General features: G+C 59.6%; 59 protein-coding genes (1 of these 59 only partly in view). 40 read left to right on the top strand and 19 right to left on the bottom strand.

Going from position 1 to position 56,401, the window contains the following annotated elements; genetic code table 11:
* The 12 genes from aspS to B7L72_RS05955 form a co-directional block, all read left to right on the top strand.
* Window positions 1-130, top strand: the end of a protein-coding gene (aspS, locus tag B7L72_RS06010) for an aspartate--tRNA ligase (RefSeq protein ID WP_081135586.1). Its footprint begins 1,652 nt before the window's first position; the window shows 130 of its 1,782 coding nt (coding positions 1,653-1,782); the start codon falls outside the window, past its left edge; it ends in the stop codon at window positions 128-130.
* A 97-nt stretch (window positions 131-227) separates the two neighbouring features.
* Window positions 228-779 carry a crossover junction endodeoxyribonuclease RuvC gene (gene ruvC / locus B7L72_RS06005; protein WP_081135588.1) on the top strand — a complete coding sequence of 184 codons (552 nt, stop codon included), beginning with the start codon at window positions 228-230 and terminating at the stop codon, window positions 777-779.
* A 69-nt stretch (window positions 780-848) separates the two neighbouring features.
* Complete coding sequence (ruvA, locus tag B7L72_RS06000) at window positions 849-1,454, top strand: Holliday junction branch migration protein RuvA (protein WP_081193214.1); 606 nt, start codon at window positions 849-851, stop codon at window positions 1,452-1,454.
* Window positions 1,455-1,533: 79 nt separating this feature from the next.
* On the top strand, window positions 1,534-2,571 hold the full coding sequence (ruvB, locus tag B7L72_RS05995) for a Holliday junction branch migration DNA helicase RuvB (protein ID WP_081193212.1): 1,038 nt from the start codon (window positions 1,534-1,536) through the stop codon (window positions 2,569-2,571).
* Window positions 2,568-2,969: a tol-pal system-associated acyl-CoA thioesterase gene (gene ybgC / locus B7L72_RS05990; protein WP_016913816.1), complete on the top strand. Its 402-nt coding sequence runs from the start codon at window positions 2,568-2,570 to the stop codon at window positions 2,967-2,969. The genes ruvB and ybgC overlap by 4 nt, the downstream gene beginning before the upstream one ends.
* A 111-nt stretch (window positions 2,970-3,080) precedes the next feature.
* Window positions 3,081-3,758, top strand: a complete 678-nt coding sequence (gene tolQ, locus B7L72_RS05985) for a protein TolQ (RefSeq protein WP_230478432.1) — start codon at window positions 3,081-3,083, stop codon at window positions 3,756-3,758.
* Window positions 3,759-3,779: 21 nt separating this feature from the next.
* The gene (gene tolR, locus B7L72_RS05980) at window positions 3,780-4,217 is read left to right on the top strand and encodes a protein TolR (RefSeq protein ID WP_081135593.1); all 438 of its coding nucleotides are present in this window, start codon (window positions 3,780-3,782) and stop codon (window positions 4,215-4,217) included.
* Between the two features lie 13 nt (window positions 4,218-4,230).
* Window positions 4,231-5,367 (top strand): cell envelope integrity protein TolA, encoded by a 1,137-nt coding sequence (gene tolA, locus B7L72_RS05975; RefSeq protein ID WP_081193208.1) that lies wholly within the window; start codon window positions 4,231-4,233, stop codon window positions 5,365-5,367.
* Window positions 5,367-6,653: a Tol-Pal system beta propeller repeat protein TolB gene (gene tolB, locus B7L72_RS05970; RefSeq protein ID WP_081193205.1), complete on the top strand. Its 1,287-nt coding sequence runs from the start codon at window positions 5,367-5,369 to the stop codon at window positions 6,651-6,653. Before tolA ends, tolB begins: the two co-directional genes overlap by 1 nt.
* Before the next feature lie 45 nt (window positions 6,654-6,698).
* Entirely contained in the window at window positions 6,699-7,244 is a 546-nt protein-coding gene (pal, locus tag B7L72_RS05965) for a peptidoglycan-associated lipoprotein Pal (protein ID WP_016913821.1), read from the top strand.
* A gap of 52 nt (window positions 7,245-7,296) precedes the next feature.
* Entirely contained in the window at window positions 7,297-8,103 is an 807-nt protein-coding gene (gene ybgF, locus B7L72_RS05960) for a tol-pal system protein YbgF (protein ID WP_081193203.1), read from the top strand.
* A 40-nt stretch (window positions 8,104-8,143) separates the two neighbouring features.
* Window positions 8,144-8,893, top strand: coding sequence for a YciK family oxidoreductase (locus B7L72_RS05955; protein WP_081193201.1), 750 nt, complete (start codon window positions 8,144-8,146; stop codon window positions 8,891-8,893).
* 54 nt (window positions 8,894-8,947) lie between these two features.
* Here the strand turns inward: B7L72_RS05955 and B7L72_RS05950 are convergent, their stop codons facing one another.
* Complete coding sequence (locus B7L72_RS05950) at window positions 8,948-9,619, bottom strand: HAD family hydrolase (RefSeq protein WP_081193199.1); 672 nt, start codon at window positions 9,617-9,619, stop codon at window positions 8,948-8,950.
* Complete coding sequence (ubiG, locus tag B7L72_RS05945) at window positions 9,620-10,363, bottom strand: bifunctional 2-polyprenyl-6-hydroxyphenol methylase/3-demethylubiquinol 3-O-methyltransferase UbiG (RefSeq protein WP_016913825.1); 744 nt, start codon at window positions 10,361-10,363, stop codon at window positions 9,620-9,622. It abuts the gene before it with no gap.
* A 181-nt stretch (window positions 10,364-10,544) separates the two neighbouring features.
* Between ubiG and B7L72_RS05940 the strand changes: the two genes are divergently transcribed.
* From B7L72_RS05940 to B7L72_RS05915, 6 genes are read left to right on the top strand one after another with little or no spacing between them, the layout of a single operon-like run.
* Entirely contained in the window at window positions 10,545-11,837 is a 1,293-nt protein-coding gene (locus B7L72_RS05940) for a nucleotide sugar dehydrogenase (protein WP_016913826.1), read from the top strand.
* 9 nt (window positions 11,838-11,846) lie between these two features.
* Entirely contained in the window at window positions 11,847-12,674 is an 828-nt protein-coding gene (locus tag B7L72_RS05935) for a hypothetical protein (RefSeq protein ID WP_016913827.1), read from the top strand.
* 41 nt (window positions 12,675-12,715) lie between these two features.
* Window positions 12,716-14,560: an autotransporter assembly complex protein TamA gene (gene tamA, locus B7L72_RS05930; RefSeq protein ID WP_026001682.1), complete on the top strand. Its 1,845-nt coding sequence runs from the start codon at window positions 12,716-12,718 to the stop codon at window positions 14,558-14,560.
* A gap of 9 nt (window positions 14,561-14,569) precedes the next feature.
* Window positions 14,570-18,568: an autotransporter assembly complex protein TamB gene (tamB, locus tag B7L72_RS05925; RefSeq protein ID WP_446718552.1), complete on the top strand. Its 3,999-nt coding sequence runs from the start codon at window positions 14,570-14,572 to the stop codon at window positions 18,566-18,568.
* A gap of 10 nt (window positions 18,569-18,578) precedes the next feature.
* Window positions 18,579-19,199, top strand: a complete 621-nt coding sequence (msrA, locus tag B7L72_RS05920; RefSeq protein ID WP_016913830.1) for a peptide-methionine (S)-S-oxide reductase MsrA — start codon at window positions 18,579-18,581, stop codon at window positions 19,197-19,199.
* 31 nt (window positions 19,200-19,230) lie between these two features.
* Window positions 19,231-19,737, top strand: coding sequence for a c-type cytochrome (locus tag B7L72_RS05915; protein WP_081135618.1), 507 nt, complete (start codon window positions 19,231-19,233; stop codon window positions 19,735-19,737).
* 15 nt (window positions 19,738-19,752) lie between these two features.
* On the opposite strand, the gene can is transcribed toward B7L72_RS05915, so the two are convergent.
* Window positions 19,753-20,400 (bottom strand): carbonate dehydratase, encoded by a 648-nt coding sequence (gene can / locus B7L72_RS05910; protein WP_081193195.1) that lies wholly within the window; start codon window positions 20,398-20,400, stop codon window positions 19,753-19,755.
* A 156-nt stretch (window positions 20,401-20,556) separates the two neighbouring features.
* Between can and gorA the strand changes: the two genes are divergently transcribed.
* From gorA to yidD, 10 genes are all read left to right on the top strand, one after another.
* Complete coding sequence (gorA, locus tag B7L72_RS05905; protein WP_254893764.1) at window positions 20,557-21,966, top strand: glutathione-disulfide reductase; 1,410 nt, start codon at window positions 20,557-20,559, stop codon at window positions 21,964-21,966.
* A 252-nt stretch (window positions 21,967-22,218) separates the two neighbouring features.
* Entirely contained in the window at window positions 22,219-22,797 is a 579-nt protein-coding gene (gene ectA / locus B7L72_RS05900; protein ID WP_039177953.1) for a diaminobutyrate acetyltransferase, read from the top strand.
* 96 nt (window positions 22,798-22,893) lie between these two features.
* Window positions 22,894-24,162: a diaminobutyrate--2-oxoglutarate transaminase gene (ectB, locus tag B7L72_RS05895; RefSeq protein WP_081193193.1), complete on the top strand. Its 1,269-nt coding sequence runs from the start codon at window positions 22,894-22,896 to the stop codon at window positions 24,160-24,162.
* A gap of 43 nt (window positions 24,163-24,205) precedes the next feature.
* Entirely contained in the window at window positions 24,206-24,598 is a 393-nt protein-coding gene (locus B7L72_RS05890; RefSeq protein ID WP_016913836.1) for an ectoine synthase, read from the top strand.
* Window positions 24,599-24,809: 211 nt separating this feature from the next.
* Window positions 24,810-25,646, top strand: a complete 837-nt coding sequence (locus B7L72_RS05885) for an ATP-dependent zinc protease family protein (RefSeq protein WP_081135628.1) — start codon at window positions 24,810-24,812, stop codon at window positions 25,644-25,646.
* A gap of 38 nt (window positions 25,647-25,684) precedes the next feature.
* A complete protein-coding gene (locus B7L72_RS05880; protein ID WP_081193191.1) occupies window positions 25,685-27,208 on the top strand; it encodes an inactive transglutaminase family protein in 1,524 nt (507 codons plus the stop codon).
* Window positions 27,205-28,203 carry an alpha-L-glutamate ligase-like protein gene (locus tag B7L72_RS05875; protein ID WP_016913839.1) on the top strand — a complete coding sequence of 333 codons (999 nt, stop codon included), beginning with the start codon at window positions 27,205-27,207 and terminating at the stop codon, window positions 28,201-28,203. The genes B7L72_RS05880 and B7L72_RS05875 overlap by 4 nt, the downstream gene beginning before the upstream one ends.
* Before the next feature lie 31 nt (window positions 28,204-28,234).
* Window positions 28,235-28,684 carry a transcriptional repressor gene (locus B7L72_RS05870; protein WP_016913840.1) on the top strand — a complete coding sequence of 150 codons (450 nt, stop codon included), beginning with the start codon at window positions 28,235-28,237 and terminating at the stop codon, window positions 28,682-28,684.
* Complete coding sequence (gene hisI, locus B7L72_RS05865) at window positions 28,684-29,154, top strand: phosphoribosyl-AMP cyclohydrolase (RefSeq protein ID WP_016913841.1); 471 nt, start codon at window positions 28,684-28,686, stop codon at window positions 29,152-29,154. The genes B7L72_RS05870 and hisI overlap by 1 nt, the downstream gene beginning before the upstream one ends.
* A 64-nt stretch (window positions 29,155-29,218) precedes the next feature.
* Entirely contained in the window at window positions 29,219-29,491 is a 273-nt protein-coding gene (gene yidD, locus B7L72_RS05860; RefSeq protein WP_237718584.1) for a membrane protein insertion efficiency factor YidD, read from the top strand.
* A gap of 12 nt (window positions 29,492-29,503) precedes the next feature.
* On the opposite strand, the gene B7L72_RS05855 is transcribed toward yidD, so the two are convergent.
* Window positions 29,504-29,920 carry a SufE family protein gene (locus tag B7L72_RS05855; RefSeq protein WP_016913843.1) on the bottom strand — a complete coding sequence of 139 codons (417 nt, stop codon included), beginning with the start codon at window positions 29,918-29,920 and terminating at the stop codon, window positions 29,504-29,506.
* Between the two features lie 49 nt (window positions 29,921-29,969).
* Entirely contained in the window at window positions 29,970-31,184 is a 1,215-nt protein-coding gene (locus B7L72_RS05850; RefSeq protein ID WP_081193189.1) for a site-specific integrase, read from the bottom strand.
* A gap of 220 nt (window positions 31,185-31,404) precedes the next feature.
* Here B7L72_RS05850 and B7L72_RS05845 point away from each other — a divergent pair, with 220 nt between their 5' ends.
* Entirely contained in the window at window positions 31,405-32,421 is a 1,017-nt protein-coding gene (locus B7L72_RS05845; RefSeq protein ID WP_081193187.1) for a DNA-binding protein, read from the top strand.
* 118 nt (window positions 32,422-32,539) lie between these two features.
* Here B7L72_RS05845 and B7L72_RS05840 read toward each other — a convergent pair whose 3' ends face one another.
* Both B7L72_RS05840 and nfuA read right to left on the bottom strand, forming a co-directional pair.
* Window positions 32,540-34,147, bottom strand: a complete 1,608-nt coding sequence (locus B7L72_RS05840) for a BCCT family transporter (protein WP_254893769.1) — start codon at window positions 34,145-34,147, stop codon at window positions 32,540-32,542.
* Between the two features lie 269 nt (window positions 34,148-34,416).
* Window positions 34,417-35,022, bottom strand: a complete 606-nt coding sequence (nfuA, locus tag B7L72_RS05835) for a Fe-S biogenesis protein NfuA (protein WP_016913846.1) — start codon at window positions 35,020-35,022, stop codon at window positions 34,417-34,419.
* Window positions 35,023-35,260: 238 nt separating this feature from the next.
* On the opposite strand from nfuA, the gene metH reads away from it, so the two are divergent.
* The 4 genes from metH (at window position 35,261) to B7L72_RS05815 (ending at window position 42,601) form a co-directional block, all read left to right on the top strand.
* Window positions 35,261-38,956, top strand: a complete 3,696-nt coding sequence (metH, locus tag B7L72_RS05830) for a methionine synthase (protein WP_081193183.1) — start codon at window positions 35,261-35,263, stop codon at window positions 38,954-38,956.
* Complete coding sequence (locus tag B7L72_RS05825; RefSeq protein WP_081193181.1) at window positions 38,956-40,275, top strand: MATE family efflux transporter; 1,320 nt, start codon at window positions 38,956-38,958, stop codon at window positions 40,273-40,275. The genes metH and B7L72_RS05825 overlap by 1 nt, the downstream gene beginning before the upstream one ends.
* Window positions 40,276-40,413: 138 nt before the next feature.
* Entirely contained in the window at window positions 40,414-42,072 is a 1,659-nt protein-coding gene (locus B7L72_RS05820; RefSeq protein WP_081193179.1) for a nitrite/sulfite reductase, read from the top strand.
* Window positions 42,059-42,601, top strand: a complete 543-nt coding sequence (locus tag B7L72_RS05815) for a DUF934 domain-containing protein (RefSeq protein WP_081193177.1) — start codon at window positions 42,059-42,061, stop codon at window positions 42,599-42,601. The genes B7L72_RS05820 and B7L72_RS05815 overlap by 14 nt, the downstream gene beginning before the upstream one ends.
* 59 nt (window positions 42,602-42,660) lie before the next feature.
* Here B7L72_RS05815 and smrA read toward each other — a convergent pair whose 3' ends face one another.
* Window positions 42,661-43,251, bottom strand: a complete 591-nt coding sequence (gene smrA, locus B7L72_RS05810; protein WP_016913852.1) for a DNA endonuclease SmrA — start codon at window positions 43,249-43,251, stop codon at window positions 42,661-42,663.
* Window positions 43,252-43,388: 137 nt separating this feature from the next.
* On the opposite strand from smrA, the gene B7L72_RS05805 reads away from it, so the two are divergent.
* The 3 genes from B7L72_RS05805 to B7L72_RS05795 are packed head-to-tail and all read left to right on the top strand — an operon-like array spanning window position 43,389 to window position 44,952.
* Complete coding sequence (locus B7L72_RS05805) at window positions 43,389-43,934, top strand: gamma-glutamylcyclotransferase family protein (protein WP_081135647.1); 546 nt, start codon at window positions 43,389-43,391, stop codon at window positions 43,932-43,934.
* Window positions 43,931-44,560 (top strand): NAD(P)H:quinone oxidoreductase, encoded by a 630-nt coding sequence (gene wrbA, locus B7L72_RS05800; protein ID WP_016913854.1) that lies wholly within the window; start codon window positions 43,931-43,933, stop codon window positions 44,558-44,560. The genes B7L72_RS05805 and wrbA overlap by 4 nt, the downstream gene beginning before the upstream one ends.
* Window positions 44,557-44,952: a DUF2069 domain-containing protein gene (locus B7L72_RS05795; protein WP_016913855.1), complete on the top strand. Its 396-nt coding sequence runs from the start codon at window positions 44,557-44,559 to the stop codon at window positions 44,950-44,952. The genes wrbA and B7L72_RS05795 overlap by 4 nt, the downstream gene beginning before the upstream one ends.
* Window positions 44,953-44,954: 2 nt before the next feature.
* Here the strand turns inward: B7L72_RS05795 and B7L72_RS05790 are convergent, their stop codons facing one another.
* A complete protein-coding gene (locus B7L72_RS05790) occupies window positions 44,955-45,647 on the bottom strand; it encodes a cytochrome b/b6 domain-containing protein (RefSeq protein WP_081193175.1) in 693 nt (230 codons plus the stop codon).
* 165 nt (window positions 45,648-45,812) lie between these two features.
* Here B7L72_RS05790 and pdxH point away from each other — a divergent pair, with 165 nt between their 5' ends.
* Window positions 45,813-46,457 carry a pyridoxamine 5'-phosphate oxidase gene (gene pdxH, locus B7L72_RS05785; RefSeq protein WP_081193347.1) on the top strand — a complete coding sequence of 215 codons (645 nt, stop codon included), beginning with the start codon at window positions 45,813-45,815 and terminating at the stop codon, window positions 46,455-46,457.
* A 56-nt stretch (window positions 46,458-46,513) separates the two neighbouring features.
* Here the strand turns inward: pdxH and B7L72_RS05780 are convergent, their stop codons facing one another.
* Entirely contained in the window at window positions 46,514-49,261 is a 2,748-nt protein-coding gene (locus B7L72_RS05780; RefSeq protein WP_081193173.1) for a bifunctional acetate--CoA ligase family protein/GNAT family N-acetyltransferase, read from the bottom strand.
* Between the two features lie 106 nt (window positions 49,262-49,367).
* On the opposite strand from B7L72_RS05780, the gene B7L72_RS05775 reads away from it, so the two are divergent.
* Together B7L72_RS05775 and B7L72_RS05770 are read left to right on the top strand one after the other, a co-directional pair.
* Window positions 49,368-50,309: a histone deacetylase family protein gene (locus B7L72_RS05775; RefSeq protein ID WP_081193171.1), complete on the top strand. Its 942-nt coding sequence runs from the start codon at window positions 49,368-49,370 to the stop codon at window positions 50,307-50,309.
* 85 nt (window positions 50,310-50,394) lie between these two features.
* On the top strand, window positions 50,395-51,027 hold the full coding sequence (locus B7L72_RS05770) for a helix-turn-helix domain-containing protein (protein WP_044629172.1): 633 nt from the start codon (window positions 50,395-50,397) through the stop codon (window positions 51,025-51,027).
* A gap of 27 nt (window positions 51,028-51,054) precedes the next feature.
* Here the strand turns inward: B7L72_RS05770 and B7L72_RS05765 are convergent, their stop codons facing one another.
* From B7L72_RS05765 to B7L72_RS05735, 8 genes are all read right to left on the bottom strand, one after another.
* Window positions 51,055-51,405 carry a TusE/DsrC/DsvC family sulfur relay protein gene (locus B7L72_RS05765; protein ID WP_081193169.1) on the bottom strand — a complete coding sequence of 117 codons (351 nt, stop codon included), beginning with the start codon at window positions 51,403-51,405 and terminating at the stop codon, window positions 51,055-51,057.
* A gap of 1 nt (window position 51,406) precedes the next feature.
* Complete coding sequence (gene tusB / locus B7L72_RS05760; protein WP_081193167.1) at window positions 51,407-51,694, bottom strand: sulfurtransferase complex subunit TusB; 288 nt, start codon at window positions 51,692-51,694, stop codon at window positions 51,407-51,409.
* A 13-nt stretch (window positions 51,695-51,707) separates the two neighbouring features.
* Window positions 51,708-52,070: a sulfurtransferase complex subunit TusC gene (gene tusC, locus B7L72_RS05755; RefSeq protein ID WP_081193165.1), complete on the bottom strand. Its 363-nt coding sequence runs from the start codon at window positions 52,068-52,070 to the stop codon at window positions 51,708-51,710.
* Window positions 52,071-52,079: 9 nt separating this feature from the next.
* Window positions 52,080-52,469: a sulfurtransferase complex subunit TusD gene (gene tusD, locus B7L72_RS05750; RefSeq protein ID WP_081193163.1), complete on the bottom strand. Its 390-nt coding sequence runs from the start codon at window positions 52,467-52,469 to the stop codon at window positions 52,080-52,082.
* Between the two features lie 100 nt (window positions 52,470-52,569).
* Complete coding sequence (locus B7L72_RS05745; protein WP_039177898.1) at window positions 52,570-53,247, bottom strand: Bax inhibitor-1/YccA family protein; 678 nt, start codon at window positions 53,245-53,247, stop codon at window positions 52,570-52,572.
* Window positions 53,248-53,528: 281 nt separating this feature from the next.
* Complete coding sequence (locus tag B7L72_RS18500; RefSeq protein WP_176212841.1) at window positions 53,529-53,693, bottom strand: hypothetical protein; 165 nt, start codon at window positions 53,691-53,693, stop codon at window positions 53,529-53,531.
* Between the two features lie 104 nt (window positions 53,694-53,797).
* On the bottom strand, window positions 53,798-54,796 hold the full coding sequence (locus B7L72_RS05740) for an aldo/keto reductase (protein ID WP_081193161.1): 999 nt from the start codon (window positions 54,794-54,796) through the stop codon (window positions 53,798-53,800).
* Between the two features lie 29 nt (window positions 54,797-54,825).
* The gene (locus B7L72_RS05735; protein ID WP_081193149.1) at window positions 54,826-55,821 is read right to left on the bottom strand and encodes a hydrolase; all 996 of its coding nucleotides are present in this window, start codon (window positions 55,819-55,821) and stop codon (window positions 54,826-54,828) included.
* A gap of 111 nt (window positions 55,822-55,932) precedes the next feature.
* On the opposite strand from B7L72_RS05735, the gene B7L72_RS05730 reads away from it, so the two are divergent.
* Window positions 55,933-56,127 carry a hypothetical protein gene (locus B7L72_RS05730; RefSeq protein ID WP_016913870.1) on the top strand — a complete coding sequence of 65 codons (195 nt, stop codon included), beginning with the start codon at window positions 55,933-55,935 and terminating at the stop codon, window positions 56,125-56,127.
* 2 nt (window positions 56,128-56,129) lie between these two features.
* Here B7L72_RS05730 and B7L72_RS05725 read toward each other — a convergent pair.
* On the bottom strand, window positions 56,130-56,401 hold a 272-nt coding region (locus B7L72_RS05725), incomplete at its 5' end, for a hypothetical protein (protein ID WP_254893763.1).

Genomic DNA, 56,401 nt, shown 5'->3' with positions numbered 1-56,401 from the left:
CGCCTTCCCGAAAACGCAAAGCGCGGGCTGCTTGATGACCGATGCCCCCGGCGAAGTCAGCCCCGAGCAGCTCAAGGAGCTGAGCATTCGCCTGCGCCAAAAGGCCAAGGCGGAGACAGCGGGCGAATAGTCTCTTTATTGTTTGCCAGTGGTAGTCAACACCGACGCTCTGCGTCGGTGTTTTGTTATGTGTCACGCTAGGGTCATGCGTTACCAGGAGTCAGTGCATGGAAGGAAATCAGTCCGCAGCAGCCGTGCGGATCATGGGTATCGACCCTGGGTCACGGATTACCGGCTACGGCATCATTGATCTGGAAGGCATGAAGCCTCGCTATGTGGCCAGCGGCTGTATCCGTACCTCTGATGGGGCGCTGGAGCAGCGCTTGGCGCAAATCTATGCGGGTCTGAGTGAAGTGATCGGCCTGTATCGACCTGAAGCGGTGGCGGTAGAGCGTGTGTTCATGGCCAAGAATGCCGACTCGGCGCTAAAGCTGGGGCAAGCCCGCGGCGCCGCGCTGGTATGCCTGGCCAACCATGGGCTGAGTGTTTCCGAGTATGCGGCTCGGCATATCAAGCAGGCCGTCACGGGGCATGGTGGTGCCGAGAAAACACAGGTACAGCACATGGTGACGACGCTGTTGCAGTTGACTGCCACGCCTCAAGCCGATGCGGCCGATGCGTTGGCCATTGCCTTGACCCACGCGTTCACCGGAAGCAGGCGAGTGCCCTCCGAGGCCAAGCAGGGCACACGACGCTCTTCAGGGCGCTGGCGGTTATAGCCGTTACTGGTCATCTGTACAGAGTCGCTTTATAGTGGCTTACCGTTTTCACTATCCGCGAGCACTCCTATGATTGGTCGGTTAACTGGTTTATTGGTCGAAAAGCATCCGCCCTGGATCGTGGTGGATGTCCATGGCGTAGGCTACGAACTGGAAGCCTCCATGAACACGCTGGTGGCGCTGCCTGCGCCAGGTGAAAACGTCTCGTTATATACGCACTTGACCATTCGCGACGATGCCCATTTGCTGTATGGCTTCGGCCGTGAGCATGAGCGTGCGCTGTTTCGCGCCTTGATCAAGGTCAGCGGGGTAGGCCCCAAACTGGCGCTGGCGATTCTATCGGGCATGGATGAAGACGCCTTCATGCGCTGCGTGCGCGACGATGACAGTAAAGCACTGACCCGTTTGCCGGGCGTGGGCAAGAAGACGGCCGAACGACTGATCATCGAAATGCGCGATCGCTTTCCCGATTGGGAACAGCGCCATGCCCCGTTGGCCCTGGAGGCCACCAGCGGTCGCCCAGCCCCGCGCGACAGCCTGGCCGATGCCGAAGCAGCGCTGGTCAGCCTTGGCTACAAGCTGACGGAAGCCGCTAAAATGCTGGCCGATGTAGATCCCAATCAATCCACCGAAGCGTTGATCAAGGCGGCGTTGACTCAGCGCATGAGCGGCTAAACAGGCTCCATGTGGTAATCAGTAGCGTGCCGGATGTCGTTGAGCGCCGGCGTTGATCAGACCCAGTAGAAGAGTTGCCATGCTAGAACATGACCGATTGATTGCCGCTGAACCGGAGCATGGGGAAGTGCGCATCGATCACGCCATTCGGCCCAAGCGCCTGCAGGACTACATTGGTCAGCCCCGAGTCCGTGAGCAGTTGGAAATCTTTATTGGCGCGGCCAGATTGCGGGAAGAGAGCCTCGACCACACTTTGGTGTTTGGCCCACCAGGCTTGGGTAAAACGACGCTGGCCAATATCATTGCTACTGAAATGGGCGTTGGGCTGAAGTCGACCTCTGGCCCGGTGCTCGAGCGGGCCGGTGACCTGGCTGCGATGCTGACCAACCTGGAGCCAGGTGACGTTCTGTTCATCGATGAGATACATCGCCTTTCGCCCGTGGTGGAAGAGGTCCTCTATCCCGCCATGGAAGACTTTCAGCTCGACATCATGATTGGTGAAGGACCTGCGGCGCGCTCCATCAAGCTCGACCTTCCCCGCTTTACGCTGGTGGGAGCGACCACGCGAGCAGGGCTGCTGACCTCGCCGCTGCGCGATCGCTTCGGTATCGTCCAGCGTCTGGAGTTCTACAATCTCGAAGAGCTGACGGAAATCGTGGCTCGTTCGGCACGCCTGCTAGGGGTGGAAACCAGCCGAGAAGGCGCGGTGGAAATTGCACGGCGCTCGCGGGGGACGCCTCGCATCGCCAATCGCCTGCTGCGCCGCGTACGTGACTATGCCGAGATCAAGGGCAACGGGGTGGTCGATGTGACCCTTGCCGATGCCGCCTTGAACATGCTCAACGTCGACCATCATGGCCTGGACCATATGGATCGCCGCCTGCTGCTGGCCATGATCGACAAGTTCGACGGTGGGCCTGTCGGGGTCGATTCGCTCTCCGCCGCGATTGGCGAGGAGCGGGATACCATCGAGGACGTTATCGAGCCTTATCTGATTCAGCAGGGCCTGATGATGCGTACACCACGGGGGCGGGTCGTGACGCGCCAGGCGTGGCAACACTTCGAGCGGGTGGTGCCCGACAGCGCCATGAGTGCAGAAGGGGAGCGGCGACCATGAGCGATGGTTTTGCCATGCCGGTGCGCGTTTATATCGAAGATACTGACGCGGGCGGTATTGTCTACTACGTTAACTATCTGAAGTTTATGGAACGCGCCCGCAGTGAATGGTTGAGAGAATTGGGCTTGAATCAGCAAACGCTGCTAGACGAAGGGACGCAGCTAGTGGTATACCGCATTGCCTGCCGCTATGCCAAGCCAGCACGTCTCGATGATGCGCTGACCGTAACGGCCACCATGGCCAATCAAGGCCGCTGTCGAATGACATTCGAGCAGCAGGTGTGGCGAGACAAGGAACTCTTGTGCTCCGCCACAGTCGAGATAGCCTGCTTGAGTGCTGATACCTTACGGCCCAAAGCGTGGCCAGTATCGCTCGATCTTTCTGTGTCGGCTCACTAGCCGACCTTCAGTGTGATCTCGTGCTAGCTAAACCCGGTGAAATGACCACCGCTACCCTGTCGCCATGGCGACACTAATAGATTGAAGAGGGCAACTGTGAACGATAACACCATGTCCATACCCCACTTGATAATGAGTGCCAGCACCGTCGTGCAGCTCGTCATGTTACTGCTGGTGGTGGGGTCGATCCTCTCTTGGGTGGTGATTTTCCAGCGCAGCATGGCATTGCGTCGTGCCAAGCAGGAGTACAATCAATTCGAAGAGTCATTCTGGTCGGGTGTCGACCTCAATGAACTGTACCGTGAGATCCCCGCCGATGATCCACGTCACGGCGCAGAGCACATCTTTCAATCCGGCTTTCGTGAATTCAACCGCCTGATGTCCAGGACGCGTAACGCGGACACGATCCTCGAAGGCGTCCAGCGCAGCATGCGCGTTGCCTGGTCGCGGGAAGAAGACCGCCTTACCCAGCACCTGGTTTTTCTGGCCACTGTGGCATCGGTCAGCCCTTACGTCGGCCTGTTCGGTACGGTTTGGGGCATCATGGGTTCGTTCCAGTCGCTCTCCATGACCCAGCAAGCCACCCTGGCCACCGTGGCGCCCTGGATTGCCGAAGCCCTGATCGCTACTGCCATGGGCCTTCTGGCAGCGATTCCTGCCGTTATCTTCTATAACCGTCTTTCCAACGAAGCCGCTCGCCTACTGGGCAGGTACGAAAATTTTGCTGAAGAATTCCACGCGATCCTGCATCGCAATTTGCAAGGCCGCGATGGCAAGCCGCAAGCCTGATGCCCGCTAAAGGAGTTCGTTATGCAAGGTTCGTTTAATCGCGGCGGCAAGAAAAAGCCCATGGGGGAGATCAACGTCGTCCCCTTCATCGACGTCATGCTGGTGCTGCTGGTCATTTTCATGATCACGGCCCCCATGTTGACACAAGGGGTGCAGGTGGATTTGCCGCAGGTCTCCTCGGAGCCTATCGAAACTCAGGAAGATAGTGATCCGATCATTATTTCGGTGGATCGTGACGGCGGCTATTTCATTACCCTGGGTGAAGACACCAGCAATGTCTCTCTGGAGCAGATTTCCGAACGCGTCATTGCCATTCTCCAGCGTAGGCCCGGCACACCTGTCATGGTTCGCGGCGACCGCAGCGTGCCTTATGGCCAGGTCGTCATGTTGATGAGCACCCTGCAACGCTCTGGTGTAGCGAACGTTGGGCTGCTCTCAGAGCCGCCGCAAGATGGCTAAGGGCGAGTCACCGATGGCAGTGAAACCACCACGCGACCCCCAGGATGTCGGCTATACATTGCCGACGCTCCTGGCGATTGGCGTGCATCTCATCGTGATTGCGTTCACGCTGATTCGGCTACCCAGCACGCCTGCAGAGCCCGACTCCTCATCGATCGTGCAGGCCACTTTTGTCAGTACGGAAACCTTCACCGATCAGGCGCAGCAAATCACCGAGCAGCAGGCCGCGCTGAACAGTGCGGCCGAGCCTGCCGAGAGCGAACCCGCGCCTGAGTCGCCAAGCCAGGCAGAACAGGCGGCGGAAGCAGAGGCTGCGGCGGCGGCACAACGAGAAGCGGAAGCGGCGGCCCGTGCGGAGCAGCAGGCCCGTGAGCTGGCCGAAGCCCAGGCGGAGGCGGAGGCAGAGGCCCAACGACGCGAACAGGAAGCTCAGCGGGCAGCAGAAGAGCAGGCCGCTGAGCAGCGCGCCCGAGAAGAAGCAGAAGCTCAACGCCAAGCCGAGGCGGAAGCGCAGCGAGAAGCAGAAGCCCAGCGCCAGCGCCAGCGGGAGGCTGAAGCAGAAGCCCAACGCCAGCGGGAGGCCGAAGCAGAAGCCCAACGCCAGCGGGAGGCTGAAGCAGAGGCTCAACGTCAGCGGGAAGCCGAAGCAGAGGCCCAACGTCAGCGGGAAGCCGAAGCAGAGGCTCAACGCCAACGGGAAGCCGAGGCAGAAGCCCAGCGCCAGCGAGAAGCCGAAGCAGAGGCCCGGCGCCAACGGGAAGCCGAGGAGCGTCGTGCTGCCGAAGCGGCAGAAGCGGCCATGCAGCGCCAGTTGGCGGGTGAAGCCGAAGCGGCCGCCAATGCTCAGCAGGCCCAGCAGGCGGCAAACAGCTTTATTAATATCGTGCGGCGAGCCGTTGAGCAGGCCTGGGTCATTCCGCCGGGAGCAAGTAATTCGATGAGTGCTACCATACAGGTAAGGCTTGGACCATCGGGCGAACTGCTAGCCACATCGGTGGTCACTTCAAGTGGTGACAGTGCCTTTGACCGGTCGGCGATGCAGGCGGTCGAACATGCAGCACCGTTTGGCGAGTTACGCGACTTGCCAGCGGATCAGCAGCGCAATTTACGTCAATTTAATCTGCGATTTACCCCGGGGGATGTTCGCTGATGCAAACGTTGAGCAAAGTGTGGCTTTTTTGCGTACTGCTATTGATCAGCAGTGCGGCAAGCGCAAACCTGACCATTGAAATAACCCGTGGCAGTGACCGTGCGCTGCCCATTGGTGTGGTTCCGTTCGAGGGTGGCGAAGGCTTGCCCGAGGACGTGGCTCAGATCATTCAGGACAACCTTGAGCGCAGCGGCTTCTTTTCACCGCTGGACCGTGGTGCCATGTTCGAGCGCCCCAGCCAGGCCAGCGACGTTCAGTTCGGTACCTGGCGTTCACTGGATGTTCGCTATCTGGTGGTAGGCCGGGCGCGCCAATCGGGCAGCGGCTATGAGCTGCAGTTCGACCTGATGGATATCAGCGGTCAGCGGTCAATTCTTCGCGAAACCGTCACCGCCAACAGTAATGATCTGCGTGGGGCGGCGCACTATATCAGCGATGAGATCTTCGAAGCGATCACCGATATTCGTGGTGCATTCTCCACGCGTATTGCCTACGTAACGGCGCAGGGCGTGGGCGATAACATGCAGTTCGGCCTGTACGTGGCCGATGCCGATGGCCGCAGAAGCCAGCAAGTGTTGACCTCTGACCAGCCCATCATGTCGCCAGCATGGTCACCGGATGGACGTAAACTGGCGTATGTGTCTTTCGAGTCTGGCCAGGCCGCCATCTACATTCAGGACGTGGCCACTGGCCAGCGTGTGCAGGCGACGTCGTTCGACGGGATCAATGGCGCGCCAACCTGGTCGCCCGATGGCCGTCGCATTGCCATGTCGCTATCCAAGGATGGTCAACCGGAAATCTACATTCTGGATGTGGCCAACCGCTCCGTTGAGCGTGTCACTCAAAGCAACAGTATCGATACCGAGCCCGCATGGTCACCCGATGGCCGCAGCCTGATTTTCACTTCTGACCGCAGCGGTGGGCCGCAGATTTATCAATATTCGCTGGGTAGTGGCGAAACTAATCGCATTACGTTCACAGGTAACTATAATGCCCGTGCCCGCTTCTCTCCCGACGGTGAAGAGATCTTCTTCATCCATCGTTCGAGCCGGGGATATCAGGTTGCCAAGCAGGATCTTGGGGGTGGTCGCTTAGTGGTGTTGAGCGAATCAACAAGAGATGAATCTCCTAGTGTTGCACCGAACGGTACCATGGTAATCTTCGCTACCCAGCAGGGTGGTGCGGGTGTGCTCAGTGCCGTGTCAGCCGATGGCCGTTCATCGTTCCGTCTGCCAGCAGCACAAGGCGAAGTACGTGACCCTGCATGGTCACCTTTCTTAAATTAATGAATGAACAGCACTAATCTCTGTTTTCAGGCAAGGAGTCTGATTATGCAACTTAAGCCGTTGGCTCGCTCATTGGCAGTAGCGTTATCTATCGTGGTTATCGCTGGCTGTTCCAGCACCGGCGGATCCCAGGACGGAGACGCTTACGGCAGCCAGACTGGCAGCAGCGTGGGCACGGGCACCTCGGGTGCAGGTGCGGGTGGTCAGTATGGCTCTACTACTGGCTCGGGCGCGGGTGCTGGCCAGCAAGCTGACTCGCGTATTCCTGAAGTGCGTACCATCTATTTCGACTTCGACCGCGATACCATCAAGAGCGAGTACGAGTCGGTCGTCATGGCCCACGCTCGCTACCTGCGTGCCAACCCGAACGCGCGCGTCGTTCTGCATGGTCATACCGACGAGCGAGGTACACGTGAATACAACATGGCCCTCGGCGAGCGTCGTGCCGGAGCCGTGCAGCGCTTCTTGAACATTCAGGGCGTTTCTCCTTCACAGATGAGCGTTGTCAGCTACGGTGAAGAGCGTCCGGCGGTAAGCGGTCAGAGCGAAAGCGCTTACTCTCAGAACCGTCGCGTAGTCTTCAACTACTGATAGCGTTGGCGTGCCTGTTATCAGGCACGCCAATGGCCCTTCGGAGCTATCAATGAATCACAGTCTCAAACGCTATTTTGAGAGGCTGTGCGGTGCGGGAGCCCTGGTGCTCCCGCTGTCCGTATTGCCCTTATCCCTGCTCTCTGCTTCAGCCGTTGCCCAACAGCCGCTGGTGCAAGACCTCTCTTCCGGTTCCTCGGGTTTCTACCAGCAGACGCAGCGTCAGGAAGCGTCGGGTGGCAATCTGGTGCTGTTCAATCAGGTGCAAGAGCACCAGCAGGAAATCCAGCAGTTGCGAGGCCAGATCGAAGAGCTGCGCCACCAGTTGGAACAGCTGCGTAGGCAGTCTCAGCAGCAGTATCTGGATATCGAAGACCGCCTGATGAGTAGCGGCCCCAGCCAGATCGAGCAGTCTACGCCTCAGGTCGAGCCCGAGGCCGCCGAGCAGGTCGCCCAGGCCCCATCGACCCGCAATGTCAGTGACGACGCTCAGGCCGATTACCAGGCCGCCTTTGCTCACGTGCAGGCGCGCCAGTTCGGCGATGCCATTGCGGCTTTCGAAGCGTTCGTGGCCGACCACCCGGACAGCAGTCTGACCGCCAATGGCCACTACTGGTTGGGCGAGTTGTACGCGGCGGAAGGTGAGTTGGACGCGGCAGATCAAGCCTTTACACGTGTCATCGAGCAATACAGTGGCAGCTCCAAAGTGCCTGATGCGCTTTACAAGCTGGGACTGGTCAAGGCGCGTAAAGGGGAAGCGGCACGCAGTCGTGAGCTGTTGGAGCAAGTGCGTGACGACTACCCGCAAAGCAGTGCTGCTGGCCTTGCCAATGATTTTCTCCGTCAATCAGCCGGTTAATCGGCTTTCTTGGATCAAGGAATCCTCATGAACTGCAAAAATCGACTATCAACCAGCGCCTGGCTTGCTTGAAAACCGCGTCGTGTTGGTAACCGGTGCGGGCGATGGCATAGGGCGCGTTGCAGCGCTTGAGTATGCCAAACATGGGGCAACCGTGATTTTGCTTGGTCGTACCATTGCCAAGCTGGAACGCGTTTACGATGAAATCGAAGCGCAAGGTGGCCCGCAGCCGGCCATTTTTCCGCTGAACTTCGAAGGCGCTACGTTAAAAGACTTCCACGACATGGCCGAGACGTTGAACAACGAGTTCGGTCGGCTGGATGGTTTGTTGCACAATGCAGGGCTGTTGGGCCGTATCACCCCCTTCGACCAGTACAATCCCGAGTTGTGGGAACAGGTCATGCAGGTGAACATCAACGGCCCCATCTGGATGACGCAGGCGCTATTGCCGCTGCTGCAGGCGTCTGATGACGCGTCGGTGATCTTTACCTCCTCTAGCGTCGGTCGTAAAGGTCGTGCTTATTGGGGCGCCTACTCGGTCTCCAAGTTTGCCACCGAAGGGTTTATGGAAGTGCTGGCAGACGAGCTCGAGAATCAGCCGCATGTGCGGGTGAACACGCTCAATCCTGGTGCCACGCGAACCCAGATGCGGCGTTCGGCCTATCCTGGCGAAGACCCGCTGACGCTGCGCACGCCGGAAGAGATCATGCCAACTTACCTATGGCTCATGGGCCCAGACAGCAAAGGGGTCAGCGGCCAGAAGTGGGATGCCCAGCCGCCGCGCAGCTGAGTCGTCGGCAGGAGATAGGAAACACGCCAACGGCCCCATGGGCCGTTGGGTAGATTACGGGGAGCGGTGGTCGTTTAGTGCGGCCACCAGCTCCTCGCACGTCGCAAACCAGACATCGGCAGGCCACTGCTGGTAGTCGTCCTCTTCGCTGATGTAGCCATAGCCCACCGCAACGGCCAGCATGCCAGCAGCACGTGCGGCCTGCATGTCCCTGACGTGATCGCCAATGTACCAGCACCGCTCAGGTGCGACTCCCAGCTGTCTGGCTGCCTCCCACAAGGGTTCCGGCGCAGGCTTCTTGACGCTCAAGTCATCGGCACACAGCAGTGTGCCGGGGGTAAGTGCCAAGGCATCCAACAGCGGAACGGTATAACGCCGTGGCTTGTTGGTAACGATCCCCCAAGGGCGAGCGCTTTCCTGCCAGGCATGCAGCCACACGTCCAGTGGAGAAAACAGGCGGCTGTGTACGGCGACTTTCTGCTCGTAGGCATCGAGTAGAAAGTCACGTGCCTGCTCATGCTCGTCACTGCCGCTGTCAAGACCCAGAGCCAGCGTGACCAGAGCACTGCCACCATTGGAGACCTGCCCGCGAATCTGTTCGAAGGGCAGGGCCGCGAGGCCATGATGGGCTCTCAAGGCATTGGTGGCGGCGGCCAGATCCGGCGCTGTGTCCACCAGCGTGCCATCCAGGTCGAAGATCACGGCGTGGGGGGCAGAAGGGCGCATCTATTCGCTCACCTTGCGACAGTGCATCATGTAGTTGACCGATACGTCATGGGCCACCAGGCGGTAATGTCGTGTCAGCGGGTTATAGGTCAAACCGCTCTGCTCACGCACTTCCAGCGAGGCGCTACGCGCCCAGTGGGCCATTTCGGAGGGGCGAATGAATTTTGCATAGTCGTGGGTGCCACGGGGAAGTAGCTTGAGCAGGTATTCGGCACCGACGATAGCGAAGGCGTAGGACTTGGGCGTACGGTTCAGCGTAGAAAAGAAAACGTGGCCGCCTGGCCGTACCAGTTGACTGCAGGCACGGATGATAGAAGCCGGGTCTGGCACGTGCTCCAGCATCTCCATGCAGGTGACCACATCGAACGTGCCAGGCTGCTGGGCAGCCAGTGCTTCGACACTGATGTGCTGGTAGTCGATAGCCACACCACTCTCTTCAGCGTGCAGTCTGGCCACTCCCAGCGGTGCTTCGCCCATGTCGATACCGGTCACGCGTGCGCCACGGTGCGCCATGGCTTCGCTCAAGATGCCGCCCCCACAACCTACATCCAGCACTTGTTTGCCTGCCAGGCCAGCGCGAGCATCAATGAAGTCCAGCCGTAAAGGGTTGATGTCGTGCAGTGGCTTGAACTCACTGTGAGGGTCCCACCAGCGGCTGGCAAGTGCTTCAAATTTGGCAACTTCTGCCGCATCAACGTTGCCCTGTAGGCGGTCAGTGGTGCTATCCTGAAGAGTCGATGACATGGTATGGCTCCCTGAGCAAGTCGGCAATAAAGCGGAGAGGGCAATGCCTTGCCCATCACCCTTCTATCGTTGAGTATGGGAGTATTCTAACCACTCCCGGAGCGGAACGCATGAAAAGGAGCGAGGCATGATGCCCAACCCCCTATTTTATCGACGGTTGTTTGCCATGGAGAGCCTTTGAATGCGGGTATTACTGCACGGTAGCGAGCTGAGTGCCGCCACGGCGGCTGCCGCACTCGCCTGGGTAGGACACCAGGTGGACTGGCTGTTGCATGAAAACATGCCATGGTCATCGTTGGCCCAGGTCGACTGGCTGCGCCGCGAGCCTTCGCTCATGGTGCAGTTGGAACAGGCCCTGGCGTCGGGCCAACTACGTGTCATCGAAACACTTGACGCCTCTCACACCCCCGATGTGGTCTGGTTGGCACTGTCTCCCAGCCAGCGTGATTCTGCGCGCCAACTGCTCAGTAGCCCGCTGTTTGCCGGTTATCATGGGGGAGTGCTGATCAATAACTCGACCTTCCCTGTGGGTGAAACGGAGCGTCTGCATGCGCTAATGGGCCGTCAACATAGCCGTGTGGCGCTGCCTGATACCCTGGAGGAGGGGCGGGCGTGGGCCGCTTTTACACGGCCGATGCGTTGGTTGCTGGGCTGTGACGATGCCCACGGTGAGCAGGTCACCCGTGAGCTATTGCGCGCCTTCAACCGCCGTAGTGAAGTGTTCCAGCGCATGCCCTGTCGAGCGGCTGAACTGACCAAACTGGCGATCAATGGTATGTTGGCGACACGTATCAGCTACATGAACGAAATTGCTGGCCTGGCGGATACGCTAGGCGTGGATGTGGAGCATGTGCGACAGGGGATGGGGGCGGATAGCCGGATCGGTTTCGAGTATCTTTATCCTGGCTGTGGCTTTGGTGGGCCCAATTTTTCCCGTGACCTGATGGGGCTGGCCGATGTTCAATCGGCGCATGGCCGTTACTCCGCTTTGCTGGAGCAGGTCATGGATATCAACGAGCAGAAAAAAGAGACCCTGTTCAGAAAGCTATGGACGTTTTTCGACGGCAACCTGGCGGGTAAAACGATTGCCGTGTGGGGGGCCGCCTTCAAGCCGGGAACGGCACGCATCGACCACGCCCCGGTACTCACGCTGTTAGAGGCCCTGTGGGCGCAGGGCGTGACGGTCAAGCTGCATGACCCTGCCGCGTTGCCAGCTTTGCATGAAGTAGTGGGCCAGCGGGATGATCTGATCCCTGTTCAGGGAGACCCTTACCTTGCGTGCCAAGGGGCAGATGCCTTGATGCTGGTGACTGAATGGAAGACTTACTGGAACCCGGATTGGCATCGCCTGGCGACGCTACTGGGAGAAAAGCTGGTACTGGATGGCCGCAATATCTACGACCCTGCTTTTGTCGCCAGCTGTGGCCTACACTACCGGGGAATTGGACGACGCGCCGACCCGATATTGCCCTAAGGAAAAACCATGTCTGACGCCATCTCATCACCTCGTATCGTGCCGGATGTCGACCAGAGCTTTACTGCTCAGCACTTGCGGCATCGCAAGGGGCCCAGGCTCTGGCCATTATGGTTTTTCTTGATGTTGCTCTTCCTGGCCCTGGCCGGGGCGTCGGTGTTGCTGTGGTACGAGCGCGAAGAGCTACTCCGCCAGGTTAGTCGTGTCAGTGGCGAAGTCTCTAATCTGCATGCACGATTGGACTCGGGTGACACTGATGCTCAGGATGAGATAACCTTTGTACAAGCTCAGATGGCCACGCTTTTCCAGGAGCAAGAGCAGCTTGCCATCGCGCTCACCACCACACGTGAAGAGCTGTATGGGCTACTTACGGACCATGAGGCCAGCGCTTCCAGCGATGCGCTGGATTCTGTGTCGCAGCAGTTCGAACGCCTGCAGGAGCAAGCTGCCATGCGAGACAGTCAGCTTGCTGCGATTCGTGCGTCGCTGAATGCGCTGGAACAGGTAGGAACTTCCGGTAGACAAAATTTGCTGGAAGAGGTCTCTTACCTGGAACAGACCTTTGGCCAACGACTCGAGGAACTGGAACGGCAATTGGCCAGTGAGCAAGCCGCACTGGCAGAGCAGCAGCAGTGGCGTGTTACCATGGAGCAGCAGTTGGGCCAGCTGTCTGAAGCGCTGGAGGATGATACCTCTGCCACGTTTGCCAGCCAGTCCGAGCTGGCGTCACTGGAGGCCGAGTGGTCGCAGCGGTTGGCCACCCTCGAAAGCGATGTGCGGCAAGTGCGTCAAGCCCAGCTGGCCTTCAGCGCACAAATGGAGATGCTGCGTAACTAGCATGCCGCAAGCCGATAATTTGGGGTTAGGGATAAAAGCGTATGGGAAGACAACGGCGATGGTCCGGCATGGCGCGCGTGGTTTGCGCACTACCGCTATGGGCGGCTTCGGTATCGGTATGGGGGCTCGAGGCCAATATTAGCGGCGTCAACCAGCAGGTGCGCAACAATATCAGTGCTTACCTCGAAAATATCGACGCAGAGCAGTACACCGATGTACGCCTGGAGGGGGAAATTCGTCAGCGCACCCAGGAAGCCATGCGGGTGTATGGCTATTACCAGCCCGAGGTGCGTGTCTCTCTCGAAGAGACGCCGGTCGCCGTGCGTATCGAGCCGGGGCCACGCGTTACCATTGAAGTCCTGGAGATCAACGTCACTGGCGATGCGGCAGACGATCCGCCTTTTCAGGAAGCCCTGGACGATTTTCCCCTCAACGTCGGCGACCCTTTGCGCCACGCACCCTGGGATCGGCTGCGCAATCAGTTTTCCGGGCTGGCCATCGAGCGCGGCTATTTCGACTGGGGGTTTTCGGACCGGCGTATGGAAGTGCGCCCCTACCTGGAAAGCGCGAGGCTCTACATGGGCTTCGATAGTGGGCCTCGCTACCAGTTCGGTAACACGCTCATCACCGGAAGTCATATCGAGCCTGACCGTCTTCGGCAGATGCAGACGTTCGAAGCAGGCGACCCCTACCTTGCCGAGTCCCTGGCACTCTACAATCAGCGGCTGGCTGAAACCGGTTGGTTCAGCTCGGTCTCCGTGCGTCCCCGCCTGGAAACCGCCCGTGAATTGATCATAGCGCCCCCCAGCGGGGGAGATCCCTGGTGGAGCGAAGTCGCTGCCACTCAGCCAGAGCGGCCACGGATTAGCAGTGCGGCGCTGACCAGTGCATTGAGCCTTCATCGTCGCGACGACACGCGTCTTCCCATTGATGTCAATGTTGAACCCGCCGACCGCCATCAGTACGAGGTGGGGATAGGCTTTGCCACCGATGTGGGCCCCAGGCTGCGCTTTGGCTGGCGTCAGCCGTGGATCAATCAGCTGGGGCATAGCCTGGATCATAATCTTTACCTGTCGGCGCCCGAGCAGCGCTTCACCGGGGTGTATAACATCCCCCTTGAAGACCCGATCCGGGACAACTATCGCCTTCAGTACGGCGTGCGCAATATCGATGACAGCGATACCCGCTCACTGCAAGGCACGGTCGAGATAGCGCGGCGCTGGGAGTTCGAGAACCGCTGGGTGCAAACGCTGTACTTCAGAACTACCTATGAGGACTTTACCCAAGGGGGCCAGGCCGACCAGGTGTGGATCTTCTATCCCGGTATCCAGTGGTCGCGTACGCGCACTCGCCCACAGCGATTCCCCGTCTGGGGAGATCGTCAGCAGCTGTCGTTGGAATACTCCGATAGTACCTGGGGCTCGGATGCCGACTTTGCCCGACTCACCGGCGACACCGAATGGATACGCATGCTGGGCAGCGACAACCGCTTCGTGGCGCGCCTGAGCGTTGGCGCCATCGAAACCGACGATTTCGATAAACTACCGCCATCACTGCGCTTTTTTGCCGGCGGGGATCGCAGTGTACGCGGGTACTCCTACGAAAGCCTCTCTCCGCGTAACGAGCAGGGTCGTTTGCGCGGTGGCCAGCAAATGCTGACCTCCACGCTGGAGTATCAGCGCCGCGTGACGGGCGACTGGTGGGGCGCTGCCTTCGTCGACAGCGGTGATGCATTCGATAACTGGGGCCCCGAAGATCTGAAGACCGGGGCGGGGGTAGGTGTGCGTTGGGTATCGCCGGTGGGCCCAATACGCTTCGACGTGGCGCACCCGTTCGACAACGACGATGACTACCGCGTGCACTTTTCGATCGGACCAGAATTCTAGGAGAGCTCTTTGGCCAAGGTTGATGTAACGACACCCCCAAACCGCGAGATGCTCTCTAGTCGGCGTCGCCTATGGCTGACGCTGTGGAGTCTGCTGCGTTTGATGATTCTGTTGCCCCTTTGGGTGCTGGGCCTGGCCGCCCTGTTGCTGGGCGTGGCGCTGTCCCCCTGGGGCACGGCACAGCTGTTCTCACAAGGTGAACAGCGCGGCTGGTTCAGCTATGAACAGCAGGAAGGGGCGCTGCTGGAGAGCTTTCGGCTTCAGGGCTTTCACTTGGCCATGGGCGGCACGCAGGTGACCCTGGATGAGGTGGAGCTTGCCTGGGCCGACGATTGTCTGCTGTCAGGTAGGCTGTGCCTGGAAAGATTGCACCTCTCGGGCGCCGATATCCGCTTGGCTGCCAGCGATGCACCTGAAGAGCCCGACAGCGAATCCACGCCCCTTTCGCGCATTCACCTGCCATTCCCTATCGAGCTGCGTGATATCGATATCAGCGACGTTCAGCTGCACCTGGCCGATGGCACCCATGTGGCCTGGGAGCGCTTTTCTACCTCCCTCTCTGGCGCACAGCAGCAGCTCATCATCGAGCCGACGCGCCTTGAACGCCTTGCCGTTCATCTGCCGCTTTCACCGGGTGGGCAGCTCACAGAGGATATCGACACGCCGCTCACCGCCGTCGGTATCGATAGTGCCATCCAAGTGAATCAGTCCCACGATGAGGAGCCAATAGCGGGTTCCCCGGCACCGCGTGAACGACTGTCGCTGCCAGCCATCGAGCTACCCATCGATGTGGCGATCACGTCGCTGTTGGTCACCGATGTCAGCGTGGCCGGTGCGTTCACCTATGACGTGGAGCGAGTACTGCTGGCCGGACATGCTGAGCGTGACAACGTGGTGCTTTCTACGCTTGAGGTGGATACCCGGGATGCCACGGCGCGGTTGATGGCGGATGTGACGCTGGCAGACGATTACCCGTTGGAAGCCGAGCTGCACAGCGTGCTTCTGCTGCCGGAACTTTTCCCGGCCTTGAGCGGAGAAACGCTGACGCTTCGGCTTTCTGGCTCGCTGGCGGATCTGTCGGCGGAGCTGGATGTGTCGGGGCAGATCAACGCGACCCTGGCTGCCGACGTCGATGTCCTGGCGCCTGATGTGCCCTTTACCGCGAGGCTGCAGAGCGAACGCGTCGAGTGGCCGCTGGAAAGCATGGAGCGTGATCCCGACGCCACCTACGTGGCACAAGATGTGGATTTGACCGTCAACGGTAGCCTGGACGCCTACGCCGTGCGGCTGCTGGTCGACGCGCAGGCGCCTCAGGTGCCGGATACGTCGATAGACCTGACCGGCGATGGTGACATGACCTCCTTCCGCTGGGCGCCCCTCAACCTGCGTATCGAAGAGAGCCGCTTGACCAGCGAAGGACAAGTGAACTGGGCCGAGGCGCTGCGCATCGATGCCAGTGTGCAATTGAGCAGTGTCGACCCCTCGCTATTCGTCGACCAGTTGGAAGGCAACCTGAATGGGCGCCTGACTGCCAACGTTCAGCAGCAGGGAGAGCGCTGGGACATTGCGCTCCCTGAGCTGGCCATCGACGGTGAGTTGCAAGAGTATCCGCTGACGCTGGAGGCCGCGCTGGAGGCCAACAGCGACCTGGAAGTCGCTATCGAACGACTGCTGTTCACGCAGGGGAACAACCGCCTGACGGCTTCCGGCCAGGTGAGTGAACAAGCCATGTCGCTGCAGGCGGATATCGCGCTCACCGAACTGCAAACGCTGCACCCGGAGCTGGCCGGTCGCCTCAGCGGCGACCTCCGCGCTACCGGGAGCTTCAGTGCCCCCGAGTTGGTCGCACGCTTGACCGGCAATCAACTGAGGTTTGCCGAAAACCGTATTGAAACCCTTGGCCTGGCGGCCAATGTTCAGGGGGTCGATGATCCGGTGCTGCGTATCGAACTCGATGCCCAAAGTGTCAATGCCGGTGGGCAGGCGCTATCCAGCCTGGCCGTCAATCTGAGCGGGCGCTTGTCTCAACACACTCTGAGCGTCAATGTCGACGGTGCGCCAGGCAATGTGCTCAGCGCTGCCTCGTTGGCTTTGGATGGCCGCTTCAATCAGGATACGGAGCAGTATCAAGCCCGGCTGATGCCGCTGGAGCTGGACAGCGAGGCGGGCAGTATTCGCCTCGAAGCGCCGCTGGATATCGGCTACAACCTGGCCAATGGCCAGGCGAGACTGTCGCCATTCTGCTTGCGGCGACTGGAAGGCGGCCTGGTCTGTTCGGATGAGCCCATGACGGCATCGGCAGAGCAGGGGCAAGCCAGCCTGCGAGTCAGCGAAGTCCCCATGGAGGTGCTCGAACCGTTCTTGCCCGAAGAGTGGCGTTTCGAGGGTGCCACGACCGCTGAGCTGGCGGCCAACTGGCGTCAGGGAGGCGCGCGCTGGCAAGCCAATGTGCAAGTACTCAGTGAGCTGGCGATCACCGCCATCAACGATTACGGCCAGCCGGTGGCCCTGCCGGTGTTGAACCTGGATACCCAAATCGAGGCCAATCAATCACAGGCCGATGCCAACCTGCTGCTCTCGCTGTCCGAAGCCGGAGAAATAACCCTCGATCTCTCCGTCAACGACCCCTTGGGTCAAGGAGCCTTGGCAGGCGAACTGCGTGCCAACAATGTCTCCCTGGAACCCTATCGTCCGATGATGCTGGGTATGGACCGCCTCGAGGGGGCGTTGAACGGCAGCGTCCAAATTGGCGGTAGCACACAGCAGCCCGACCTGCAGGGGCAGCTCGCCTTGCGTGGCCTGCGAGTACATGGCCCGGACATCCCGGTGGATGTTCAGGACGGTGAATTCGGCATCATCTTCGATGGTGAGCGGGGGGATATCGACGGCTTCGTCGCTGCCGAAAGAGGCCGATTGAACATCAGCGGCGAAGCTTATTGGCCAGCCAGCGATGCCTGGCGGATCGGGATAGATCTCAATGCCACTCAGGAGCCCCTGCTGGTGGTACTGCCCCAGTTCGGCCGCATGGAAGCCGCACCAGACATTCGTGTACGCATTACTCCAGAGCGTTTGCAGGTCAGGGGCAATGTCGACTTGCCCTGGGCGCGGCTGGAAATAGGCGATCTGCCCTCGTCGGCCACCTCGCCCAGCCCCGATGAGATCATCATTACCGAGCGTGATGATCGAGAAGCCGAACAGGCGCGCCAGCGCGCCATCGCAGCGGGCGAAGACCCCAGCGCTGCCGAGGAACTGACGGCCACGGGAATGGCCATCGATGTCCTGATTACCTTGACCCTGGGTCGCGACATGCAGATTTCCGCCTACGGCCTCGAGTCTGGTTTAGGGGGTAGCCTGGAAATACGCCAGGAGAGCGGGGTGCTGCAGCTGTTTGGTGACGTAAACCTGGTGGATGGCCGCTTCCAGGCCTTTGGGCAGGACTTGCTGATTCGGCGTGGCCAACTGCTGTTCAGTGGTCCGCCCGGCTTGCCAGTGCTGGATTTCGAAGCGATTCGTAATCCGGACATTACCGAAGACGAAGTCATTGCCGGGCTGCGGGTCTCGGGCAACGCCGAAGAGCCGAACGTCATGATCTTTTCCGAACCCTCCATGGACGAGACCCGCGCGCTTTCGTATCTGTTACGTGGTCGTGCCCCTGACGCTTCGGGTGGCGGCATCGATAGTGCCCTGACCACGGCACTGATCGGCATGTCATTGGGTCGTACCGGAGGGGCCGTCGGCTCGCTGGGACAAGCCTTCGGGATCGATGACCTGACGCTGGATACCACCGGTGCGGGCGATGAAAGTCAGGTGGCGGTGAGTGGCCAGCTGACCGATGACTTGCGCATCAGCTACGGGGTGGGCATTTTCTCGCCCATCGCTGAGCTGACGCTGCGCTACACCCTGTGGCGGAACTTGTACCTCCAGGCGGTGTCTGGTGCGAATCAAGCGGTTGACCTGATTTACACCTTTACCCGCTCGGGAGATCCTTACGTCTATCCGCAGCAATAGGAGAACATCGATGTCGTTTTTTACATCTCGCCAGACGGCACCCGAAGGCCGCAGCACGCCTATTGAGACCAGTGAGGTGCATACCGTGACGGGGGCGTCGCTGCATCCGCCATTTCCGGCTGGCTGCGAGGAAATCGTGCTGGGGATGGGCTGCTTCTGGGGCGTGGAGCGCCTTTTCTGGCGTCAGCCCGGTGTGGTCGTCACAGCTGCCGGTTATGCGGGCGGTACCACTCCCAACCCTACTTATCAGGAGACCTGTACCGGGCTTACCGGCCACACGGAAGTCGTGCGGGTCGTTTATGATCCGAGTGTGATTGGTCTGGAAAAGCTGCTGCAGATTTTCTGGGAAGAGCACGACCCTACTCAGGGAGACCGTCAGGGCAACGATATCGGCAGCCAGTACCGTTCAGCGATCTTCACCACCACGGCGCAGCAGTTGGCGCGTGCCCAGCAGAGTGCCGCTGAGTTTCAACAAGCGCTGGAAGCGGCGGGCAAAGGGCGTATCACCACGGAAATCAAACCGCTGGACACGTTCTACTATGCCGAGGCGTACCACCAGCAGTACCTCGATAAAAATCCCGGTGGCTATTGCGGGTTGAAGGGCACGGGCGTGACCTGTGCGATTGGCTAACAACGATGACCGTTTGAACAGGATAACAACGATGTGGCGACGTGGACGTGACTATCCATGGCTGATTAACATGGCGGGGTGTGCGCTGTTGACGCTGGGGTCGACGACTCAGGCCAGCACGCCGGACATGCCGACAACGGTAAAAGATACGCCGTTTGCCAGTGAACGAGAAGCCGTGATATGGCGCCAGGATGAGTTGAAAGACCTGGAGCGGTTGCTGCGCCAGCTGCGTTTTGACCTGGTCAATAATCGTGATGCTCGTGGGGCCGAACCTCGCCTGGAGGAGCTGCAGCAGAAAGCCACGCAAGCGCACTTCCTGCCTGCCTTCATCGAAGGCACCCATGGGCGTGGTTCCGATGCTCGGCCGGAAATATGGCAGGAGTGGGAAGACTTCTCGGCGGGTTTCGTTGACCTGGAAGAAAAAGTAGCCGACCTGGTGGAGGCCGCACAGCAGGAGGATTACCGTGCCGCTACGCGGGCCTTTTCGGACGTGAGTCTCAGCTGCCGGAGCTGCCACCGCGCTTATCGCTACAACTAGCGCGATGGCCTATGCTCAATCGCCCGACTGAACGCGGTCGATACGGTAGAGGGTCTCGACCTGTTCGAGCCCACTGATGGTGCAATCGAGGTCTTTAACCCGGCCATCGTCCAGGCCATATACCCAACCATGCACCGAGATCTTCTGGCCACGCTGCCAGGCGCGCTGGAGGATCTTGGTGCGACACAGGCTGTTCACTTGCGCCTGTACGTTGAGTTCACACATTCGATCGATTTGCGCGTCGAGAGGCAGGGCTTCCAGCGTTTGGCGGTGCTGGTTGTACTGCTCACGCACCGAGTGCAGCCAGTAGTCCACGACGCCGCACTCGCCTCCGGTGACGGCGGCCTTGATGCCCCCGCAGCCGTAGTGGCCAACGATCATGATATGACTGACCTTGAGGACATCGACCGCATACTGCACCACCGACAGGGCGTTCATGTCGGTATGGTGCAAAAGATTCGCGACGTTGCGGTGAACGAACACTTCGCCAGGCGGCAGGGCGATGATCTGATTGGCCGGTACGCGGCTATCGGAGCAGCCAATCCACAAGTAGTCTGGCTTTTGTTGGCTCGAGAGGCGCTTGAAATAATCAGGGTCTTCCTGACACATCCGCTCGGCCCAGGCGCGGTTGTTTTCCAGCAGCGTGGCAATTTTATCGGACAATTGAGTCTCCCAGGAGCACGAGTTCCATCGTAGAAGCAGCATGCCAATGCTGCCGAGGGCGTACAGAGTAACGAGTTTTATGCGTCTCGTCAGTTCCAGATCAATCGGGGGCTGCCTATCAAGTGCGGCAGCTTCAAGCAAGGAGTAGAAGCAACCATGTCAGAAACGATGTCAGACATTAGGCCAGCCAACACGGCGCATGATTACGATTTACTGGTGATTGGGGCGGGGTCGGGAGGCGTGCGTGCCGCGCGTATGGCCGCCGCGACGGGCGCTCGGGTAGCGGTGGCTGAGGATCGTTACCTGGGCGGCACCTGCGTCAATGTAGGCTGTGTGCCCAAGAAGCTATACTCCTATGCCGCGCATTTTCATGACAGCTTCGACGATGCGGCCGGTTTTGGCTGGCAAATGAGTGTGCCGCCAACCTTTGACTGGACTACCTTGCGCGACAACAAGACCAGCGAAATCAAGCGCCTCAATGGCATTTACCAGCGTATGCTGGAAGGTGCGGGCGTCACGCTGCTCAATGGCCGTGCACGGTTGGAAGGGCCGCACCAGGTTGTGTTGACCCAAGAGGGTCAGGAAACCACTTACAGTGCCGAGAAGATCCTGCTGGCGACGGGTGGCTGGCCATGGGTGCCCGAGTTCCCGGGCAGCGAACTGGCGCTCACCTCCAATCAGGTATTTGATCTTGAGCGCTTCCCTGAGCGTTTCCTGGTGCTGGGGGGCGGCTATATCGCGGTGGAGTTTGCCAGCATCTTCAATGGACTGGGGAGCGACACCCACCTCATTTATCGCGGTGAGATGTTCCTGAAAGGGTTCGATCAGGAAGTTCGGGAGTTCACCCGCGCGGAAATGGCCAAGAAAGGCGTCAATCTTCATTTTGGTGTCAATATCGCTCGTATCGATACGTTGGAGAGCGGTGCACTCAAGGTCGAGCTGACCAACGGAGACGTATTGGAAGTCGATGCCGTGTTGGCAGCCACGGGTCGGAAAGCCAATACGGCAGGACTAGGGCTCGATACGCTGCAGATCGAGCTGGATGCGGACGGCAAGGTGCCGGTAGATGCTCAATTCCAGACCCGTGTGCCCTCCGTTCTGGCGCTGGGGGATTTGACCGCGGGCCCAGAACTGACGCCTGTCGCGCTGGCAGAAGCCATGCAGCTGGTCGACATCCACTTTCATCAGCGGGCTCCACGACCACTGGATTACCACACGATCCCGACCGCCGTGTTCTGTCATCCCAATATCGGCACGGTAGGGCTCTCCGAAGAAGCCGCCAGAGAGCAATTCGACGGCATTCGGGTCTATCGCACCGACTTCAAGCCCATGAAGCACACGCTCTCGGGGAGCGATGAGCGTGTATTGATGAAGCTGATCGTCGACGATGCCACTGATGTCGTGGTGGGGGCCCATATGGTAGGTGAAGAGGCGGGAGAACTGATCCAGGGCATTGCCATTGCCGTGCGTGCAGGGCTGACCAAGGAAGACTTCGATCGTACCGTGGGCATTCACCCCACGGCGGCAGAAGAGTTCGTCACGCTAAGGACTCCCTCACGCTACTGAGCGTCGGCTCGGCCAGAGGCATTAGTGTCAAACAGAGAGGCGAGCGGAAGCTTGCCTCTTTTTTTGTCTCGCGCATACGCGTGGGTGTTCTAGACTCAGTGAATCATGGTCATGCAGTGGATCCCAGCGCGCCGGGCAGGTGTTTTGATAACCCTGAATTATGGAAAAGCCACGGATAAATAATATGATTTTTGAATTGCTCATAATCAGCTGTTATAATGAAGCTCAAATTCGCTACAGCGAAGCATAACCATGAGTACGCCTATCAAGCCTTTTACGCCCTCTGCTGAACTCGCCAGACCCACCGTGGCCGATGCCGTCGTGGGCCATGCCGAAGCGCCGCTGTTCATTCGCAAGCCCAACGCCGACGACGGTTGGGGCATTTACGAGCTGGTCAAGGCGTGTCCACCGCTAGACGTCAACTCCGCGTATGCCTACCTGCTGTTGGCAACCCAGTTTCGCGATACCTGCGCAGTGGCCACTAACGAAGAGGGCGAAATCGTTGGCTTCGTCTCAGGTTATGTGAAAGACAATGCCCCTGATACCTACTTCCTATGGCAAGTCGCCGTAGGTGAGAAAGCCCGTGGTACAGGGCTTGCACGGCGGCTGGTAGAGGCGATCATGTCGCGTCCTGAACTGGATGACGTGCATCACCTCGAAACCACCATTACGCCAGACAACCAGGCATCCTGGGGGCTGTTTCGCCGCCTGGCTGCCCGCTGGCAGGCCCCGCTGAATAGCCGAGAATACTTTTCGACCGAACAGCTCGGTGGAGAGCACGATCCGGAAAACCTGGTAAGAATCGGCCCGTTTCAAACTGGCAGTCTCTGACAGCTTTCAAGGTTAACGGTTTTCCCGCTTGTGTTGCCCCGGCTGCCACTTTTTGCCGATCAGGCCAACCAGACCCGACTGATAAGGAGGTCGCTTATGCAGACCCAGACGCTCGAACGCATGGAATCCAATGTTCGTACCTATTCACGTTCTTTTCCTGTCGTCTTCAAAAAGGCCCAGAACGCACGCCTGACCGATGAGAATGGGCGTGAGTACATCGATTTTCTTGCCGGTGCCGGCACGCTTAACTACGGCCACAACAACCCCGATCTGAAGCAGGCGATGATCGACTATCTGGCCACGGATGGTGTCGTACATGGCCTGGACATGTGGACCAGCGCCAAGCGTGACTATCTTGAAACGCTGGAAAACGTAATCCTCAAACCACGGGGTCTGGATTACAAGGTGCATCTGCCTGGGCCTACCGGCACCAACGCAGTGGAAGCGGCCATTCGCCTGGCCCGTGTTGCTAAAGGTCGCCATAACATTGTGACCTTCACCAACGGCTTCCACGGTGTCACCATGGGCGCACTGGCCACCACCGGTAATCGCAAGTTCCGCGAAGCCACCGGCGGTATTCCCACTCAGGGTGCCAGCTTCCTGCCGTTCGATGGCTACATGGGCGAGCACGCCGATACGCTGGATTACTTCGAGAAGCTGCTCAACGACAAGTCGGGTGGTCTCGATGTTCCGGCCGGCGTCATCGTCGAGACCGTGCAGGGGGAGGGCGGTATCAACGTGGCGGGCCTGGAGTGGCTCAAGCGCCTGGAACAGATTTGCCGTGCCCATGACATTCTGCTCATCGTGGACGACATTCAGGCAGGCTGTGGCCGTACCGGCAAATTCTTCAGCTTCGAGCATGCAGGCATCACGCCAGACATCGTGACCAACTCCAAGTCGCTGTCAGGTTTTGGCTTGCCGTTCGCCCACGTATTGATGCGCCCAGAGCTGGACAAGTGGAAGCCAGGCCAATACAACGGTACGTTCCGCGGTTTCAATCTCGCCATGGTGACTGCCACAGCGGCGCTGAAGAAATACTGGTCCAACGATACCTTCGAACGCGACGTTCAGCGTAAAGCACGTATCGTCGAAGAACGTTTCAAGGCCCTGGCAGCGCTGCTCAGCGAGAACGGCATGCCTGCTACAGAGCGCGGTCGTGGCCTGATGCGTGGTATCGATGTGGTCTCGGGTGAGATTGCCGACAAGATCACCAGCACGGCTTTCGAGGAGGGTCTGATCATCGAAACCAGTGGCCAGGATGGCGAAGTGGTCAAATGTCTGTGCCCGCTGACCATTCCGGATGCCGACCTGCTCGAAGCGCTGGATATTCTGGAAGCGTCGGTCAAGAAAGTCATCAACGCTTAATGGAACGGCAGCCGTCTTGGCTGCCACGTTATGGAGTACGCCCATGATCGTTCGTAATATCGAAGAAGCTCGCAAGACCGACCGTCTCGTCACGGCCGAAAACGGCAACTGGGATAGCACGCGCCTGGTATTGGCCAATGACGGCGGTAATTTCTCGTTCCATATCACGCGCATCTTTGAAGGGACCGAGACTCATATTCACTACAAGCACCACTACGAATCCGTCTACTGCATCGAAGGCGAAGGTGAAGTGGAAACCCTGGCGGATGGCAAGATCTGGCCCATCAAGCCGGGCGACATCTACATTCTCGACCAGCACGATGAGCACCTGCTGCGTGCCCACAAGACCATGCACTTGGCCTGTGTGTTCACGCCGCCGATTACCGGTAACGAAGTGCACCGTGAAGATGGATCCTACGCACCCGCTGACGACTGATCGTTGAACGCAGGTGTTTGCGGCCTGGCCTGGTGCCAGGCCGCTTTGCGTCAGTCGTCGGCTGGTGCCAGATCAGTTCGCATAATATATATTATGTTAAATCGGATGGCGCAATCGCTTCATGCACTCGTGAAAAGCCGCCGTGGCGTTGGACAAGCAGATACCCTCTCCTTATCATTCGTGCTCTTATTGTTTAAGGATATCCCTCGTTATGCGCTCAGGTGTTCTATGGCTAATGGCCGGTTTGTCGATGTCACTTGCAGGCTGTGCAGTGACGCAGCCCGAATCGAATGAGCCCCCGCCACTAAGCGAGGCGTCGTTCAACACGCGTATCCTTGAACTCGAGTCCAGCTTGCAGCAACAGTGTCAGGATTCTTCGGCGCTCAATGAACAGCAGCTTGCCCAGCAGCGCGCGCTGACCGCCGACGTGCGCGAAGTGGGAAGCCTCCTGCGCCTGCTGCGTGACGATGTCGCCAATCTCGAAGCACGTGGTGAGGAGCCCGTGATCATTCGTGAAGAGTGTCCGACAGAAGCCATCGAAGACGGCAAGACGCTGCTTGGGCGCAGCGAATGGGTCGGCTTTCCCGGCATCGGTACGTACCTCAAGGCCCGAGTGGATTCTGGCGCCAATACTTCCTCGCTGTCTGCTTCGGATATCACGCGTTTCGAGCGTGACGGTGAAAACTGGGTGCGCTTCAAGCTGGCACTGAATGAAGACGACGTGGTCGTAGATCGCGTTCGGGACGAATGGATCGAGGCGCCCATTCAGCGTCGTGTCAGAATCGTGCAAGCTTCTGGCGAAGAGTCGCGCCCGGTAATCTCGCTGCTGATGACCCTGGGGCCGATACGCGAAAACGTCGAGTTCACCCTGAACGATCGTACTCATCTGGATTTTCCGGTGCTGCTGGGCCGTCGCTTCATGATGGATATCGCCACCATCGACGTGGCAGAAACCTATCTTCATGAGCGTCCCGAATTTCCAGGCGGTGAGCCTTCTGAGCAGGCGGCTGACGATGAAGCGGCCGATCAAGACGATACCGAAGAGTAATATCACTCCCCTGCCGCTTTACGCTGAAAGGAATCATCATGTCCCGGTTGCCATTTTATTTTATCGTTGGGTTGCTGCTGCTGGCGGGTATTGCCACCAGCGTGCACAGGCATTTGCAGTTCGAAATACCCTGGTTCCCGGGTGAACAGCGGCAAGTGTGGGAAATCGAAGCTGTCATCAATTTCAATGCCCAGAACGGGCCGGTGCAGGTGGACTTCGCGCTGCCTTCGCATCAGGCGGGTTATCGCGTATTGACTGAAAATACGGCCTCTTCCGGCTATGGTCTGGCGTACCAGGCCGATGAGCTGGGTCGTCAGGCGCAGTGGACCATTCGCAACGCAGCCGGTAGTCAGCAGCTCTACTACTCAGTGCAGATGCTGGTATCGCCGGACGCCCGCTCGCCCATTCAAACGCCGCCAGGAATCCCCAGCATTACCCCTTGGGAAAGCCCCTATGACACAGCGGCCAACCAGCTCATCGAGCGCGCCTGGGCACGCAGTGCCAATAACGCGACCTTTGCCCGCGAGCTGATCCTCGATATCACTGGAGATCGTCAGGGGGAAAATGCTCGCTTACTGCTGACCCAGATGCAGCCTTCGGCGCTGATCGTGCGTCTACTCAACCAGGCGGGTGTTCAGGCCCGTGAAGTGAGCGGCCTGCTGCTCGAAGATGGGCGGCGTCGCCAAAACCTGAGTAGCTGGATCCAGGTCTTTGACCAGGCTGCCGAAGAGTGGGCGTTGTTCAACCCCGCCACCGGCGAGCGTGGTCGTCCTGAGAATCTGCTGCTCTGGGAAACCGGCGGACGTGCCGTACTCGAAGTACAGGGCGGTACCAACTCGCGGGTATCATTCTCCATGCTGACCCACAATCAGCCCGCGTCAGCAGCGGTTCGCAACCACTACTCTGATGATACGCTGCTCAACTTCTCGATTCACAGCCTGCCGCTGGAAGAGCAGGCGCTGTTCCAGACGATTCTGCTGATCCCGATTGGCGCGCTGGTGGTGGTCTTCTTGCGCGTGTTGGTGGGCGTGAAAACGTCGGGCACCTTCATGCCCGTCCTGATTGCTCTGGCCTTTATCCAGACCACCCTGCTCACCGGTCTGATCGGTTTCCTGCTGATCATCAGCGTGGGTCTGATCATCCGCAACTATCTTTCCTATCTCAATCTGCTACTGGTGGCGAGGGTGTCGGCGGTGATTATCACGGTCATCGCGATCATCTCCATCTTTACGGTACTCGCCTACCGGATGGGCCTGAGTGCGGGCCTGACGGTGACCTTCTTCCCGATGATCATTCTGGCCTGGACCATCGAACGCATGTCGATCCTCTGGGAGGAAGAAGGCCCCAAGCAAGTGCTGATTCAGGGCGGCGGCAGCCTGCTCACGGCGGTGCTGGCTTACCTGGCCATGAACAACCCCTGGGTGCGTCACATCACTTTCAACTTCCTTGGCGTACAGCTGATCCTGATGGCCTTCATTCTGCTGCTGGGCAACTACACCGGTTATCGCCTGCTGGAACTGCGTCGCTTCAAACCCATCACCGATGACGAGAAGCCCTCATGAGTTGGTTCGATAACTGGACCTGGCCGACCAGGCTGAGGGATAAAGGCATCATTGGCATGAACCGGCGCAATATTCGCTATATTGGCCGGTACAATGCGCGCCATCTTTATCCGCTGGTGGATGACAAGCTCAAGACCAAGCTGCTGGCCGAGCAGTACGGCATTACCACGCCCAAACTGATCGGTACCGTGGCCACGCAATTCGGCGTCAAGCACATGAGTGAGATGCTGGCAGGCCACCACGGCTTCGTCATCAAGCCCGCCAAGGGCAGCGGCGGCAAGGGAATCCTGGTGATCGAACGGGTCGAGGATGGCCTGTTCTTCAAGCCCAGTGGGGCTTCCTTGACCATGGAAGATATCGAGCGGCATGTCTCGAACCTGCTCTCTGGGCTCTATTCGCTGGGGGGGTCCCCTGATGTCGCGGTCATCGAAACGCTGATCAACTTCGACGAGAGCCTGCTGGAGTATACCTACGAAGGCGTGCCGGACATTCGCGTCATCGTGTTCAAGGGGTATCCGGTCATGGCCATGATGCGCCTGTCCACGGCGGCATCGGATGGCAAGGCCAACCTCCACCAGGGCGCGGTGGGGGTAGGGCTGAACATCGCCACGGGAGCCGCGCTGCGCGGTGTCCAGTTCGACCGCCCCTGCTTCAGCCACCCGGACACCGGGCATGATCTGGCCAGCCTGGTGGTGCCCCAGTGGGAAACGCTGCTGCACCTGGCGGCGGGCTGCTATGAAATGACTGGGCTGGGGTACCTGGGCACCGACATGGTACTGGATCGGGAGCATGGCCCGATGCTTCTGGAGCTGAACGCGCGTCCCGGTCTGGCCATCCAGATGACCAATGGTGAAGGCCTGCGCCGCCGCCTGGACCTGATCGAACGGCAGCCAGAGAACGTTCCCGTAGCCAAGCGCGTTGCGTTTGCCCAGCATCACTTTGCGCGCCGAAGCGAGCTGGTGGAAACTCCTGACACCTCTTCGGCAACCGCGTAGACTAGGCCCATGATGTTCAACGAGCTGTCCAATGACTGAAGCCAACACGTTACTGCAACAAGCCGAGTCTCAATGCCACACCCGCGGCGTGCGCTTTACCCCTATCCGCCGCCGGGTGCTGGAGCTGATCGCCGAAAATGGTGGCGGTCTGAAAGCCTATGATCTGCTGGATCAGCTTTCTACGGAGCATGCCGCTGCTCGGCCGCCGACGGTGTATCGGGCGCTGGAGTTCCTGATCGACCAAGGCCTGGTGCATCGCATCGAGTCGCAGAACGCATACGTTGCCTGCGCCTGCCCGGAGCATGTCCACGGCTTTCAGCTGTTGATTTGCCGCCAGTGTGGCTATGTGGAAGAGCTTCATCTGGACGAAATCAGCGACCAGCTGGCTGCGCTGGCCAAGCGTCAGGGCTTTCATGTAGAGCGCCAAACCATCGAGCTTCAGGGCTTGTGTCAGGCGTGCCGACCTGCGAGTGATACGTGATGTCCACAGTCAACCAATACGACGGCGACCTGTTCAAGTCGCTGGAGTCCGCCTCCCCTTCAGACACGCTGCCCGATGTGGCGACCATCCTGGCCTCGGTGCGCTTCAATTCGGATGGCCTGCTGCCTGCCATAGCACAGCAGCACGACAGCGGCGAAGTGCTTATGATGGCCTGGATGAACCGTGAAGCGCTGGAAGAAACGCTCACTACCCAGCGAGTATGCTACTACTCTCGCTCTCGTCAGGCGCTCTGGCGCAAGGGCGAGACGTCCGGCCAGCAGCAGCATCTGAAAAGCGCTGCGCTGGATTGCGATGGCGATACGCTGCTGCTGCAGGTAGACCAGACGGGGCCCGCGTGTCACACCGGCAGGCGCAGCTGCTTTTACGTGGCGGTGGATGCCCACAAGGCCGCCATCACCAGCGAACCACTGATCGACCCCGCCACCCTGTATGGCAAAAAAAGTCCTTGAAGGCACCCTCTTGAAAGCGTTGAAGGCGGTAAAAAACGCGCTGATCAAGGGAGTGTCACTATTGATGGTCGGCCTGGTTCGGCTTTATCAATATACGATCAGTCCGCTCCTGGGCCCCCGCTGTCGCTACTGGCCCAGCTGCTCTTCCTATGCCATCGAGGCCATCCAGGTGCACGGGCCTTTCAAAGGGGGCTGGATGGCACTCAAGCGCATCCTGCGCTGCCACCCCGGCAGCGCGGGGGGTATGGATCCGGTACCTGGCGGCCGCAGCGAGCAGCTCTGCAAGGAAGATGATGGCTGCTGCTCAGGCCCCTCCTCCAAACCTTCAGAGCATTAGCAAATTGCTTATCTAATGCTGCTTAGCCACCTGATAGATGCGCTCCAGCATGGCATGCAGGCCGTTGCTCCGGGTGGGTGACAGGTGCTTGTCCAATCCCAGATCCGCCAGAAAATGCGGTTCCGTCTGCTGGATTTCCTCTGCCGTGCGCTCGCTGTAAATGCGCAGCAGCACTGCGATAAGCCCCGAGACGATGGCAGCGTCGGACTTGGCCTTGAAGATCAAGCGGCCGCCCTGCTCTTCATGGCACATCCACACGTTTGACTGGCAGCCTTGAATCTTGAATTCGTCGGTGATTTTGTCAGCGGGAAACGCCGGGAGCTGCTTCCCCATATCGATGATGTACTGGTAGCGATCCATCCAGTTATCGAACATTTCAAACTCTTCGACCAGCTCTTGTTGGGCGAGCTCGGCACCGGAAGTGGTCATGGTGGTTCCTTTTCAGGGTAAGTGCGTTGAGGGCCAACATTATAACGGCTCAAGGCTGCTCTGGGGGTGCTGTTTTCAAGCGATGCCGCTGCTGCTGCTCATGCCACTCATGGGCTTCGGTGTGCAGGTAGCGGCTGGTGGTGTCCAGTCTTGAGTGGCGGGCATTTTCTGCCAGGTAGCGCAGGCTGACACCCGCCTGGGCTTGATGGGTAATCGAAGTGTGGCGTAGCCAGTGGGGGGTGGCCTTGCGTAGCGCATCGATATACTCCCTCTTGCCCCCTTCTGCTTCAAGGGCCAGGGCCGCATGGCCGAAGGTCTCCTTGATCAAACGATAGAGCTGGTTGTCGCTGATCCCGCGCTGCTTGTCCAGCGCGCGGATCAGCGGACCATGTTCGCTAACACCGGGCAGGCCCCCTAAACCCAGCACCTGGCGCCACTGCTGAAGGCATGCCTGCATGTCCTCAGGCAGCGGTATGCGCGCTTGCTTGCCGCCCTTGCCAATCACATGCCACCACCAGCGCCCTTCACTGACCCGAAAATCGTCCATGGTGGCGTTGGCCATCTCATGGATACGCGGCGCCAATAGGTAGGCAAAGCCGAAAATGAAGCGATGCCGCGCATGTTCATAGCGGCCGCGTGCATCCTCGGGCACGGGGCGTGTATTCAGCCACGTCCATAGCCAGTCCCATAGCGGTCGCTCCAGATAGCGTTCGATACGTTGGGTCTGATTATTGAGGCGGCGCGATTTGTCACGCATCAGCACGAATGGGTTGTGGCCTACCCACCCTGCTTCCACTAGCCAGCCAAACAGCCCTTGCAGGATGACGAGGGTCTGGCGTCGGCTGGCCGGTGACAGCCCGCCGCGAAACGGTCGCCACGCCGGGTGGTGGCGCGGTCTGGAAGGTCCTACCCACATCTCCCTGGGCTGCGGGTTTTCCAGAAATGCCTCGAAGTCCCGCAGCGTTTCACGGTTCACCTCCCTTAGCCCGCGCCCCTGACTGCCCAACCAGAGCAACAGCCGCTCCGCTTCACGGCGATAGCTCTTCAGGGTTTGCGGGCTGTCCTGGTACTCCGCCAGCCATTGCGCAACGGCCTGATAGTCGGTGTCGGCCGCCACATGGGGCGTTGCTGAATCGGTGGTTGTTAGTCTGCTCCCAATATCGGGAAACACGTCGCCACTGCCCTTCCGCTCGGCCATCTCCAGCCCGTTGGCGAAGGTCGCAAGGTGCGTTGAGTCGTAAAGCGGCGCAGGTGGCTGGGTCATGAGGGTGTCTCGCGCTATCAGAGGGCTCAGCATCGCCTTTTTGGCGTATAAATTCAAGATAATATGGGTAATCTTGAATTTATGTTCTTTTAAATAAATAATATTACGTTTTATGTAATACGTAATAATTGAGTTGAATCCGTTTTTACATGACAATGGCGCACAGCAACTATCCATCCTGATCATTTCAGGCGCGGCTTACTTCAAGGATCAAACAGGCATGGCTCGGAACGGCATTCAGTACGGTGATGTGCAGCAGGCAATCGATACCTTGCTGTCACGTGGCGACACGCCAAGCGTGCAGCGCATACGCGATGTGCTGGGGACCGGCAGCTTCACCACCATCAGCGAACACTTCCGCACCTGGCGGGCGGCACGTGAGCAGAATCGTGACGTTCCCCCACCCAAGGGCGTCCCGGAAGTGGTGGTCAATGTGGCCAGTGAGCTATGGCGCGAAGCGCAGGAGCTGGCCAACGAGGCGCTGTCGCACTATCGCGAAGAGGCCAACAGGCAAGTAGAAAGTGCTAAGCAGGACGCCGCCGAAGCACGCCAGCAGGCCGCCAATGCCGAACAGCGAGAAAGCGCCCTGGCGGAGCACCTGCGCCACACCGAGCAGCGCCTGGAGCAGCTGCATCGTGAACTGGCAGAGTGTCAGGCCCGCGAGCGGCACTGGCAGCAGCAGACTCAGCAGGCCACAGAGCATGCCGAGCAGCATCTGGCAGACCTGCAAGAAGCCCAGCGGGCGCTGACGGCCGCTCAGCAAGAGTGCGCTGCGCAGCTGGAGGCTCGTCAGCAGGCATGGGAGGAGCGCCTCGCACAGGAAGAGCAGCGTAACGAAGCCGCCGAGGCGCGTTTGATGGCGTTGCTGGATACCCTGCGTCAGGAGCGTGCCAACGAAGAGAAAGCGCTGCAGAAACGCCTGCAGCAGTGGGAAAAGCGTGGCGAAACGCTGGAGCAGGAGCTGCGCAATAAAAACGATACGGTAAGCCGTTTGCAGATAGACAACGGCAAGCTCGAGCAGCAGCTGCAAACGAATCAGGGGCACCAGGAAACACTGGAGGTGGCACTGGAAACCGCTCAGCGTAATCTCGATCAGGCAAGGCAGGCGTTAACGGTCGAGCAGCAGCAATCGGCAAGGCGTGAAGAGTGGCAACAACAATTGTGGCAGCGAATGGAGGCTATGCAGGCACAGCTGGCAGCGCTACCGGAAGCCATGACCTCTAGGTCACAGGAATAGGCCACAGAAATAAGCCTTGCGGCTGTCCCGATAAGAGAGACGCAACAAGATAAACCTTACAAGATGAATCCAATGTAAAACGCCACCTCCAAGGAGGTGGCGCTCGCCAGCGGTTGGGTCATCCCTTGTCGGGAGCACCGCTCTCTTCAGGCACCTCCCAGCTACCCTCTTCTGTCCAAGGGTCGTTTTCCGGGAATTCCTCGATATTGATTTCCGGCTCATCGTAATCTGGCTGGTAGCGCAGGTCATAATGCGCTGCCCTGACCATCGATACCATGAGCAGTACGGCAATGACCAGCAGCGGCAGACCGCTGACGATACTGGCAGTTTGCAGCGTTTGCAGACCGCCCAGAAACAGCAAGGACATGGGTAACAACGACAGCGTAAAGGCCCAGAACAGTCGGTGCCAGCGGGCGGGCTCCTTGTCCAGCTTCTTTTCAGCGGCAGACGACAGAATATAGGCAATCGAATCGAAGGTCGTGGCAGTGAATATGGACAGCAGCACCACGACCAGCAGCTTGACCAGCCAGGCAAACGGAAGCTCTCCCAATACAGCAAAGAAGGCAGCGTTGGCGGATTGTTCATTCATGACCTGGATGACATCCAAAGTGCCTGAAAGCTGCAGATAGAGGCCGTAGTTGCCCAGAATCATGAAAAATAGTGCACAGCCCATGGAGCCGAAAAAGATCGACCCGGCCACCATGGTCTTGATGCGCCGGCCTTTCGAAATCCGCGCGATGAACAAGCCCACCGTAGGAGCGAATACCAGCCACCAGGCCCAATAGAAAATGGTCCACGATTGATGAAAGCCGGTTTCTTCGAAGCCGCTCAAACTGCCGAAAGGTTCGGTCCAGGTAGCCATGCGAACGATATTGCTGAGCATCAGGCCGATCGAGTTCAGGCCGGTATCGAGGATGAACACCGTTGGCCCCATGATCAGGATGAAGAGCAGCAGCCCCAACCCCAGCCACATATTGATGTCCGACAGAACCTCGATGCCACCCTTCAAGCCGCGCCAGGCGCTGACGGCAAACAGGGCTGTCGTGCCCAGCAGCACCAGTACCTGGCTCAGCGCGTTGGGCGTGAAGCCCAGTAGCTCGCCCACCCCTTCATTGACCAGCGGCACCAGAATGCCCAGCGACGTGGCACCGCCACCCAGCATGCCGAAGATGAACAGCACGTCGATGATGTTGCCCAGCCAGCTTCTGGCCAGCTTTTCACCCAGTACTGGGCGAATTGCTTCGCTGATTCTCAAGACCTTATGCTTGCGTACGTGCAGGAAATACGCCATGGGTAGCGCAGGCACCAGGTAGATCGACCAGGCGATAGGCCCCCAGTGAAACATGCCGTAGGTGGCTGCCCAGGCCGTCGCCTCTTCCGAGAAAGGCTCGAGATGAAATGGCGGTGCTTGCAGGTAGTACATCCACTCCACCATGCTCCAGAACACTACCGAGCCACCGATACCTGCGGCAAAGAGCATTGCGCCCCAGGAAAACAGCGAGAATTCGGGTTCGGTATCCACATCCCCCAGCTTGATCTGGCCAATGTCGCTGAACACGATGTAAAACATGAAGCCCAGAGAAGCTAGCCCCATGGCCAGGTAGAGCATACCGAAGTTGGTGGTGACGAAGCCTTGCGCCGCCATGACCCATACGCGACCCATGTCTGGAAACAGCACCAGGGGGATCGTGACGGCCAGCAGCAGGCCCAGTGAACCAAAGAAGATGGGTTTATGAATGTTGGAAAAAGCGGATGACGTTTTGATGATCGATGCTCCCTGCTGTCGTTTCTCCTCTACAACAGTTATACACCTTGAGTCTGTTTCTCGCTATTTGCTGGCTAACATTTTTTAAACCGTGCCGCTATCTTGCCGTTGCAAGGTCTTGAACAAGAGAGCCCGACAGTGGCCTGCCGGGCTCTAACACGCTTGCTACATACATCCAGACAAACAAATCAGCCTGGATTCAGCCCCTTTTCATGGGGCGACGCTATTTGTCAGCGGTAGTAGGCGTTGCTGGTATCGGTGTGGTCGGTGACGTCACGAATACCCGCCAGCTCGGGGATGCGCTCCAGCAGCGTTTTTTCGACGCCATCCTTGAGGGTCAGGTCGACCGCGGCACAGCCTTGGCAACCGCCACCAAAGGCCAGGATGGCCATTTTATCTTCGGTCAGCTCGACCAGCTTGATCTCACCGCCATGGGCCGCCAGCCCGGGGTTGATCTCGCTGTACAGGATATAGTTGATGCGGTCTTCCAGCGGACTGTCCGCATTGACCTTGGGCATCTTGGCGTTGGGTGCCTTGATGGTCAGCTGCCCACCCATACGGTCGGCATTGAAGTCCACCACGGCCTCTTCAAGAAACGCCAGGCTGTTCTTGTCGAGAAACACGTTGATCTTGTCAAGCTCGAGCTTGACGTCGGTGGGCTCTTCTTCACCCGGGCGACAGTAGGCCAGGCAGGTTTCTGCATAAGGCGTGCCCGGCTGGGTAATGAAAATACGCACGGCAATGCCTTCGACGTTCTGCTTTTCCAGCAGCTCGGCGAGGTAGCCCTGTGCGCTATCCGTGATATCAATGCCCGGCGCTTCGATAGTCGTGGTCATAAGGGATGTTATCCTCCCGTGGTAGTGGCGTTGCCACTTCACATGTCATTTGCGCCTATGGTAAGCAAAACCGCGCTGCGACACAATCCCGACTGTTTTAGTCGGCTATTGGGCGAGCGGCATGGCTTACTTGCTGCCCTTGCGATCACCTTTTGGTATGATAAGCGCCGCTCACCCATGATGACGACGACAACAAGAATATCCTTTTCGACCGAGACGCTGGAGAACTTCCCCTGCCATGGCCGCTAGTGATTTGACTGAATCCCTTACCCAACGCCTGACCCAACGCATCCTGATTCTGGATGGCGGTATGGGTACCATGCTGCAGAATGCCCAGCTCAGTGAAGAGGATTTTCGTGGCGAGCGTTTTCGCGACTGGCCTTCCGATCTCAAGGGCAACAACGACCTGCTAGCCCTGACCTGCCCCGACGTGGTGGCCCGTATCCACCGCGACTACCTGCTGGCAGGCGCCGATATTATCGAAACCAATACCTTCAACAGCACACGACTTTCCCAGGCCGACTATGGCATGGAAGAGCTGGTGCCCGAGCTGAACAGGGAGTCTGCCCGGCTGGCCAGAGAAGTGTGTGATGCCGTGGCCGCGGAAACCGACATCCCCCGCTATGTGGCAGGCGTGCTGGGGCCTACCTCGCGTACCGCATCGCTGTCGCCGGACGTCAACGATCCCGCCAAGCGCAACGTGACCTTCGACGAGCTGCGCGAGAATTATTACGAAGCCGCCAACGCGCTGATCGAGGGTGGTGCCGATCTGATCATGATCGAGACCATTTTCGACACGCTCAATGCCAAGGCCGCCATTTACGCCCTTGAAGAGCTTTACGAAGATCTGGGCCGTCGTTTGCCGATCATGATTTCGGGGACCATCACCGATGCCTCCGGGCGCACCCTGTCAGGGCAGACCACCGAAGCCTTCTGGAACTCCATTCGCCATGCCCAGCCCCTCTCGGTGGGTCTCAACTGTGCGCTGGGCGCCGAAGAGCTGCGCCCTTACCTGGAAGAGCTGGCCACCAAGGCCGATACCTTCGTGTCGGCACACCCCAATGCGGGCTTGCCGAACGAGTTCGGCGAGTACGACCAGACGCCAGAAGAGATGGCGGCCATCGTGGGCGAGTTTGCCCAGAGCGGTCTGGTCAACATCATTGGCGGCTGCTGTGGCTCGACGCCGGAACATATCCGCGCCATTGCCGAGGCCGTTCACAGCATGGCGCCCCGTCAGGTGCCCGAGCGCCGTCGCGCCTGCCGCCTGGCGGGCCTGGAGCCTTACAACATCGAGGCCGACTCGCTGTTCGTCAACGTGGGTGAGCGTACCAACGTGACCGGCTCGGCCCGCTTCAAACGCCTGATCGTCGAAGAGGACTTCACCACGGCGCTGGAAGTGGCACTGGAGCAGGTCGAGAGCGGCGCGCAAATCATCGACATCAACATGGACGAAGGCATGTTGGAGTCGCAGGAAGCCATGGTGCGCTTCCTCAACCTGATTGCCGGGGAGCCTGACATCGCCCGGGTGCCCATCATGATCGACTCCTCCAAGTGGGACATCATCGAGGCGGGCTTGAAGTGCGTGCAAGGCAAGGCGGTGGTCAACTCCATCTCGCTCAAAGAGGGTGAAGCGGCGTTCCGCGAACAGGCCACCAAATGTCGCCGTTTTGGTGCGGCGATCGTCGTGATGGCCTTCGACGAAGAGGGCCAGGCCGATACCTTTGCCCGCAAGGTGGAAATCTGTGAACGCGCCTATCGCCTGCTGGTGGACGAGATAGGCTTCCCGGCGGAAGACATCATCTTCGACCCGAACATCTTTGCCATCGCCACCGGCATCGAGGAGCACAACAACTACGCCGTCGATTTCATCGAGGCCACCCAGTGGATCCGTGAGCACCTGCCCCATGCGATGATTTCCGGCGGCGTCTCCAACGTGTCGTTCTCGTTCCGTGGCAACAACCCGGTGCGGGAAGCCATCCACTCGGTGTTCCTCTACCACGCGATTCGCGCCGGGCTCACCATGGGCATCGTCAACGCCGGCCAGCTGGCGGTTTATGATGACCTGCCCGCCGAACTGCGTGACGCCGTCGAAGACGTGGTGCTCAACCGCCGCGATGATGGCACCGAGCGGTTGCTGGACATTGCCGACAAGTACAAGGGAGATGGCAGCGGCGCAGCCAAGAAGGAAGATCTGGAGTGGCGCAGCTGGCCGGTCAACAAGCGCATCGAGCATGCGCTGGTCAAGGGCGTGACGGCGTTCATCGAGGAAGATACCGAAGAGGCCCGCGCCCAGGCTGAACGCCCCATCGAGGTCATCGAAGGCCCGTTGATGGACGGCATGAACGTGGTCGGCGACCTGTTTGGCGCGGGCAAGATGTTCCTGCCCCAGGTGGTCAAGTCGGCCCGCGTCATGAAGCAGGCGGTGGCCTATCTGATCCCGTTCATCGAAGCGGAGAAAAGCGCCGAGACCCAGGCCAAGGGCAAGATCGTGATGGCCACGGTCAAGGGCGATGTCCACGATATTGGCAAGAACATCGTCGGCGTGGTGCTGCAGTGTAACAACTACGAAGTGATCGATCTAGGCGTCATGGTGCCCACCGAGAAAATTCTCCAGGCCGCCATTGACCACAATGCCGATATCATCGGTCTGTCGGGCCTGATCACGCCTTCGCTGGATGAAATGGTCCATGTGGCCAAGGAGATGCAGCGACGCGGCATGAACCTGCCGCTGTTGATCGGCGGTGCGACGACTTCCAAGGCGCATACCGCCGTCAAGATAGAGCCCCAGTACGACCACCCGGTCATCTACGTCACCGACGCCTCCCGTGCCGTGGGCGTAGCCGGCAAGCTGCTGGCGCCCAACCTCAAGGCGGCCTACGTCGCCGAGATTCGTGAAGAGTACAAAAAGGTCCGCGAGCGCAACGCCAAGCGCCGCCCCAAAGCCGCTGACCTGGACTACACCCAGGCCCGTAAGCGGCGCTTCCGCACCGACTGGGCCACGCATACCCCTGTGGCTCCCCGGCAGCTGGGGTTGATGACCTTCGACGATTACGACCTGAACGAGCTGGTGGAGCGCATCGACTGGACGCCCTTCTTCATGAGCTGGCAACTGGCCGGCAAATATCCGAAGATTCTCGACGACGAGATCGTGGGTGAAGCGGCGCGCAGCCTGTTTGCCGATGCGCAGGTGATGCTGCGCAAGCTGATCGATGAAAAACGCGTGCAGGCGCGGGGGGTAATCGGCCTGTGGCCTGCCAACAGCGTGGACGACGATGTCATCGAAGTCTATGCCGACGAATCCCGCACCCAGGTCATCGAGCGTCTGTATCATATACGTCAACAGACCACCAAAGGCCGTGACGGCATCTGTTACAGCCTGGCAGATTTCATCGCCCCCAAGGAGAGCGGCAAGGCCGACTGGATCGGGGGCTTTGCGGTCACCACGGGCCATGGTGTGGATGAGCTTTCCAAAGCCTATGAAGCGGCGGGAGATGACTACAATGCCATCCTGGTACAGGCACTGACCGACCGTTTGGCAGAGGCCTTTGCCGAGCGTATCCACGAGCGGGTGCGCAAGGAGTTCTGGGGCTACGTGCCGGAAGAGGCGCTGGACAACGAGGCCTTGATCGCCGAGAAGTACCAGGGCATCCGCCCTGCCCCCGGCTATCCTGCCTGCCCTGATCACACCGAAAAAGCCACGCTGTTCCGGCTGTTGGAAGCCGAAAAGAATACCGGACTCGTGCTGACCGAGAATTTTGCCATGTGGCCAGCGGCGGCGGTGTCCGGCTGGTACTTTGCCCATCCGCAGTCGAAGTACTTCTCCACCGGCAAGATTACCCGTGACCAGGTCGATGCGCTGGCGCAGCGCAAACAGATGTCGCTGGAAGAAATGGAGCGCTGGTTGGCGCCCGTGCTCTCCTACGATCCGAGCTGATGTCGCCGGTTCGTCGTCAGAGCAAGGTCGTGCGCCTTGCTCTCCCGATCATGCTGGGTATGTTGTCTCAGAGCATGCTCAACCTGGTGGATGCCGCGCTGGTGGGCCACTTGGGAGAGGAGGCTCTGGCAGGCGTGGGGCTGGGTGGCTACGCCATGTTCATGATGACAGCACTGGTGTTCGGCCTCTCGTCAAGCGTGCAATCCCAGACCGCTCACGCTTTCGGAGAAGGCCGCACCGCGCCCACTGCCTTGCAGGCCGGGCTGCTCATCAGTCTGGGGGTAGGGGTTCCCTTGACCGCCTGGGCATGGTGGCAAGCCCCCTGGTGGATACAGCTGATCGCTCCCGCCGATGATGTCTCGCAGGTGGCCGTCGACTACTTTCGCTGGCGGGTACTGTCGCTTGTGGTGATCGCCATAACCCTCTGCCTGAGGGGCTACTGGAACGGGCTTCAACACACCCACCTGTATTTGCGTATTGTCGTGGCGGTGCATCTGGTCAACGTGCTGCTCAGCGCAGGGCTGATTTACGGGTTGGCAGGTTTGCCTGCGCTGGGTACCAACGGCGCGGCCATGGGCACCAGCCTTTCATTGCTGCTAGGCCTGCTGGCCTGGGCCTGGGTAACGCTGCGGGCGCGCATTAGATGGCAGCCCTTGCCGTTGGCGGCCCTTTGGCAAACCGCACGACTGGCCTTCCCCCACTCCCTTCAACAGCTCTGGTTTGCCGCGGGCTATGTGGTGCTGTTCTGGCTGCTGGGGCGGTTGGGTACCTCCAGCGTAGCGGTGGGCCATGTGCTGGTGAACCTCTCTCTGCTGCTGATTCTGCCCGGTGTGGGCATTGGCGTGGCCGCCATGAGCCTGGTGGGCGAAGCCCTGGGGCGTGACGACCAGCGCGAGGCACATCGCTGGGGGCTGGACGCCCTGCGTGTCGCGGCCATGATGTTGAGTATACTGGCGCTGCCCATGCTGCTGTTTCCCGCGCAGATTCTGGGGATTTTTTTTACGGATCCGGCGCTGCTGGAGCTGGGGACCTTGCCGCTACGCATTACCGCCGTGATGATCGTGCTGGATGCGGCTGCCCTGGTGCTGGCCCAGGCGTTGATGGGGGCGGGCGCGCAACGTACCGTGATGCTGTTGACGCTGGGCATGCAGTGGCTGGTTTTTCTGCCCTTGGCCTGGTGGGTCGGCATCGTCATGGGCTACGGGCTGGTCGGCGTATGGCTGAGCCAGCTATGCTACCGGCTGCTCAATTCCGGCAGTTTTTTATGGGTATGGCAGCGACGACGCTGGCTGGCCCATAGCCTCAAGGCCAATGCCTGAGCGCAAACCCATTAATAGCATTTAACGATAAAAAGATAATTATATATTCTTTTGTAGAATATGACGTCCGCGTTAAGGTGGCGGCACAATACCGTCCGTCCCGACGTGACCATTTCGCTTTTAGCAGGATCGTGCCACATGTACCGTTATGATATTCACGACCAGACGCTGGTCGATGAGCGCGTCGCTCAGTTCCGCGACCAGATGGAACGCTACCGCGCAGGGCGTTTGGGAGAAGAAGAGTTCCGCCCCCTGCGGTTGCAGAACGGGCTCTACATTCAAAAGCATGCCCCAATGCTGCGCATTGCCATTCCCTACGGCATGCTGGCGGGCTATCAGCTGCGCGCGCTGGCGGAGATCACCCGTCGCTACGACCGTGGCTATGGCCACTTCACCACGCGCCAGAATCTCCAGCTGAACTGGCCCGCCCTGGAAGACGTGCCGGACATCCTGGCAGAACTGGCCAAGGTGCAGATGCACGCCATCCAGACCAGCGGCAACTGTATCCGTAATACCACCAGTGACCAGTTTGCGGGTATCGCCAGCGATGAAGTGGAAGACCCGCGCCCCTGGTGCGAGCTGATTCGCCAATGGTCGACGCTGCACCCCGAATTCGCTTACCTGCCGCGTAAGTTCAAGATCGCCGTCACCGGCGCCGCTCAGGACCGTGCAGCCATTCAGGTGCATGATATTGGCCTGCGCCTGTGGCGTAACGACGAAGGTGAGCTGCGCATTTCGGTACTGGCAGGCGGTGGCCTGGGACGCACGCCGATGATTGGTGACGTGGTCCGCCATGACCTGCCCTGGCAGCACCTGCTGACCTACCTGGAAGCCTGTGTACGGGTGTACAACCAGTTTGGCCGCCGCGACAACAAGTTCAAGGCGCGCATCAAGATCCTGGTCAAGGCGCTGGGTATCGAAGAGTTCCGTCGCCGCGTCGATGAAGAGTGGGCCCACCTGAAGGATGGCCCGCAAACGCTGAACCAGGCCGCCGTGGATGCCGCCAAGGTGCACTTCCCGGAGCCCGAGCGCCGCCCTGTCAGCGAGAGCGCCATCGACGCCTACGAACAGCTGCGCAGTGAAAACCGCAGTTTTGCGCGTTTCGTCACCAACAACGTGACCGACCACAAGGTGCCGGGCTACAAGGCCGTGACGCTGTCGCTCAAGCGCCGTGAGCACGCGCCTGGCGACGTGACCGCCGACCAGATGGACGCCGTTGCCGACCTGGCAGACCGTTACAGCTTCGGTGAAGTACGTGTTACCCATGAGCAGAACCTGGTGCTCTCGGACGTGCCCGTCGACGAGATCGAAGCACTCTGGAACGAGCTGGACGCGCTGGGCATGGCCAACCCCACGGTAGGCACGCTCAACGATATCATCTGCTGCCCCGGCGGTGATTACTGTGGCCTTGCCAATGCGGTGTCGATCCCCATCGCCCAAGCGCTCCAGGAACGTTTCGAGGACCTCGACTTCCTTTACGACCTGGGGCCGCTGGACCTGAACATCTCCGGCTGCATGAACGCCTGTGGTCACCACCACGTGGGCCATATCGGCATTCTGGGCGTCGACAAGAAAGGCGAAGAGTACTATCAGATCTCGATTGGCGGTAACGCCACCGATGATGCTTCGTTAGGCAAGATTCTCGGCCCCTCCTTCTTCCGTGAAGACGTGCCGGGTGTGGTCGAGAAAGTGCTGGAAGTGTACGTGGCCGAGCGCCACGAAGATGAGCGCTTCCTGGATACCTACCGTCGCATTGGCCTGAAACCCTTCAAGGAGCGTGTTTATGCCCAGCAATGACACTCAAGCCGAAGCGCTGCCACAGACGCCGGTGCACGTGGATCACCTGATCGAAGAGGGTGAGTTGGCCGCTGAGAATGCCTGGTGCGTTTCCTACGATGCCGACGCGCTGCCCGAGCAGCGCCCTGCGTTCGTGCCGCTGGCGCTCTGGCAGGCAAACAAGGAAGATGCGGAACTGGCCCCCCTGCTGGCCAGCGATACCGAGCTGAACGCCGAGTTGGCCAAGGCGCTCGTGACAGCGCCTGCCATTGCCGTCGACTTTCCTGCCTTTACCGATGGCCGTGGTTACACCATTGCCCGCCTGCTGCGGGAACGTTACGGCTTCACGGGGGAAATTCGTGCGGTCGGTGACGTGCTGGTCGACCAGCTCGATTACATGCGCCGCTGCGGATTTTCGGCCATGGCCCTGCGGGATGATCAGCATCCCGAAGACGCTCTGCGTGCCCTCAACGCCTTCAGCGTTCGCTACCAGACGGACGTCGAAGAGCGTCAGGCGCTGTTCGAGAAGCGTTTGACCGCCAGCCACTAGGCGCGGCCATCCGCTAAAACAAACGCCGACCGGGGCAGCCCCTGTCGGCGTTTTTGCGTTCAGCCGCGCCGTTTCTGCTGGCGCTCTCGATTGTGGGCCTTGGCGCGATCGCTCTTGCGCAGCATCACCCAGGTGGCGCCTAACCCACCCTCCGACGGTTGGGCGGAGACATATGCCTGCACTTCGTCGAACTGAGTCAGCCACTTGGCGATATAAGAGCGTAATACGTTGGCTGGGCTATCCAGCTCGCGGCCACGCCCATGCACGATCAGCACCGAGCGCAAGTCGTGGGCATAGGCCTCCTGAATGAACGGAAACAGCATGCGCCGACACTCCGCCAAAGGCCTGCGCAGCAGGTGAAGCTGAGCTTGAACGCTGTAACCGCCGTGCTTCAACTTATCGACCACGCCCTGCTGGGTTCCCTCACGGCGAAACTCGATGGGGTCGAAAGGAGGCAGCAGATCGACAAAATCGTCGGACAGAAAATTGCGCTCATCGAAGCGCTGAGCGGCGCTCTCGCGTCTGGCCAGCTGCGCCTCGGAGGGCGTTTGCCGCCGAGGGCCTGTATCGGCACGGTTTCGCTTGGCCAGCGGCGTTACCTCGCCGACCAGCGAACGGAAATCCAACTCATCCCGAAGTGACTGACTCATATCAGGCTCCTTTCGTCAGCTATAGAGTGCCACGCTACTCTCTACCATCGTAGCAAACCCCGCGATATTGCTTAAGACTTGTCTTGTGTCGTCACGCCGTTCAAGCTGAGAGATTTGCAACCTGAGGAGTGATGCCCATGGTTTGGGTCAAACGCGGGCTGTGGGCCATGGGGCTATTGTTGATCGGCATGGCCGGGTGGCTGTGGCTGACCATGCTGAGCCCCTGGTTTTATGAACGCCCCGATAGCGTGGCCGAGGTCGAACCGCGCACGCACCAGGTGTTCGTCTATGGCACGCTGCGCTACTGGCCGGTGCGCTGGGCGGTCATGGGCGCGTCCGGCGATCCAAGCGAAGCACGGCTACCGGGCTTCGAACGCCGGGGCCTCGACCTGGCGCCTAACCCAGCGGCCCACGTGGAGGGGCTGCTGTTGACCGTGACGGCAGATCAGTTGGAAAGGCTGGACCGCTACGAACGGCTGGGGGTGCGCTATAACCGCATCAAACAGCCGCTGGCCAACGGGCAGCAGGCTTGGGTATACGTGCGCTTGCCAACCCTCGGGCAACGTTGGCTTGCCCCTCCTGTCGACCTGGCCGCTCTGGTAACATACCCCACATCTTTGACGACGCCGCCAACCCCAGGCAGCGTCCTTGCCTATTTCAGGCCCCTTCAGGAGCGACCATGAGCAGCGATGCTACCCCTTATGTATTGATTCTCTACTACTCTCGTTCAGGCGCGACGGCAGAGATGGCACGACAGCTGGCCGCCGGCGTGGAAAGCGTGGCAGGCATCGAAGCGCGCCTGCGCACGGTGCCGCCAGTATCGACCACCTGCGAGGCCGTCGATCCCGAGATTCCGCAAGAAGGCGCGGTTTACGCCACGCTGGACGATGTACGCCACTGCAGCGCGCTGGCATTGGGCAGCCCGACCCGCTTTGGCAACATGGCCGCCCCTTTGAAGTACTTCCTGGACAGCACCAGCAACCTCTGGATGAATGGTGCACTGATCGATAAACCCGCCTGTGCCTTCACCTCGACCTCCAGCCTTCACGGTGGCCAGGAGAGCACGCTGCTGAGCATGCTGGTGCCCCTGCTGCACCATGGCATGGTGTACGCAGGCGTGCCTTACAGCGAGACCGAGCTACTGAGCACCCAAACCGGCGGAACTCCCTACGGGGCGAGCCACGTGGCGGGCGCCCGCAGTGACCGCCCGGTGGATGCCGACGAACGCGCGCTGTGCCGAGCACAAGGCAAACGTATTGCCCGGCTGGCCATGGCACTCGAAGCAATGCGCCGCAAGGAGGCTTCATGAGACAGTGGCTGGATGGTCTGGAACAGCGCCACGGGCTGGATACGTTGACCCGCTACTCCCGCCAGCTGGTGCTGGGGAGTTTCGCGTTGCTGATGCTATTGGTCATCTATCGTGGGTTCTTCATTCAAGGGGATGAATTCAACTGGCGGCCGGTGGTGGCGTTCATTCTGCCGCTGCTACTGTTCTTGCCCTCGATCATTGGCCAGCGTGCGCGCGGCCATGCCTGGCTGGCCTTCGTCAGCCTGCTCTACTTCACCCAAGGGGTCATGCTGGCCACGCTGCCAGGGCAAGGCCTGCGCGGCGTGCTGGAAGCCATCGTGGCACTGGCGCTATTCACCGGCTGCATGGGCTACGCGCGTTTCCGTAGCCGTCAGCAGCACCTGAAAGGCTGATCTTACGCAAACCACAGCCAACCACTGATACCCGCCGCCACCAGCAGCGCGCCGACGGCACACAGCCGCTGGGTAGCCGCCGAGTGAACGGCGGGTGCTTCATCCACAGGCGGCCGGACAAAGCGTTTCACGCCGGTGACCATGGCCGCCATCAGCCCTTCCCCCTTGGCACCATGCAGCGCCACCCCCGCCACATGCACGCCGATCAATATCAACAGCAGATCACTGTTCAAGGCGTGTAGCCTGGCGAGATCGCGGCTCAGGTCACGTTCGACCCAGCCGTTCAGCGGCCCCTGAAAAAAGATGTCGTCACTCAGGAACAGGCCACTGAGGGCTTGAAAGCCAAGACTCAACAGCAGCAGCACGACCATCCAGCCGCCCAACGGGTTGTGGCTGGCATAGCGTAGCTCCTGGCGCTTCATCAGCGCACGCACATAATCGGTAGTACGCGCCGGAGAGTAGAGAAAGGTAGAGAAACGAGCGTAGCGGCTGCCCACCAGGCCCCACAGTACGCGGAAGACGACCAGTCCCAGAATCACGTAGCCCGCCTGCGCATGCACCTCGATGGGAAACAGAAACGGCGCTCCGTCGGTTTTGGTCGTGTAAAAGGCCAGGGCGACGGCGACCAGCAAGGCCAAGTGGCACAGCCGTATCAGCACATCCCACACTGCAATGTGTCTTGTCTGCTTCTGCATTCCCCGTTCCTCTGTCATGGTGCTGGCAAGGTGTCTCATTATCCACGTTGGTATCACAGTCACAAGCGTCGGCATCGGAGCGAGCCATGATCAATGCTTGAGCTTTACGCACAGACCAGCGAACATAACCTGCATACAACTGATGAAAGCAAGGGAGATCCGCTCATGACACGTAACATTGCCGATGTCAGGCGCGACTATGAAGGTGGACGTCTGGAAGAGGCTGCCGCCCCCAGCGACCCGTTTGTACTGTTCGATGAGTGGTTCAGCCTTGCCCTGGAACAGGAAGGCCAGGATGGCAACGCCATGACCCTGGCCACGGTAGACAGCCAGGGGCGCCCCCATGCCCGCGTGGTACTGCTCAAGGGCTTCGATGCCCAGGGCATGGTGTTTTTTACCAACTACCACAGCCACAAAGGCAGCGAGCTCAACAACGTGCCTTACGCGGCACTCACCTTCTGGTGGCCGTCGCTGTCACGGCAGGTGCGTATCGAAGGGCCTGTCCAGCAGGTTCCGGCGGCAGAGTCAGACGAGTATTTTGCCAGCCGTCCTCGCGGCAGCCAGCTGGGCGCCTGGATCGCCACCCAGAGCGTGGTGATTCCTGACCGCAACTGGATCGAGGAGCGTCAGAAGCGCTTCGAGCAGGCGTATGAGGGCCAGACGATTCCGCGCCCGATTCACTGGGGAGGTTACCGGGTCAATCCTGAAATGATCGAGTTCTGGCAAGGGCAGCCAAGCCGCCTGCACGACCGCCTGCGCTACGAGCGCCGCGACGCTGGCGAGTGGAGCCGCTTCCGCCTGGCGCCCTGACATGGCATTCCATGTCACCTTGCCTGAGGAAGCCGCTCCTCAGGCAGTACCCGCCTTTAATCCGGTAAACTCTCCAGGCGATGGCGCTGCCATTCGCTATCCGGCTCGTTGAGCCTCAGCACCGCATCGATCACCTGCTCCTCCATGTTATAGCGGCAGCGGAACCCCAAATGCTTCATCAGCGCCCGCATGGGGTGGTTGTCCACCATGATCTTGCCGATCATTTCCAGGGTGCCGATGCTGGTGCAGTAATCGATCATTTTCTTCATCAGCAGGCTACCGATCCCCAAGCCCTGCAAATCATCGCGAATGATGATCGAAAACTCGGTGCGAATATTGTCGGGGTCGTTCCACACCCGCACCACTCCCAGCATCTCCTTGCTGCCATCGTCGTGCTGATGTTCGGCAATGAAGGCCATCTGCCGATCATAGTTGATGTGCGAGAGAATCGAGAGGTCACGCTGTGTCAGGCTGGACTTGTTGTGGAAATAGCGAAAACGGATGCTCTCTTCCGACAGCTGCCGGTGAAAGGCGGTGATCAGCGGCGCATCTTCTGCCCGAATTGGCCGTATTTCCACCTGCCAACCGTTTTTCAGGGAGACCCATTCCCGCAGCTCTTCCGGGTACGGCATGATGGCGAACCGCGCGGGAGTGCCCAAATCCATGGCAAAATCCACCGCCAGCATGCCGTCACGGTTGAGCAACAGCGGGTTGAGCTCCAGGCCGCGCAGATCGGTCAGGTCGGAGGCCATCTGTGACAGCTTGACCAGCAGTTGGCAGAGCCGCTGGATGTCCCGCTCGGGGTCGGCAGAGTGTTCACGGATCAGCGAGGCAGCATGGGTGCGGCCAACCACATCCGAGGCCAGGCTCATGTTCAGCGGTGGCAGCGCCACCTGCCGGTCCGCCAGCACGTTGACCTTGTAGCCCCCAATGCCAAACACGATCAGCGGGCCGAACACCGGGTCTCGGGTGATGCCGGCACATATCTGCATGGAGTGCTTGCCCCGCTGCATGGGCTGAAGGCAGTACTCACGCACGCTGTGCTCGGGAAATTTCTCGCGGACCTTGTCTCCCAATTGGCGCACGCCATCGGCCACCTGCTGAGCGCTTTCGAGGTCCTGCAGCAGGCCTGCCGAAATCTTGTGGGGATGCTTTCGATAACGATAAGGCCGACAGTTGCCGTCGTGAATCACTTTCAACGCCTTGGGGCCCGGGAAGCGCTCTGCTACCTGCAAGGCTTCTTCCGGCGACTGAAGGTAGGCACTTTCTGCCGTGGGGATGCCGTAGGCTTCCAGTACCTGGGCGGTTTCCGAGTGGGTCAGCGTTTGCCGCCCCTGCTCCTTGGCGTGTTTGATCAGGGCGCGGCACTCGGCGCGAATCGCCGGGCTGGTGGAAAACGGTAGACTGGGTGGAATTTCATGCAGCAGCGCCTGCACCCGCTGATAGTCGACCATGTGCATGAAAGCCTTGACCGCTTTTTCCGGTGACGTATAGGTAGGAATCCCCGCCAGATTACAGACATGGCGGGCGTTGAGAGCCTCCTTGAGCCCCATCCAACTGGTCAGCAGGTTGCGCTTGAAGGATTTGCGGTGATCGATCAGCGCCTGGGCAGTGGTCACCGAAGGTGCAAGCCGAGTGGGGGCGTGAACCACCAGTACCGCATCGACATTGGGGTCTGCAGTGACGATTTGCAGCGCCTCGACGAAGCGCTCCGGTGTGGCGTTGCCCCCCAGGTCTACCGGGTTTTCCCCCGGCTTGCTCATGTCGACCTGGCTCTTGTGCAGAGCCGCCTGGGTGTCGGCGTCGAACTCGGCCAGCGTTCCTCCGGCACTGATCAGCTTGTCGATGGCCAGCATGGCAGGGCCCAGGCCGTTGGACACGATGGCCAGGCGGTCTCCGCGCAGTGGCTTCATGCGCGACAGCGTTTCCAACGCATCCAGCATCTCATCCGAATCATTCACTCGCACTACCCCTGCCCTGGCAAAGGCAGCATCGAACACCACGTCACGATTGGCGATACCTGGCGTAGGTGGCATGCCGGAAATATCCGATTGCGGGGTTCGGCCACTCTTGATCGCCACCACCAGCCGGTTGCGCGAGGCATCCCGCACGGAGGTCATGAAGTGCTGGGCGTCGGTGACCCGTTCGAGGTGCAGCAGGATGGCCTGGGCCGGTGAATACTGATTCACGTAGTCGATCAAATCCGGCAGCAGCACATCGACGCTGTCACCCACGGTAATCAGATGGGAAAAGCCCACGTCCCGCCCCGCCGCCCAGTCGATCATCGCATTGGCCAGCATGCCGGACTGGCCCAGATACGCGACTCGCCCGGCCTTGATGGGTTGGCTGGCATAAGAGGCATTGAGTTTTTTACCTGGCACGATCAGGCCCATGCACTCCGGGCCCAGCACTCGGATGCCAGATTCCCGAGCGGCCTGCAGCATGCGTTGACGAATCGACCCCTTTTCGCCCTCCTCGCGGTCCAGATAGGCACCGCCTGACAGCACCAGCGCGGCCTTGGCGCCGAACTTGCCCAGCTTGCGGATCAAGCGAGGCACGCCCTCGATAGGCGAGCAGATGACACACAGATCAGGGACTTCCGGCAGCTCGTCGACATTTCTGACGCATTTGACCCCAAACACGCTGTCGTAGCCCCTCAGGTTCACCGCCCATAGCGCACCTTTGAAGCCCGCCTCCTGCACGTTGCCCAACACGAGCCCACCCAGCGATTCAGGCTTTTCAGACGCCCCAAACACGGCAATGGAGCGAGGCTCGAAAAAATGGTGCAGAAAGCGTGTGCTCACGAAGGCATCTCCTCTGACATGGGTCCCTACTGTGTACGACTTATTGACACTGTCGCGCAAGCCCCCGGGGCGATTAAGGTGGCTTTACCGTCACCGGAGCACTTGCATGATTACCGCCTACCTTACCCACCCCCATTGCGTATTGCACCACATGGGGCCGGAACATCCCGAAAGCCCTGAGCGATTGGAAGCCATTCGGGCACGCCTGTCACTGAGCGGGCTGCTGCAACAAACCATGCAGGGGGATGCCAAGGAAGCGGATGATGAAGCGCTTGCGCGGGTGCACCCCCTGCGTCACCTGAAAGCGCTGGAAAAGTGCGTGCCCGATGAAGGTATCGTAACGCTGGACAGCGATACCATGATGAACCCGGAGAGCTTGAAAGCGGCCAGAGTGGCGGCCGGAGCGGTGATTCGTGGTGTCGATCAGGTTTACAAACGGCAGGCAGACAATGTGTTTTGTGCGGTCCGTCCCCCTGGGCACCATGCGGAAGCTGCCGACGCCATGGGCTTCTGTTTCTACAACAACGTGGCGGTGGGCGCTGCCCATGCCCGCGCAAAATATGGCGCTCGGCGTATCGCCATACTCGATTTCGATGTCCATCAGTGCAACGGCACCATCGATATTTTCAAGAATGACCCCGATGTGCTGGTCTGTACCAGCTTCCAGTACCCCTTCTATCCATGGCGCTACCTGCGCAGCGAGTGGCAGAACGTGGTCAACACCCCGCTGGAGGCCGGTACCGACAGCGCGGCGTTTCGCACTGCCATCGAACGCCAGTGGCTACCAGCGCTGCATGCGTTCAAACCGGACCTGGTGATGCTATCGGCGGGGTTCGATGCCCACCGCGAGGACCCCATGGGCGACCTATGCCTGGAAGACGAGGACTTTTACTGGGTGACGCACCTGGCCATGGAGATAGCCGCCCTGTATGCCGACAACCGAGTGGTGTCCGTGCTGGAAGGCGGCTATCACCTGACCTCGCTGGCCAGCAGCAGCGAAGCGCATCTCAAGGCCTTGTTGGGGTTGCCTTTCACCGATACGCCCTAGGGCTCCACCGCGCCCCTTTCGCCTGTGGTACCATGCGGCTCTCGTTGACGTTCTCACTCATTGACGCTCTCACTACGTGACCTTTATGACCGCGACCTCCGAAGAGCATGCCGCGCTGCGCATTGCCTCAGGGCGAAAACCTTTTGTCGAGCCGCTGCGCCTGGGTGAGCGGCTGAAGCAGATCCGTCTGGCCAACCAATGGACGCTGGAAGACGTGAGCCAACGTACCGGCATTGCTCGTTCGACGCTGTCCAAGATCGAAAATGATCAGGTCTCGCCAACTTTTAGCGTGGTCCAGAAGCTGATCAGCGGTTTGAATATCGATCTGCCGCAGCTGTTTACGCCGCCCAAGCGTGAGCGCTACACCATGGGCCGTCGCGATCTTACCCGCAAAGGCAAAGGGCAGCTGCACCCCACCCCCACCTACGAACACGAGCTACTGGGGCATCAGTTGGCGCAAAAGCGCATGATCCCGTTCAAGACCATCGTGCGCGCCCGTAGCTTTGAGGAATATCATCAGTGGGTGCGTCACGACGGCGAAGAGTTTTTGATGGTATTGCACGGCGATATCATGCTGTACACCGAGTTTTATGCCCCGTTGGTACTGGCAGAGGGTGACAGCATCTATTTCGATAGCGACATGGGCCACGCGCTGGTGTCGACCAGCCAGGACGATGCCGTGGTGCTCTCGGTTTGTACGCGTGGAGACCTGGTATAGCGCCTGCCACGATCAGCAGGCGCTCGTTCAAAGACAGTTGGTCGGCTTGGGCAAGCCGGCAATCCGCGCAATACGTTTCGGCGGGCTGCCAGGAAAAAGCGTCATCAGATAGATCGAGCGCCCTTTTTCTGCTCCCAGTGCCTGTGCGGTGGCCTTGACCAACGGGCGCATGGCAGGTGCCATCTCGTAACGGGCGTAGAAGTCTCGTACCACATGGATGATTTCCCAGTGTTCCGCCGTCAACGACATGCCTTCGTCGTTCGCCAACCACTCTGCTACTTCTTCTGACCACTGGCTTTGTTCTACCAGGTAGCCTTCAGGGTCGAGTTGGATTGTTTTAGCTGAATCAAGATAACGGTATAAATCTTCATTACTCATATCAATACCACGTCAAGATCTGCGGGTGCTGTTCGGTCAAGCTGACAAACATTGGCATATCCACCAACGGCTTGTCAGATGCAGATGCATATCCACTCAACCCACGGGCTACCACATCGTCATGCAGCGCCAGCACCTCCACGCCTTCCATGCGCCAGCCCTGCCAGGCATCGTGCAGCACGGCCTGAACGGCGTCTTCGATGAGCAGTACCGTGTCACCCGGGGAAACGACTGCCAGCATCTGGTGTGCGGCGCTGTGCTCAGGTGGTTTGTTGACTATATGCAGCATCGTATGTCGCCCATTAAAAGGTGAGTACTTGTTCATGACGTGCCAACAGCGCAGGCAGCTCCGCTTCTGGCAAGCACTTGACCCCCTCCAGCAGCTTATCGGGCGTCAGGCTCAGCTCTTCCAGCGCTTCTTGGGTCACCCACAGGTCGTTGATGTCGTACATTTCCAGCATGTTCATCGTCGGCAGCGTCGCTTTCTGGCCCGGCGCACCAGCCCCCTGCTCCTTGAGCAGCGCAAACACCCCCTGCCCCATGAACAGCAGACCCACCTCTTCACCAAATGCCGCCGCCACCAGGGCCACGTCCAGCCCTTCACGCAAGGCGTTGGACGCATGGGGCCCATGACGAATGATCACCAGACGTTGAGAAGTGCTCATCAATGGCTCCTAGGCAAAGGTGATCAGGCGATCACACTGCTGCTGTAACGTTAAAAGCTGGCCAAGCCCGGTCAGCGAGAACGGAGCCTCCAGGTTGGCCACGCTCTTGCCATGGCGTTTCGCCTCGGACTCATCGAGCAACCCCCGACGCAAGGCCGCTGCCACGCATACATCGAGCATCACGCCGTGGGTCTGGTGAAGGTCTATCCACGCCTCGCGCAGGTTGAGCTCATCCTGAGGCGGCGTCATCAACGACGACGCATTATGAACGCCATCGCGGTAGAAGAACACACCGGCAACCCGATGCCCACTCGCGATGACCTGATGGGCAAAGCGCAGCGCTGAATGAGGAGCGGCACTTGAATACGGAGCGCCCATCACTAACAGGCCATACTGCATGGCTCACCTCTCGTTTTAGCGAAGCCAAAAAACAGACCCTACTGGGTAGGGTCTGTTGGTACTTGCATGATGCTCTCATTCAGTGAGCATCCCTGCTACATCAATCGTTGCTCATGATGCCCAGAATGGACAGCAGGCTGATGAACAGGTTGTAGATCGATACGTAGAGAGTGACGGTCGCCAGAATGTAGTTGGTTTCACCCGCCCGGTGAACGATCTCACTGGTTTGGTAGAGGATTGCCGCCGAAGCGAACAGCACAAAGCCCGCGGACACCATCAAGGAAAGCGCCGGAATGTTGAAGATCAGCCCGGCGACCATGGCCAGCACCAGCACGATCGCGCCAGCCAGCAGGAAGTTGCCCAGGAAGCTGAAGTCTTTCTTGGTCGTCAGCGCAACGGCCGACAGACCAATGAACGTCAGCCCCGTCATGGCCAGCGCGTTCATGATCAGCGCGCCACCGTTGGGCAGTGTCAGGTAGGCCGAGATGATGGGGCCCAGCGTAAAGCCCATGAAACCGGTGAACGCGAAGGTTGCCAGCAGGCCCGCGGCTGAATTGGCAGTCTTGTGCACCAGGAACATCAGGCCGTAGGCGCCGATGAAGAACACGAAAATGTTCAGCTGCTGAATACCCATGGCCACAGACACCCCTGCCATGACGGCAGAGAACAGTAGCGTCATCGCCAGCAGAGCGTAGGTGTTGCGCAGAACCTTGTTGGCACTGGCACCACTCACCGTGGTGGTCTGTGCTCTCGCCAGGTTGGAATCGTTAAAAGCCATTATCAGTGCTCCCTATATGGTCATACTCACAACGGACAAGAATGCCGTCCTCAGGTTCCAGACGCAAGTTTTTGTCTTTAAACGCAACGAGTGTCTTGCGCTGTCGCCTCGAGTGGCGATTCGACTATGCTGATATTTTCCAACGTACATTGGACACGACTCGGCAGCGACCGCTATCACGAACGCGCCGACCAGCAGTCCTGGGCCACGTTTCAACAGTGGCTGGCAGAGATGCTTTAATCAGCACCCAAAAAACGACGGCCAACGAACAACCCTGCCCCTTACACGGACGATTCGCTATCGCCCTCTTCGTCCCGATGCGGTGTCACCACGGTAGAAGCAGACTGGCGGGCATCCTGAGCGCTGTAGAGACGCGCATCGATCACGTTCAGTACCGCCAACTGGGCAAACAGTACAGCGAAACAGACAATCAGACCTTTCAACATGGCGGTATTCCTTAGGGGGCTAACAGCCTACTAGCATAATTTGGATGTTAGTCAAATGCTGAAATAATGCAACGGCACCGAAAAAATAAAATGCCCCAGGCGCGTCAGAACTCTTCGGTATCGATATCCGCCTGCTGTGCATCGCTGTAACGGCTGCCTGCTACCGTCTCTGGGCCCATCATCTGGCGGAGGCTGGCCAATACATCCGCATCGAGTCGAAGGTTCTCTGCCGCCAGGTTCTCACGCATGTGCTGGGTAGAACAGCTGCCCGGTATCGGTACGACGTTCTCCCCCTGTGCACAGACCCAGGCCAGCGCCAACTGGGCAGGCGTCCACCCTTGGCGTGTGGCCAGCGCCTTGACATCAGCCAGAGCTTGTACGTTCTGCACCAGGTTATCGCCCGTGAAGCGTGGCATGTTGGCCCGCATGTCGCCCTGAGGGAACGTCGTATGCGTGTCCATCGTGCCCGTCAGGAAGCCTCTGCCCAGGGGGCTGAAGGCTACCAATGCTACCCCAAGCGCTTCACAGGCCTGCTTGAGAGCAATTTCGGGGTTGCGGGTCCACAGCGAATACTCGGACTGAACGGCCGCAATGGGGTGCTCGGCATGAGCCCTGCGTAACGTCGCTGCTGAAATCTCCGATAGCCCCACCGCGCCCAGCTTGCCCTCCTCTACCAGGCGCCCCAGCGCGCCCACGCTCTCTTCGATCGGCACCTGACGGTCAAGGCGATGCAAATAGTAGATATCGAGATGATCGGTTTTCAGGCGCGCCAAGCTCTCTTCACACTGTCTGCGCAAGGTAGCGGGACGACCGTCGATCACCCGCTGGCCGCGCTCCATGTCCATGGCCATTCCGCCTTTACTGGCCAGCAGCAGCGCGTGACGTTTGTTGGCCAGGGCGCTCCCCAGCAGCCGCTCGTTGGCCGTGCCGCCATACAGCGTGGCGGTATCGAAATGGCGATACCCCATCTCGAAGGCTTCTTCCAGGGCACGGATGGCCTCGGCGTCCGATACGCGTTGGCCATACCCATGGGACAGGTTCATGCAGCCCAGGCCAATGCGGGGTGACCCGACCTCGTTCAAACGCTTCAGAAATCCAGACATGAATAACCTCGACTTGCCTATTCAAGTGATCAGGACACGGCGGCGTGTACGGCTATTTGTTCGGCGAGCCAGTGTGGCACGCGGTGTTCGAGATAATAGCGTGGCCGCCATGGCGTGCCTTCGATAAATCCCACATGGCCCCCCTGTGCATGCAGCTCCAGCGTGACGCAAGACGCCCACTCACCGCTCGGCGGCACGCTATGAGGATAAACGAAAGGGTCATCCGACGAATGAATCACCAGCGTGGGTCTTGCGATGCGGCCAATGAAGTAAGCACTGCTGCAACGGCGATAATACTCGGCCGCACTGGCAAACCCATGCAAAGGCGCCGTCACGCGACCATCGAAGTCCCAGAAGGTGCGCATCCCCTCCAGACTTTGCAAAGCGCTCAAACGTGCCAACTCTTCCTCGCGGCCCTGGGCTTCGAACGCGTGACGCTTGTTCTCCACGTAGCGGCGCAGGTCACGCAGAAAGCGCGCCTGATACACCCTGGACGCCCCCTGGCTGATACGGTCGGCACAGTGGTCGAGCCGAAAGGGAACCGACACCGCCACGGCGGCCTGTAAAGGGCACTGCTCGCCGGTTTCTCCCAGGTACTTCAGCAACACATTGCCACCCAAAGAGTAACCGACGGCGGCCAGCGGTTTCTGCGGCGCCCGTGCCACCAGTTGGGCTACGATATCGGCCAGATCCTCGCTGGCCCCGGAGTGATACCCTCGGGCTCGATGATTCGGCTCACCTGAGCAGCCACGCCAGTTCACCGCAACGCTTTGCCAGCCCATGGCCGCCAAGGCCTGCTGCTGGCCAACGATATAGTGAGAAGAAGCACTGCCCGTCAGACCATGCAGCAACACAGCACAAGGCACCTGCGGCCCTTCAGGCCCATACCAATCCAGATCGATGAAATCCCCATCCTGCAGGGTCAGGCGTTCACGGTGGCGCGACAGGGCCGCACGGCGACGTAACAGCGGGCTATACACAGTTTGAAGATGGCCATTGACCAGCCAGCGGGACGGCTGAAACACAGGCAGGGCTCCTGTTACACGCTCAAGTGGCCGATAAGCTTAACAAACTTTCGGCAACCACTGCCGATATGCGCTAGGGTTAACGTACCCATCATGACCAAGGAGAGGATTATGGAACGTTTTGCCGTCTACCGTGCAGTAAAGGAAGGTGCCGAAATCGACGACCAGCCAGAGTGGTGGGTGGTCGACACGAGGGATGAAAACGAACGCGATGGCGAGCTGGTTCGCCACCGGGGCGCCACCAAGCCCGAGGCCGACGATGTGGCCAATACTCTCAACGAGCAAACACACGACGAGCAGCCATAAGGCTACTCATCCACGTCGACCTTGCGCAAGTCTTTCACGGCCACGCCTTCCGGCAAATCGTCGGGCTGAGCAGCCAGCCACACGGGCGACAGGTCGCTATCCTCTCGCCCATCGTCATGACGATGCCCCGGTATTCGATAAACCACCCGCTCTCGGCGATGGTCCCAGGCAAACACTTTATCAATCAGCGCGAAAAACCGCTTACTTTTAGTGAGCGGATGGATAGCGCGGCATCCGCAGGATGCCCTTGCTGATGATTTGCACAGTGCTATAC

This window comes from Halomonas sp. BC1 (assembly GCF_002078135.1).
GTDB classification, from domain to species: domain Bacteria; phylum Pseudomonadota; class Gammaproteobacteria; order Pseudomonadales; family Halomonadaceae; genus Vreelandella; species Vreelandella stevensii.
Note: the sequence above shows the minus strand (reverse complement) of the source record. Positions and strands in the feature narration are given on the sequence as shown.

Bases quoted from the DNA above. Each gene is read 5' to 3' on its own strand.
- ruvC (WP_081135588.1), top strand. From the start codon at position 228: ATGGAAGGAAATCAGTCCGCAGCAGCCGTGCGGATCATGGGTATCGAC.
- ruvA (WP_081193214.1), top strand. From the start codon at position 849: ATGATTGGTCGGTTAACTGGTTTATTGGTCGAAAAGCATCCGCCCTGG.
- ruvB (WP_081193212.1), top strand. From the start codon at position 1,534: ATGCTAGAACATGACCGATTGATTGCCGCTGAACCGGAGCATGGGGAA.
- ybgC (WP_016913816.1), top strand. From the start codon at position 2,568: ATGAGCGATGGTTTTGCCATGCCGGTGCGCGTTTATATCGAAGATACT.
- tolQ (WP_230478432.1), top strand. From the start codon at position 3,081: ATGTCCATACCCCACTTGATAATGAGTGCCAGCACCGTCGTGCAGCTC.
- tolR (WP_081135593.1), top strand. From the start codon at position 3,780: ATGCAAGGTTCGTTTAATCGCGGCGGCAAGAAAAAGCCCATGGGGGAG.
- tolA (WP_081193208.1), top strand. From the start codon at position 4,231: ATGGCAGTGAAACCACCACGCGACCCCCAGGATGTCGGCTATACATTG.
- tolB (WP_081193205.1), top strand. From the start codon at position 5,367: ATGCAAACGTTGAGCAAAGTGTGGCTTTTTTGCGTACTGCTATTGATC.
- pal (WP_016913821.1), top strand. From the start codon at position 6,699: ATGCAACTTAAGCCGTTGGCTCGCTCATTGGCAGTAGCGTTATCTATC.
- ybgF (WP_081193203.1), top strand. From the start codon at position 7,297: ATGAATCACAGTCTCAAACGCTATTTTGAGAGGCTGTGCGGTGCGGGA.
- B7L72_RS05950 (WP_081193199.1), bottom strand. From the start codon at position 9,619: ATGCGCCCTTCTGCCCCCCACGCCGTGATCTTCGACCTGGATGGCACG.
- ubiG (WP_016913825.1), bottom strand. From the start codon at position 10,363: ATGTCATCGACTCTTCAGGATAGCACCACTGACCGCCTACAGGGCAAC.
- B7L72_RS05940 (WP_016913826.1), top strand. From the start codon at position 10,545: ATGCGGGTATTACTGCACGGTAGCGAGCTGAGTGCCGCCACGGCGGCT.
- B7L72_RS05935 (WP_016913827.1), top strand. From the start codon at position 11,847: ATGTCTGACGCCATCTCATCACCTCGTATCGTGCCGGATGTCGACCAG.
- tamA (WP_026001682.1), top strand. From the start codon at position 12,716: ATGGGAAGACAACGGCGATGGTCCGGCATGGCGCGCGTGGTTTGCGCA.
- msrA (WP_016913830.1), top strand. From the start codon at position 18,579: ATGTCGTTTTTTACATCTCGCCAGACGGCACCCGAAGGCCGCAGCACG.
- B7L72_RS05915 (WP_081135618.1), top strand. From the start codon at position 19,231: ATGTGGCGACGTGGACGTGACTATCCATGGCTGATTAACATGGCGGGG.
- gorA (WP_254893764.1), top strand. From the start codon at position 20,557: ATGTCAGAAACGATGTCAGACATTAGGCCAGCCAACACGGCGCATGAT.
- ectA (WP_039177953.1), top strand. From the start codon at position 22,219: ATGAGTACGCCTATCAAGCCTTTTACGCCCTCTGCTGAACTCGCCAGA.
- ectB (WP_081193193.1), top strand. From the start codon at position 22,894: ATGCAGACCCAGACGCTCGAACGCATGGAATCCAATGTTCGTACCTAT.
- B7L72_RS05890 (WP_016913836.1), top strand. From the start codon at position 24,206: ATGATCGTTCGTAATATCGAAGAAGCTCGCAAGACCGACCGTCTCGTC.
- B7L72_RS05885 (WP_081135628.1), top strand. From the start codon at position 24,810: ATGCGCTCAGGTGTTCTATGGCTAATGGCCGGTTTGTCGATGTCACTT.
- B7L72_RS05880 (WP_081193191.1), top strand. From the start codon at position 25,685: ATGTCCCGGTTGCCATTTTATTTTATCGTTGGGTTGCTGCTGCTGGCG.
- B7L72_RS05875 (WP_016913839.1), top strand. From the start codon at position 27,205: ATGAGTTGGTTCGATAACTGGACCTGGCCGACCAGGCTGAGGGATAAA.
- B7L72_RS05870 (WP_016913840.1), top strand. From the start codon at position 28,235: ATGACTGAAGCCAACACGTTACTGCAACAAGCCGAGTCTCAATGCCAC.
- hisI (WP_016913841.1), top strand. From the start codon at position 28,684: ATGTCCACAGTCAACCAATACGACGGCGACCTGTTCAAGTCGCTGGAG.
- yidD (WP_237718584.1), top strand. From the start codon at position 29,219: ATGGTCGGCCTGGTTCGGCTTTATCAATATACGATCAGTCCGCTCCTG.
- B7L72_RS05855 (WP_016913843.1), bottom strand. From the start codon at position 29,920: ATGACCACTTCCGGTGCCGAGCTCGCCCAACAAGAGCTGGTCGAAGAG.
- B7L72_RS05850 (WP_081193189.1), bottom strand. From the start codon at position 31,184: ATGACCCAGCCACCTGCGCCGCTTTACGACTCAACGCACCTTGCGACC.
- B7L72_RS05845 (WP_081193187.1), top strand. From the start codon at position 31,405: ATGGCTCGGAACGGCATTCAGTACGGTGATGTGCAGCAGGCAATCGAT.
- nfuA (WP_016913846.1), bottom strand. From the start codon at position 35,022: ATGACCACGACTATCGAAGCGCCGGGCATTGATATCACGGATAGCGCA.
- metH (WP_081193183.1), top strand. From the start codon at position 35,261: ATGGCCGCTAGTGATTTGACTGAATCCCTTACCCAACGCCTGACCCAA.
- B7L72_RS05825 (WP_081193181.1), top strand. From the start codon at position 38,956: ATGTCGCCGGTTCGTCGTCAGAGCAAGGTCGTGCGCCTTGCTCTCCCG.
- B7L72_RS05820 (WP_081193179.1), top strand. From the start codon at position 40,414: ATGTACCGTTATGATATTCACGACCAGACGCTGGTCGATGAGCGCGTC.
- B7L72_RS05815 (WP_081193177.1), top strand. From the start codon at position 42,059: ATGCCCAGCAATGACACTCAAGCCGAAGCGCTGCCACAGACGCCGGTG.
- smrA (WP_016913852.1), bottom strand. From the start codon at position 43,251: ATGAGTCAGTCACTTCGGGATGAGTTGGATTTCCGTTCGCTGGTCGGC.
- B7L72_RS05805 (WP_081135647.1), top strand. From the start codon at position 43,389: ATGGTTTGGGTCAAACGCGGGCTGTGGGCCATGGGGCTATTGTTGATC.
- wrbA (WP_016913854.1), top strand. From the start codon at position 43,931: ATGAGCAGCGATGCTACCCCTTATGTATTGATTCTCTACTACTCTCGT.
- B7L72_RS05795 (WP_016913855.1), top strand. From the start codon at position 44,557: ATGAGACAGTGGCTGGATGGTCTGGAACAGCGCCACGGGCTGGATACG.
- B7L72_RS05790 (WP_081193175.1), bottom strand. From the start codon at position 45,647: ATGCAGAAGCAGACAAGACACATTGCAGTGTGGGATGTGCTGATACGG.
- pdxH (WP_081193347.1), top strand. From the start codon at position 45,813: ATGACACGTAACATTGCCGATGTCAGGCGCGACTATGAAGGTGGACGT.
- B7L72_RS05775 (WP_081193171.1), top strand. From the start codon at position 49,368: ATGATTACCGCCTACCTTACCCACCCCCATTGCGTATTGCACCACATG.
- B7L72_RS05770 (WP_044629172.1), top strand. From the start codon at position 50,395: ATGACCGCGACCTCCGAAGAGCATGCCGCGCTGCGCATTGCCTCAGGG.
- B7L72_RS05765 (WP_081193169.1), bottom strand. From the start codon at position 51,405: ATGAGTAATGAAGATTTATACCGTTATCTTGATTCAGCTAAAACAATC.
- tusB (WP_081193167.1), bottom strand. From the start codon at position 51,694: ATGCTGCATATAGTCAACAAACCACCTGAGCACAGCGCCGCACACCAG.
- tusC (WP_081193165.1), bottom strand. From the start codon at position 52,070: ATGAGCACTTCTCAACGTCTGGTGATCATTCGTCATGGGCCCCATGCG.
- tusD (WP_081193163.1), bottom strand. From the start codon at position 52,469: ATGCAGTATGGCCTGTTAGTGATGGGCGCTCCGTATTCAAGTGCCGCT.
- B7L72_RS05745 (WP_039177898.1), bottom strand. From the start codon at position 53,247: ATGGCTTTTAACGATTCCAACCTGGCGAGAGCACAGACCACCACGGTG.
- B7L72_RS18500 (WP_176212841.1), bottom strand. From the start codon at position 53,693: ATGTTGAAAGGTCTGATTGTCTGTTTCGCTGTACTGTTTGCCCAGTTG.
- B7L72_RS05740 (WP_081193161.1), bottom strand. From the start codon at position 54,796: ATGTCTGGATTTCTGAAGCGTTTGAACGAGGTCGGGTCACCCCGCATT.
- B7L72_RS05730 (WP_016913870.1), top strand. From the start codon at position 55,933: ATGGAACGTTTTGCCGTCTACCGTGCAGTAAAGGAAGGTGCCGAAATC.